This window comes from Nocardioides sp. TF02-7 (assembly GCF_022437945.1).
Classification (GTDB): domain Bacteria; phylum Actinomycetota; class Actinomycetes; order Propionibacteriales; family Nocardioidaceae; genus Nocardioides.
This window is the reverse complement of record NZ_CP092535.1, coordinates 3,814,129-3,871,799: the sequence shown is the minus strand read 5'-3', so window position 1 is coordinate 3,871,799 and position 57,671 is coordinate 3,814,129. Positions and strand designations below refer to the sequence as shown.

Here is a 57,671-nt window from a genome sequence, read left to right as displayed (position 1 = left end):
GGCCCATCGACGGCCCTGTGCCGCCAAGCAGCCTCTCGCCCCGCCTACCTCGACCGCGCGGCCGGCAGCGTGGCGCACGGCGGCGAAGCCGCACGGCGCGAAGCCCCCGGGCCGACGTACCGCACTGCCTGCTGAAGAGCACTCACGGCCCGGGCGGCGAGCGCCGTATGCGACACGCTCGGCCAAGAAATCAGGCGCAGTCGAAGCAGATCATCTTCTTCTCGTCGGCGAGCTGGCTGCGGTGGTGCACCAGGAAGCAGCTCATGCAGGTGAACTCGTCCTCCTGCTTGGGCTTGACCTCGACGGCCAGCTCCTCGTGGGACAGGTCGGCTCCGGGCAGCTCGAAGGACTCGGCGGCCTCGGCCTCGTCCTCGTCGACCTTGCCGGAGTTCTTGTCGTGGCGGCGCGCCTTGAGCTCTTCGATGCTCTCCTCGGACTGCTCGTCCTCGTTCTTGCGCGGTGCGTCGTAGTCGGTCGCCATGACGCCTCATCTCCCTCCGGCTCGCCGTCGCTCAGTACCCCGCCCCGGACTGCGGAGTCCGATCGGCGCGGCAGATTGTGCACCATCCCGGTCGTCAGCGGTACACCAGGGCGGTGCCGGAGGCCGGGGACTCGTCGCAACAGTGGTCGGGCGGTGCCTATTCCCGCAGGAAGCCGGCCTCTCGCACCGCCTGGAGGAGCTCGTCGAAGCCGTGCTGCGGGGCGCACACGAACAGGTCGGTCCCGCCCACTCCGGGGTGAGTCTCGAACCGGGCGCCGGCGAGCCGGGCGATGAACCCGCCGGCGGCGTGGTCCCAGAGGTTGACGCCCTCCTCGACGTAACCGTCGAGGGCGCCCTCGGCGACGTGGCAGAGCTCGAGGGCGCAGGATCCGTGGCGCCGGATGTCGCGGACGACGGGCAGCAGCCGGGTGACGGCCTCGGCCTGCACGGCCCGCAGCTCGGGCACGTAGGCGAACCCGGTCGCGATCAACCGCTGTGAGAGCGGGGCGGGTCCGCGCACCGTGAGGGGGGCGGCCGTCGCGGGTGACGGAGCCGCCGCCGGGCAGGGCCGGGTCGGCGTACCCGACGTAGGCACGGTCCTTGGCGACGTCGAGGACGACGCCGGCGACGACCTCGCCGTCGACCTCGGCGGCGATCGAGACGGAGAATTCCGGGAGTCCGTAGAGGAAGTTGACGGTGCCGTCGATGGGGTCGACGATCCACCGCACCCCGGTGGAGCCGCTGACGTCGTCGCCCTCCTCGCCGAGCAGCGCGTCGTCGGGCCGGGCGGCGAGCAGCCGTGCCCGGATCAGCTCCTCGGACGCCCGGTCGGCGAGGGTGACGACGTCGACGCTGCTGGACTTGGTCGCGGCGACGTCGACGCCGCGGTCGGCGTGCTGCAGCACCAGCGCTCCGGCCTCGCGCGCGACGCCGAGGGCGAGGTCGCCGAGCTCGCGGGGGGCCACGCTCACGCCAGCACCGCGGCCTTGGGCAGGCAGCAGCCGGGGGCGCAGCAGTCCCACACCGGGCCGAACGAGCCGACCGCGGGCCGCGGCACCTCCTCGCCGCGCTCGGTGGCCGCCCGCTCCACGACCAGGTCGCGCAGCGCCCGGACGAACCGGGCGTCGACCCCCGGTGTGCCCGCCCGGCGCGCCTCGATCCCGAGCCGCTCGGCGGTCGCCATCGCCTCGGTGTCGAGGTCGTAGACGACCTCCATGTGGTCGGAGACGAACCCGACCGGGACCATCACGACCGACCGGGTGCCCTCGGTCGCGAGCTCCTCGAGCCGGTCGTTGACGTCCGGCTCGAGCCATGGCGTGTGCGGGGAGCCGGAGCGGGAGCAGAACACGAGCTCGTGCGGGCGGGCGACGCCGGTCGCGTCGGCCACCCGGGCGGCCACGACGGCCGCGACGTCGAGGTGCTGGGTGAGGTAGGCGCCGCCCTCCGGTCCGCTCTCGTCGTTCATGGTGGTGGGGATGGAGTGGGTGACGAAGACCAGCCGGGCCTCGGTCCGCAGGTCCTCGGGCAGGTCGGCCAGCGCCGCCAGCGTGCGGTCGGCGACGGCGTCGACGAAGCCCGGGTGGTTGAAGTAGGGGCCGCAGCTTGTCGATCGCCGGCGCGTCGGGCACGGCGGCCCGTGCGTCGCGGAGGTTGTCGAGGTACTGCCGGCAGCTCGACCACGACGAGTAGGCGCTGGTCGCGATGCAGGCGGCCCGCCGTACGCCGTCCTCGGCCATCTGCCGCACGACGTCGGTGAGGTACGGCGCCCAGTTGCGGTTGCCCCAGTAGACCGGCAGGTCGATGCCGGCGGCGGCGAGCTCCTCTTGGAGCGCCGCGAGCAGCGCGCGGTTCTGGTCGTTGATCGGCGACCGTCCGCCGAAGAGGAAGTAGTGCTCGCCGACCTGCTCGAGCCGCTCCCGCGGGATGCCGCGGCCGCGGGTGACGTTCTCGAGGAACGGCACCACGTCCTCCGGCTTCTCGGGTCCGCCGAAGCTGAGCAGCAGGACGGCGTCGTAGGGCCGGACGTCGGGCGACTGGGGACGCGACTGGGGATTGGTCACCCGGCCATCGTAGGGAGGAAGATGCGCAGGCCATGCCTGCCCTGTCCTCCTACCGGCGGATCTTCACCCCCGCCACCGCGCTGTTCAGCCTCACCGGGCTGGTCGCGCGGCTGCCGATCTCGATGGTCGGCCTCGGCCTGGTGCTCCTGGCCGAGCACGAGAGCGGCTCCTACGCCTTCGCCGGCGCCGTCTCCGCGGTCGCGCTGATCTCCAACGCGCTGTTCGCGGTCGTCCAGGGCCGGCTGCTCGACCGGCTCGGCCAGAGCCGGGTGCTGCCGGTGGTGATCACCCTGTGGGGCGTCGGCCTGGCGGGCACCATGTGGTCGATCTCGGAGGGCTGGTCCCACGCGGCGACCTACGCACTGGCGGCGGTCGCCGGCGGCGCGCTGCCGTCGGTCGGCACCTGCGTGCGGGCCCGCTGGTCCCACGCCTTGCGCGACGACCCCGCGCGGCTGCACACCGCGTTCTCGTTCGAGGCGGTGGCCGACGAGTCGGTGTTCCTCCTCGGGCCGATCCTGGTGACGATGCTGGCCACGTCGGTCCACCCGGCCGCCGGGCTGGGGGGCGGCGCTCGCCGCCGGCCTGGCGGGCACCTACGTCTTCGCGGCCCAGCGCGCGACCGAGCCGCCCGCCCACCCGGCCCTGGAGAAGGGCGCGGACCGGGCGGCGGTTCCCTGGCGGGCGATCGGCCCGTTGACGGTCGTGTCGTTCGCGCTGGGCGTCCTCTTCGGCGCCGCCGAGGTGACGACCGTCGCGTTCGCCGACGACGAGGGCCACCAGGGCGCCGCCGGCTTCCTGCTGGCCGTCTGGGCGTCCGGCAGCCTGATCTCGGGCCTGATCTCGGGGGCGGTGGCGTGGCGCCGGGGGCCCCTGTTCCGCCTCCGGGTCGGCGCGGTCGGGATGGCGGCCGCGATGGCCCCGCTCGTGGTGGTGCCGTCGATCCCGCTGATGGGTGCGGTCCTGTTCGTCGGCGGGTTCGCGATCTCGCCGACCCTGATCGCTGCGATGTCGCTGGCCGAGCAGGTGTTGCCCCAGGAGCGGCTGACCGAGGGCATGGCGTTCATCCAGACCGGCCTCGCTGCCGGGCTGGCACCCGGAGCGGCCGTGGCGGGTGTGGTCATCGAGCAGCACGGGGCGTCGACGGCATACCTCGTGTCGCTGGGCGGCGGCCTGCTCGCGCTGGCGGGCGCGCTCGCCACCCGGCTCCCCGCTACGGTGCCGTCCCATGATCAGCCCGACGCGCCCGTCCGGCACATGGCGTAACTGGTCCGGCCTGGAGTCGGCCTCCGGCGTGCGCGTGGTCTCCCCCGCCACCGCAGCGGAGGTGGCGGCGGAGGTACGGCGTGCAGCCGAGCTCGGCGAGACCGTCAAGGCCGCCGGCACCGGCCACAGCTTCACGGGCATCGCCCGGCCCGAGCACACCCTGCTGCTGCCTGGCCGCCTCACCGGCATCACCGCCGTCGACCGTGAGGCGATGACGGTGACCGCCCTCGCCGGCACCCCGCTGAAGGACCTGAACGCCGGGCTGGAGCGGCTCGGTCTCAGCCTGCACAACATGGGCGACATCGCCGAGCAGACGGTCGCCGGAGCGATCTCGACCGGCACCCACGGCACCGGCGGACGGGCGGCCGGGCTCGCTGCGCAGGTGGTCGGGCTCGAGCTCGTGACCGGCACCGGCGACCTGGTCCGAGCGGCGGCGGACGAGAACCCCGAGGTGCTCGACCTCGCCCGGGTCGGCCTCGGCGCTCTCGGCGTCCTCGTCGCGGTGACCTTCCGCGTGGAGCCGCTCTTCCTCCTGCGTGCCGAGGAGCGCCCGATGGCGTGGGCCGACGCGCTGGCGTCCTTCGACGACCTGACGGCGGCGCACGACCACGTCGACATGTACTGGTTCCCGCACACCGACCGGGTCCTCACCAAGCGCAACACCAGGGCCGGCACCGACCTCGCCGCCGCCGAGCCGCTCGCGCGGTGGCGCGCCTGGCTCGACGACGACCTCCTGTCCAACACCGCCTTCGGCGCCCAGACGGCCGCCCTCAACCTCGCGCCCCCGGGCGGTGCCCCGCGCCAACCGGGTCGCGGCCCGGCTGCTCGGGCCGCGCACCTACACCGACGTCGCGCACCGGGTGTTCACGACCGAGCGCCGCGTCGTGTTCCGGGAGATGGAGTACGCCGTCCCGCGCGAGGTCGGCCTCGACGCGCTGCGCGAGGCACGGCGGGCGCTCGAGGCGTCGCGGCTGGCGATCAGCTTCCCGGTCGAGATCCGGGTCGCGCCACCGGACGACGTACCTCTGTCGACCGGCTACGGCCGCGCGTCGCTCTACCTCGCGTTCCACACCCACCGCCGCGCCGCGCACCGCGCATACTTCGCGCTGATGGAGGCGGTGATGAAGGACCACGGCGGCCGGCCCCACTGGGGCAAGCTGCACACCCGCGACGCGGGCGAGCTCGCCGGGCTCTACCCGCGGTTCGGCGACTTCCTCGCGTTGCGCGACCGGTTCGACCCCCGACCGGGTCCTTGCCAACGACCACCTCCGGCGGGTCCTCGGCCCGTGATCCGTGTCGACTTGTCGGCACGCCGCGCGCGCAACCCGATCGGGCCCTCCCGCGGGCGTAGGCTCGGCCCACCGGAGAACGGAAGGACCGAGCATGGCGCACCTCGAGCTGGCGGGAGTCAGCCCCGACGGGCGACGCCTGCTGCTGGTCGACGGCCGGGGCTCGGAGCACACGCTCGACATCACCCCGGCGCTCCGCGCCGCCCTCCGTGGTGAGACCACCCGCAACGGCCAGTTGGAGATCCAGATGACCAGCACCCTGCGTCCCCGCGAGATCCAGGCCCGGATCCGGGCCGGCGAGTCCGCCGAGGAGGTCGCCGCGGCCGGACGGACGACGGTCGAGGCGATCCTGCCCTACGTCGCGCCGGTCCTCGCCGAGCGCGAGCACGTCGCCGACCGGGCCCAGCGGTCGTCGCTGCGCCGGCGCACCGGCGACGGGGGGCGGCGGCGCCCGCGCGCTGGGCGACGCGGTGGCGGCCCACCTCGGCGCCCACGACGCGAAGGCGCAGGACGTCGCCTGGGACGCGTTCCGCCGCGACGACGGCCGGTGGGTGCTCACCGGCACGTTCCGGACCTCCCGGCGGTCGGGCGCCGCCCGGTTCGCCTTCGACGTGCCCGGCAACTACGTCGTGGCCGAGAACGACGACGCCCGCTGGCTCGTCGGCGACCTCGTCGAGCCGGTCGCCGCCGCGCCGCGGGTCGACGACCTCGAGCAGGCCCGGCAGCGCCGGCTGGCGGCCGTGCCGGCCGACGAGCTCCCGCTCGGCGACGACACCCTCGACCTGGTGGGCGGCGAGGCGGCCGAGGCGCTGCCGGCCGACCCCGCGCCGGCGGCGTACGACGAGCCGCTGCGCGACACCACGGCCGACCCCGGCGCAGACCCGAACGCCCCCGCCGCTGCGGACCCCGAGCCCGCCGCCGGCGACGAGCCGGCCCGACGCCGGCGCCAGGTGGCCAAGAAGCGCGGCCGCGCCTCGGTCCCGAGCTGGGACGAGATCATGTTCGGCTCCAACGAGTGACCGGCTGACCGTCTGACCAGTTGACAGGCTGACCTCCCGGCGACCGACCCGCCGACCGGCGGCAGCGGGCGTACCCTGCCCGCATGTCCTCCTTCGTGACCGGCGCCACCGGGTTCATCGGCCGCCACCTCGTCCGCGAGCTGGTCGACCACCGTGAGGGCCCGGTGTTCGTCCTGGTCCGGGAGTCCTCGCTCCCCGCGTCGAGGCACTGGTGCGCCAGTGGGGCTCCGACCGGGTCCGGCCGGTCGTCGGTGACCTCGCCGAGCCGGCGCTCGGCGTCGACCCGGCGTGGGTGGCCGAGCACGCCGGAGAGGTCGAGCACTTCTTCCACCTCGCCGCGATCTACGACATGACCGCCGGCGAGGCGGCCAACGAGGAGCTCAACGTCGGCGGCACGCGCCACGCGCTGGCGCTCGCCGGGGCGCTGCGCGCCGGCTGCTTCCACCAGGTCTCGTCGGTGGCCGTCGCCGGCGACCACCACGGCCGGTTCGACGAGACCATGTTCGCCGAGGGGCAGCCGCTGCCGTCGCCCTACCACCGGACCAAGTACGAGTCCGAGCGGATCGTGCGCGAGGAGGCGACGGTGCCGTGGCGGGTCTACCGGCCGGCGATCGTGGTCGGCGACTCCCAGACCGGCGCGATCGACAAGGTCGACGGGCCTTACTACTTCTTCCCGCTCCTCAAGCGGATGCGCGACCACCTCCCCTCCTGGCTCCCGCTGGTCGGCATCGACCTCGGCGACACCAACGTGGTGCCGGTCGACTACGTCGCGAAGGCGATCGACCACCTCGCCCACCTTCCGGAGCGGGACGGTGAGACCTTCCACCTGGTCGACCCGGAGCCGCAGCCGGTGGTGGAGGTGCTCAACACGTTCTGCGCCGCGGCCGGCGCACCGCGGTTCGCGACGCCGGTCGACCGCACCGTCACCGCCGGCGCGAGCGGCCTGCTCCCCCGCGCGCTGCGCCCGGCCCGGCTGCTGAGCGCCGTCGTGCGGTCGGCGTCCGCCCAGGCCGTCCTGGAGCAGACCGTCGGACGGCTCGGCGTGCCGCCCGAGGTGTTGGGCCACACGTCGTTCGCCCCGGTCTTCGACTCCCGCCGCACCGAGCAGGCGCTGGCCGGCAGCGGCCTCGCGGTGCCCGACCTGGAGTCCTACGCGCGGCAGCTGTGGACCTACTGGGAGGAGCACCTCGACGACTCCACCGGCCGCGACCGGAAGGTCCGGGCCGCGCTCGCCGGCAAGCACGTCGTGATCACCGGCGCCTCCTCCGGGATCGGCCGGGTGACGGCGCTCAAGGTCGCCCAGGCCGGGGGCATTCCGGTGCTGGTGGCCCGGGGCAAGGACAAGCTGGAGGAGACGCGCACCACGATCGAGATGCGGGGCGGCACCGCCCACGTGTTCTCCTGCGACCTCTCCGACCTCGACGCGATCGACGCCCTCTGCGAGCAGCTGGCGGCGCTGCCGTCGGTCGACTACGTCGTCAACAACGCCGGCCGGTCCATCCGCCGCTCCCTGCGGCTCTCCCAGGACCGGTTCCACGACTTCGAGCGCACCATGCAGCTCAACTACTTCGGCGCGATCCGGTTGGTGATGGGTCTGATGCCGACGCTGCACGCGCAGAAGTCGGGGCACGTCGTCAACGTGTCGTCGATCGGCGTGCAGACCAACCCGCCGCGCTTCTCGGCCTACGTCGCGTCGAAGGCGGCGCTCGACTCCTGGAGCAACGTGGTCGCCTCGGAGGTGGTGGGCCACGGCATCACGTTCACCAACGTGCACATGCCGCTGGTGCGGACGCCGATGATCGCGCCGACCAAGCTCTACGACAAGTTCCCCACGATCTCACCGGCGCAGGCCGCCGACATCGTCGTCCGCGCGATGGTCGACCGGCCGCACGAGATCAACACGGTGCTCGGCAACGTCGGGGCGATCGCCCACACGGTGGCGCCGAAGGCGGCGTTCCGGGTCCTCAACCTCGCCTACCAGGTCTTCCCCGACAGCGCCGCGGCGCGCGGCAGCGCAGGCGTGGGCGGCCGGGAGTCCGAGCAGGCGATGATGGCCCGGATGTTCCCCGGCGTGCACTGGTGACGGGCTAACGGGGGTCGCCGGCGGGGCTCGCCCCGGTGGCGACCGGACGGGCGGGGTCGGCGACCCATTCGCTCCAGCTGCCCGGGTAGAGCGCGGCTTGGATCCCGGCGACCTCCATCGCCAGCACGTCGAGGGCGGCGGTGACGCCCGAGCCGCAGTACGCCGCCACGTCGGCGCCCGGCACCGCGCCCACCTCGGCGTAGAGGGCGCGCAGCTCTTCGGCGCCGCGGAACCGGCCGTCGGCGGTGAGGTTGCGCGAGGTCGGCACGTTGACGGCCCCGGGCACGTGGCCGGCGACCGGGTCGAGCGGCTCGGTCTCCCCGCGGTAGCGCTCGGGGGCGCGGGCGTCCACGAGCACACCGACCGCCGGCACCTCCTCGGCGGTCACGACGGGCAGCCCGCCGGGTACCGCGGTGAAGTCACCGGGCTCCACCACGGGGGCGCCGGTCTCGACCGGGAGCCCGGCCGCCGTCCACGCCGACCAGCCGCCGTCGAGCACCCGCACGTCGCGGTGGCCGTGGAACCGGAGCAGCCACCAGCAGCGGGCGGCCGCGTGCCCCGACCAGTCGTCGTACACCACGACCGGGCGGCCGTCGGAGACGCCGACGGCGCGCATGGCCGTCTCGAAGCCGGCGGTCGGCGGGAGCGGGTGCCGACCACGGGGGCCCGGTGGCGCTGCCAACGCGGTGTCGAGGTCGACGTACGGGGCGCCCGGCACGTGTCCCGCGGCGTGCTCCTCGGGGCCGGCCGGGCCGCCGGTGCGGTAGCGGACGTCGAGGACCGTCACCCGGCCGAGGAGGGCGGCGAGCTCCTCGGGACCGACGAGCGGACCGGTCACCGCCCGCCGGCCTGCGGCTTGACGGTCAGCACCGGGCACGGGGCGTCGAGCAGCACCCGCTGCGCGTTGGAGCCCAGGATCAGCTTGCCGACCGGGGACCGGCGGCGCAGGCCGATGACGATCAGGGTCGCGTCGACCTCCTCGGCCACCGTCACCAGGTCGCCGGTCGTCCCCTCGCCGGGCGGCACGATCCGCAGGTCGTGGTCGACACCGGCCGCAGCGAGGGTCGCGCGCAGCTGGTCGAGGTAGCCCTGGTCGCCGTCCCCCTCGCGGGGCGTGTGCACGACGACCAGCCGGGCGTCGTGCCGCTGCGCCTCCCCGACCGCGGCAGCCAGCGCGGCCTCACCCTCCGGTTTCGGCACGTATCCGACGACGACGGTTGCCATGACCTGCACACTAGCCAGAAAAGTCGCCGGACCACGGCGCGGCCGAGCGGACGGCTGTGGAGGAGCGGCGCGCCGCCCACCCGGTTGGGGCAGGCTGCCGCCATGGGGTACGACGCCCGGGGCGGCATCCGCGAGCCCGTCGACCGGGCCCTCCAACGGCTGCTCCGCCGGGCCGTGCTCGACCACGCCCGGGCCACCGAGCGACGCCGGCTCTACCCGCCCGCGCTCCACGTCGGCGTACCCGGGATCCGGGCCCGCCGGTTCGAGGTGGTCGACGAGCTCGACCACGCGCTGCGCACCGACGTCGTGGAGGCGATGCTGCGGCCCGCGGTCGACACCGGCGTGGTGCCGTTGCTGTGGCTGACCCGCCGCGGGGAGCGCGAGCAGCAGGACGCCGACAGCGAGTGGTCGGCGGCGGTCGCGGCGGCCGGCGGCGAACTGGGGCTGACGCTGGGGCTCGTGGTGGTCACTCGGCGCAGCTGGCACGACCCCTGCACCGGTGTCGGCCGCTCGTGGCAGCGGCTGCGGGACCGCGCGGACGGCCGGTGAGCGCTACCAGGAGTGCACGGGGCGGTTGGCCGCCATGCCCTCCCGGTACTCCGCCAGCACGGCGCGGATGGCGTCGTAGCGGTCCTGGTCGTCCCGGTCGGCCATCCGCTGCACGAACCACTCCGCGCCGTTGACGCCGCGCAGGCACCGCTCCTCGATGATGTCGAGGTAGTGGTCGACGACGTCGCCTCCCACGCCCCAGTCCAGGAGGCCCTGGCGGGCCATCGGGAGCAGTCGCCGCATCACCAGCTCGGTGGCGCGGACCCGCCCGACCCCGGGCCAGTAGACCTCCGCCTCGATGCCGTCGCGTGCGGCGCTGTGGAAGTTCTCCTCGGCCGCGCTGAACGACATCTGCGACCAGACCGGCCGCTCATTCTCCGCGAGCGAGCGGACCAACCCGAAGTAGAACGCGGCGTTGGCGATCGTGTCGGCGACCGTGGGGCCGGCGGCGAGCACCCGGTTCTCGACGCGCAGGTGCGGCCGGCCGCCTGCGATGTCGTAGACCGGCCGGTTCCAGCGGTAGACGGTGCCGTTGTGGAGCCGCAGCTCGGAGAGGTTGGGGGTGCCGCCTGCCTCGAGCACGACGAGCGGGTCCTCGTCGTCGGTGATCGGCAGCAGCGCCGGGAAGTAGCGCACGTTCTCCTCGAACAGGTCGAACACCGAGGTGATCCACCGCTCGCCGAACCACACCCGGGGCCGGACCCCCTGCGCCTTGAGCTCCTCGCTGCGGGTGTCGGTCGCCTGCTCGAAGAGCGGGACCCGGGTCTCCCGCCACAGCTCCTTGCCCAGGAGGTACGGCGAGTTGGCGCCGAGCGCGAGCTGCACGCCCGAGATCACCTGGGAGGCGTTCCAGTACGCCGCGAACTTCTCCGGCGGGGTCTGCACGTGGAGCTGCGTGCTGGTGCACGCCGCCTCCGGGAGGATCGAGTCAGCCGTGGTGCGCAGCCGCTCGGCGCGGCCGATGTCGATGCTGATGTCCTCGCCGCGGGCGCGCAGCACCTGCTCGCTCAGCAGCCGGTAGCGGGGGTTGCTGCTGATCGCCTCCAGCGAGAGGTGCTCGGCGGTGAGGGTCGGCAGGATGCCGATCATCACCAGGTGGGCGCCGACGCCGGCAGAGCGCTGCTGGGCCGCGTTGAGACTGCGGCGGAGGCCGATCTCGAAGCCCTCGAGCCCGCCGTCGCGCAGGGGACGCGGGCGCCGCGTTCATCTCGATGTTGAACCGGCCGAGCTCGGTCTGGAAGTCGGGGTCGGCGATGGCGTCCAGCGCCTCGGCGTTGCGGAGCGCCGGGTCGCCGGCGTCGTCGACGAGGTTGAGCTCGACCTCGAGACCGGTCATCGGATCGTCGGTGTCGAACGCCGACTCGCGCAGCATCCGCTCGAACACGTCGAGGCACCGGCGGACCTTCTCCCGGTGCCGGGTCCGGTCCTCACCCGTAATTCTTGTGCGTCGACCTCCTCGCCCATGCGGCGACACTAGTCAGGCAGGCAACCGGTGTCAGGGGCTCGCGCCCCAGCCGGACAGGTCGGCGTCCCACGCCAGGCTCGGCTCCCCGTCCTCCGGCGGGACCGCGGCCGCGAGGAAGTCGCCGAGCAGCCGGGCCATGCTGTAGTCGGGGTCGACGGCCTGGCAGCGGTCGACGCCGACCCAGGCCAGCGCGCCGTTGCCGGTCAGCCAGGACGCCCAGCCGAACAGGCAGGCCGGTGCCGGCACCAGCTCCTCGGGGGTGCGCCGGAGCACGTCACCCCAGAAGTCGGCGTGGCCGCGTGCACCTGCGACCGTCATCAGCGCCCAGGCGGCGTCGCGGACGGTGACGTCCTGGACCGCCCACACCGTCCACGCCACCTCCCGCGCCGTCGGCCGGGTCGCACCGGCTGCTCGTCGATCGACGTGGCGGGTGACCAGCGCCCGCACCCGGTCGCCCCAGAACCGCCGCGCTGCGTCGGTGGCGGGCAGCCCCTCGGCCGGGACGACACCGGGTCGAGCGAGCGCCGCCGACACCGCCTCCACCGCCGCCGGGTCGGGGCCGACGGTCGCCGCGAGCGCGTCGCGGCTCGCCTCGACCACCTGGCCCTCGACCACCCCGCGGACCAGGAGCGGGTGGGTCGAGACGTCGTAGGCGACGCCGACCTCCCGCAGGTGCGGCCCCGCCAGGAGCGGGTAGTAGCGCCCGGCCTCGACCCGCAGCACCTCCAGCACCCGGATGCCGGACGCCTCGCACTCCCGGCGCAGAGCTCCCCAGGCCTTCCTGACGACGACCGGGTCGTCGCTGTAGATGAGGAACGCCAACGAGCGCACCCCGTTGCGCCGGGCGGGCGGGACGAGGCTCTCGGCGACCTCCCGCGCCCAGCCCGGCGGCCGGAGCGCCGGTGGGGAGGCCGACCCGCGCGTGGAACTGGCGGTCGGCGTCGCTGGTGATCATCACCACCGACTGCTCGGGCCAGAAGCCGAGCACCACGGGTGCGACGGCGAGCAGGTCCTCGGCACTGCGCACACGGAGGGTGTTGTCGGGAGGGGGCAGGTCGGGAGGGGGCACGGCTGGTGTCGACGTCATGCCCCCCACGCTCGCCCCGGCGGCCGACGTCGGCGGCGGCCGGCCGCCCGGCCTGTGGATGGCCGGCTCGTCCCGGCGGGCTGTGGACGGTTGGTGGGTTCGGGGCGGCGGGCGCGGCGGGGGCGGGGGACGTGAGGTTTCCCCGGTCGGCCGGGGAAACCTCAACATGTCGGGCAAAGCAATGCCGGACAAGTGGAGGGATTGCCCGTCACGTCCCCCGCCGACGGCATCGGTCGACCCTGATCCGACCGATTCAGCCGATTCAACCGACTCGACCGACTCGACCGTCGGCCCGGGGGTGGCGGCGGATACCGTGCCGCTGTGCGCGCGTTGGCCTCGGTCCTGCACCTGGACCTCGACGCGTTCTTCGCGGCGGTCGAGCAGCGTGACAAGCCGTCGCTGCGGGGAAGCCGGTCGTGGTCGGCGGGGTGGGCAACCGCGGGGTGGTGTCGACCGCGTCCTACGAGGCCCGGGCGTACGGCGTCCGGTCGGCCATGTCGACCAGGGAGGCCCGGGCGCGGTGCCCGCACGCGGCGTACCTCTCCGGCCGCTTCGACGCCTACCGCTCGACGAGCGCGGCGGTGATGGCGCTGCTGCGCTCGTGCTCGCCGCTCGTGGAGCCGCTCTCGCTCGACGAGGCGTTCGTCGACCTCGAGCAGGCCGGGCTGCCCGACCTGGAGGTCCCGACCGTCACCGCGTTCGCCGAGGACCTGCGCCGCCGGGTGCACGAGGTCACCGGCGGCCTGACCGGGTCGGTCGGGGTGGCCAGCTCCAAGTTCCTCGCCAAGGTGGCCAGCGACCTCGACAAGCCCGACGGACTGGTGGTCGTGGCGCCGGGCACCGAGCTCGACCTGCTCCGGCCGATGCACGTCCGCGTCATCCCGGGGGTCGGGCCGGCCACCGTCGAGCGCCTGCGGCGGATCGGCGTCTCGACCGTCGCCGACCTGCAGCAGGTCGGCGAGGACGAGCTGGTGCGCGTGCTCGGGAAGGCCAGCGGCACGGCGCTGCACCGGCTCGCGTTCGCGCAGGACGACCGGCCGGTGGTCCCGGAGCGGGAGGCGAAGTCGGTCAGCGTCGAGGACACCTACGAGAACGACCTGGCCGACCTGCGGCTCATGCAGAGCCTGCTCGCCCGGCAGGCGGCGGAGGTCGCGCGGCGGCTGCGCGGCAACGGGCTGTCCGGCCGGACGGTGTCGATCAAGGTGCGGCTCTACGACTTCACGACGCTGAGCCGCTCGACCACCCTGCCCAGCCCCACCGACGACCCCGCGCTGATCACCCGCCTGGCCCACCAGCTGCTCGACGGGGTCGACACCTCCGGCGGCGTACGGCTCCTGGGCGTCGGCGTCTCCGGGCTGGCCGACTGGGTCCAGGACGAGCTCTTCGCCACCGGCGCCCCCACCGACGGCTCCGACATCTCCGACGCCGCCGGCGAGCCGGACGCCGCGGCACCGGCCTCCGCCGCGGCTGCCGTCGACCCGGCCCGCGACCCCACTCCCGACGCCGCACCCGACCCCGCGACGGGCGGCTACCGGCCGGGCATGGACGTCGTGCACGACGAGCACGGCCGTGGCTGGGTTTGGGGCGCCGGCCGGGGCGTCGTGACGGTGCGGTTCGAGACCGCCCTCACGCCGCCGGGCCCGGTGCGGTCGTTCGCCGTCGACGACCCGGCGCTGGTGCGCTGGCGGCACCCGGAGCCGGACGAGCCGGCGGACCCGGCAGAACCGACACAACCGGCGGAACCGGCAGCGTCGACCCGGGTGGAGCGCCACCCACCTGGGTAACACGCACGTGGGTGGAAAGGGTGAGGGCCTCTTGATGGTATGAGCATCAAGAGGCCCTCGGCGTGACCGGCCGGTGGCTCCGGTCGAGCCGGCTCACCGTCCTCCCCGCCGGCCCGTCACCGCGGGCGGCGCCCCGCAGGTCTCCCCGCGAGGACCGGAAGGACGCTGTCGTCCGACCCCCCGATCCGTCGTCCCCCTGGCCCGGAGGCCCGGGAGCTCCGGATCGGTGAAAGAGTTCTACGCCTCCCGGTCCCACCCGCACAAGGGCGATCGGCGAAGATCTTCGACAAACTTCGGGTCCCACAGGTTCCTCCACACGAACGCTCGTCCTCTGCACAGGAACCGCCCGTCATCCACAGGTCCTCCACCGGTCCCTGTGGACGCCGCGCCTCGCCCGCGACGGCTTCGGCGGCGCCGGATACGGTGACCGACGTGTCCGCACCCGCCCCCGCAGCCGGCGCCCCGACCCCACCGGTCGCCGCTCGCCGCCCCGTCACGAGCTCCCACCACGGCCGGTCCCGCACCGACGAGTACGACTGGCTGCGCGCCAGGGACGACCCGGACGTCCTCGCCCACCTCGAGGCGGAGAACGCCTACACCCAGGCCCGCACCGCCCACCTCGCCGACCTGCGGCAGCAGGTCTTCGAGGAGATCAGGTCGCGCACGCTCGAGACCGACCTCTCCGTGCCGACGCGGGTGCGCGGCTACTGGTACTACGGCCGGTCCTTCGAGGGGCGCCAGTACGGCGCCAGCTGCCGGGTGCCGGTCGCCGATCCGGACGGCCCGGACGCCTGGGTGCCCCCGCGCCCCGCCGAGGACGCCCGCCCCGACCAGCCGGCGCTGCCCGGCGAGGAGGTCCTGCTCGACCTCGACGCGCTCGCCGAGGGTCACGACTTCTTCTCCGTCGGCGGGTCGTCGGTCAGCCCCGACGACCGGCTGCTCGCCTACGCCACCGACGTCGTCGGCGACGAGCGCTACACCGTGCGGGTCAAGGACCTCACCACCGGTCGGCTGCTCGACGACGAGATCACCGGCGTCCTGGGCGGCGTCACCTGGGGGCGCCACGCCCGACCACTTCTACTACGCGACCGTCGACGAGACCTGGCGGGCCGACAAGGTCTGGCGGCACCGGCTCGGCACCGCCCAGGAGCACGACGAGCTGGTCTTCCACGAGGAGGACGGCCGGTTCTGGGTGGGGGTGGGACGCACCCGGAGCCGGCAGTACGTCGTCATCGCGACGTCGGCGAAGACCACCTCGGAGTACCACGTCCTCGACGCCACCGACGCGTCCGCGCAACCCTGGTGCTTCGCCACCCGCGAGGAGGGGGTCGAGTACTCCCTCGAGCACGCGGTGATCGGCGGCGAGGACCGGTTCCTGGTCCTGCACAACGCGAGCGGTCCGGAGTTCGAGCTGGCCACCGCCCCGACCCGGCCGACCGGACGCGCCGACTGGACCCCGCTGCTCCCCCACGACCCCGAGGTCAGGCTCGAGGACGCCGACGCCTTCGCCGCGCACATCGTCGTCCAGCAGCGCAGCGGCGGCCTGCCGCGGGTGCGGGTCCTCGAGCTCGGCGCCGACGGCGTGGTCGACGACTGGCTGGTCGACTTCCCCGGCGACCTGGCGACCACCGGCGTCGGCGGCAACCCGTCGTTCGACCAGCCGGTGATCCGGGTGGGCATGACCAGCCTGGCCCAGCCGTCGTCGGTCTACGACGTCGACCTCCGCACCCGGGAGCGGGTGCTGCTGAAGCAGGCGCCGGTGCTCGGCGGCTACGACCCCGACGACTACGAGGAGCACCGGCTCTGGGCGACCGCGCCCGACGGTGTCCGGGTGCCCGTCTCGCTGGTCGTCCGCAAGGACGCCCGCGGCCCCGGCGGCGACGCTCCGGTGCCGGTGCTGCTCTACGGCTACGGCGCCTACGAGTACGCCGTCGACCCCTACTTCTCCGTCGCCCGGCTCTCGCTCCTCGACCGCGGCGCCGCGTTCGCCATCGCCCACGTCCGCGGCGGCGGCGAGCTCGGCCGGCGGTGGTACGACGACGGCAAGCTCGAGCACAAGCAGCACACGTTCGACGACTTCGTCGCCTGCGCCCGCCACCTGGTCGACACCGGCTGGAGCACGCCCGACCGGATCGTCGCCGAGGGCGCCAGCGCCGGCGGGCTGCTGATGGGCGCCGTCGCCAACCAGGCGCCCGAGGCGTTCGGCGGGATCGTCGCGGGGGTGCCGTTCGTCGACGTGCTCACCACCATGCTCGACTCCTCGCTCCCCCTCACCGTCACCGAGTACGACGAGTGGGGCAACCCCGAGGACGACCCCGCCGCCTACGACCGGATCGCCGGCTACGCGCCGTACGACAACGTCGCCGACCTCCCGTACCCCCCGATCCTCGCCGAGACCTCGCTCAACGACACCCGCGTGCTCTACGTCGAGCCGGCCAAGTGGGTGGCCCGGCTGCGAGCGGTCGCACCCCGGGCCGACGTGCTGCTGCGCACCGAGATGGCCGCGGGCCACGGCGGCGTCTCGGGCCGCTACCGCGCCTGGCACGACCGGGCGTTCACCGTGGCCTGGATCCTCGACCGGATGGGGCTCTCGGGCCTGGGTACACCTCCAGCGCTCGGGCGTGACTGACTGAGAACTCCCTGAGAGTTGTCGGCCGTCGCAACTCTCGCACCCGTTGGCACGTCAGAGCAGACGAGAGCACCTGCGGGACCGAGGGAACAGCATGGGAACACGGCACCGCCGGAGCGCGTTGATCACGATGTGCGGGGCGCAAGGTCGCCTCGACGTGAAGGAGGGGTCGCGATGGCTGCAACTGTGGTGACGACCAAGGAGAGCGCTCGGGCGCGCAGCAGCGTCCCGAGGTCCACCGGACGTGAGATCGAGGGCCGCGACAGCGTCGGCCTGTACCTCGACGAGATCGCCCGCACCCCCCTGCTCGACGCTGCCCGCGAGGTCGAGCTCGCCAAGACGATCGAGGCCGGGCTCTACGCCCAGCACCTCCTCGACGAGGGGCGGGTCGGCCGGCGCAAGGGTGGGGCGCCCAAGCGCGCCACCCAGGAGGAGCTCGAGTGGCTGGCCGAGGAGGGCCGGAAGGCGGTCGACGAGTTCATCACCGCGAACCTGCGGCTCGTGGTGTCGATCGCCCGGAAGTACGGCCGCGCGCAGATGCCGATGCTCGACCTGATCCAGGAGGGCAACACCGGCCTGATCCGCGCCGTCGAGAAGTTCGACTACGCCAAGGGCTACAAGTTCTCGACCTACGCCACCTGGTGGGTGCGGCAGGCGATCACCCGTGGCATCGCCCAGCAGGCGCGCGTGGTCCGGCTGCCCGTCCACGTCGTCGAGGAGCTCAACCAGGTCAGCGGCGCCCGCCGCACCCCTGGAGCGGCAGCTCGGCCGCGAGCCGGAGCCGGGCGAGATCGCCAACGAGCTCGGCATGGAGCTGGAGCGGGTCCTCGACCTGATGTCGTGGGGCCGCGAGCACGTCAGCCTGGACACGCCGGTCGACGAGGACGGCGACACCTCGCTCGGCGACCTGATGGCCCAGGAGACGGCCCCGGGGCCGGACATCAGCGTCCTCGACCACGAGGCGCGCGACCGGCTCAACCGGCTGGTCTCCCAGCTCGACGACCGGGCGGCCGACATCATCCGGTCCCGCTACGGCCTCGTCGACGGCCGGCAGCACAAGCTCGCCGACATCGGTGCCAAGCACGGGATCTCCGCCGAGCGGGTGCGCCAGCTGGAGCGGGAGGCGCTGCAGAAGCTGCGCCGCCTCGGCGACCCCGACCTGGCCGCCTGACGGCGACGGAGCCGACTGACCTCTGACGCCGACCGACGACGCCCGGCAGCCTCGTGCTGCCGGGCGTCGTCGCGTCAGCGGTTCTGGATCAGGCTCATCGCGGTGAGCACCACGATGAGCACGCCCGCGTAGAGCGCGAGGAACGCCCGCGGCTGCCGGAGGACCTCCAGCAGCCGTGGAGCCGGGCGTGTGCGCGGTCGCACGAGCAGGTCCGAGCCGGCCATCTTCTTCTCCCCTGGGTGTCCGGGCGGTCGCCCGCTTGCTCCCCCGTCCGGCTCACCCCCATGGCACCGGACCACTGCCGAGGCTACGTGGCCGGACGCCCGGGGGACACGCGGCACGGCCCGGATCGGCCGACGTCGGTACCAGACCAGGCAACAACGCCCGGGTCAGCGCCCGGTCAGCGCCCGGTCAGCTCAGCGACCACCTCGATCACGCGCCGGCGCAGGTCGGCCAGGGAACCGGTGTTGTCGATCACGTGGGTCGCGATCGCACGCCGCTGCTCGGGCGTGGCCTGGGCGGCGATCCGCGCCTCCGCGTCGGCGCGCGTCCAGCCCCGGTCACGCACCATCCGCTCGACCTGGACCTCCGGAGGCGCCTCCACCACCACGACCGCGTCGAAGGTGTCGGCACGTCCGGACTCCGCCAGCAGCGGGATGTCGTGGACGACGAGGGCGTCGTCGGGTGCGGCCGCCTCGAGCTCGACGATGCGCTCGAAGACGAGCGGGTGGACGATCGCCTCCAGGGCGCGACGGCGCTGCTCGTCGGCGAACACGATCGTGCCGACCTTCGCCCGGTCGAGCTCGCCGTCGGCGGTGAGCACCTCGGCGCCGAACTCCTCGACGACCCGCGCCAGTCCCGGCGTACCCGCGGCGACGACCTCGCGGGCGAGCTGGTCGGCGTCGATCACGACCGCCCCCCAGCTCGCGCAGCACCGCCGACACCGTGCTCTTCCCCGAGGCGATCCCCCGGTCAGTCCGACGCGCACACCGGGACCGTACTGTGCCGCGCTCGGCGCCGCTCTCGCCGCCCTACCACCGCGGGTGAATCGACGCCCGCAGCCGGTCGTCGTAGATCCGGCGGACACCGTCGAGGAGCTCCTGCGGCAGCGCGGGCAGCCGGCCGGCCGCGGCGTTGGCGCGGGCCTGCTCCGGGTTGCGGGCGCCGGGGATGACGGTCGTGACCCCGGGCTGCTGGGCGACCCAGGCCAGCGCCACCTGCGCCGGCGTCGCCCCCTCAGGACCGTGCTCGCGCACGAGCGCGGTGAACTCGCGGGCGGCCGCCACCCCGGTGGCGTAGTCGACGCCGGAGAACGTCTCGCCGACGTCGAAGGCCTCGCCGTGGCGGTTGAAGCTGCGGTGGTCGTCGTCGGCGAACGTCGTGGTCTCGTCGTAGCGCCCCGACAGCAGGCCGGAGGCCAGCGGCACCCGCGCGATGATCGCGACCCCGGCGTCGGCGGCCGCGGGCACCACGGCGTCGAGCGGCTTGAGGCGGAAGGCGTTGAGGATGATCTGGATGCTCGCGACACCCGGCCGCGCGATGGCGCTGAGCGCCTGGTCGACGGTCTCCACGCTGACGCCGTACGCCGCGATCGCCTGCTCCGCGACCAGGGTGTCGAGCGCGTCGTAGGTCGCGTCGGCGTCGATGACCTCCGACGGCGGGCAGTGCAGCTGCACCAGGTCGAGGGTGTCGACGCCGAGGTTGCGCCGCGACCGGTCGGTCCACGCCCGGAAGTTGTCGAGCACGTAGCTCGCCGGGACCTGCTCGGCCCGGCGTCCCATCTTGGTGGCGACTCGGATCCGGCCCTCCCGGTCGTGCTCGCGGAGGTACCCGCCGATCACCTGCTCGCTGCGGCCGTCGCCGTAGACGTCGGCGGTGTCGAAGAAGGTCACCCCCTCCGCGACCGACGCCTCGAGGACGGCGCGCGCGTCGTCCTCGCTGACGTCACCCCAGTCCGCGCCCAGCTGCCAGGTCCCGAGGCCTACGACCGACGCGTCGAACCCTGCTCGTACGAATGTCCGCTGCTCCATGGGGCCATCATGCCGATGCCTGCCCCGGGGTCGGGCAGAAGGTCTGCCGGTACTGACGCGGGCTGACGCCGCGGGCCCGCTGGAAGTGGTGCCGCAGGCTCGCCGCGTTGCCGAAGCCGACCTCGGCCGCGATCCACTCGACCGGTTGGTCGGTGGTCTCGAGCAGCTCCTCGGCGGCAGCGACCCGCTGCGCCGTCAGCCAGCTGTGCGGGGTCGTGCCGGTCTCGTCACGGAACCGCCGCGCGAAGGTGCGCGGGGACATGTGCGCGCGGCGGGCGAGGGACTCGACGCTGTGGTCCTCCCCGAGGTTCTCCAGCACCCAGAGCAGCAGCGGACGGAGCGTCTCGGCGTCGCAGTCGGGCACGGCGCGGGCGATGAACTGCGCCTGGCCCCCGTCGCGGTGCGGCGGTACGACGGCCCGGCGGGCGATCATGCTGGCCACGGCCGCGCCGTGCTCCTGCCGCCAGATGTGCAGGCAGGCGTCGAGGCCGGCGGCCGTGCCGGCGCTGGTCACGACCTGCCCGGTGTCGACGTAGAGCACCTCGGGGACCACCTTGGCCTCGGGGAACCGGCGCTGGAGCTCCTCGGTGTACATCCAGTGGGTCGTACACTCCCGGCCGTCGAGGAGGCCGGCCGCGCCGAGCGCGAACGCCCCGCTGCACACGGAGAGGATCCGAGCACCCCGGTCGTAGGCCTCGCGGATCGCGTCGAGCACCGGCTCCGGCGGCATCCCGCCGCGCGGGATCGCGGGCACGGCGACCAGGTCGGCGTCGCGGACCCGCTCCAGGCCCTCCTGCACCTGGATGGAGAACCCCATCGAGGTGGGGATCGGTTCGGCGGTGGGCGCGCACACCGCGAACTCGAGCCGCGGCACGCCGTGCTCGGTGCGGTCGAGGCCGAACGCCTCGCACAGCACGCCGAGCTCGAACGGGGCGACGCCCTGGTAGGCGAGGACGGCGACGTTGGTCAGCACCGCGTCAGCGTGCCACGGCCATGGCAGGAAATCAACGAAAGGCGGCAACTCTGCCACTGGTGGCAGGATCTTGCCAGGAGCAGGATTACTGCCATGTTCATCGTGATCCTGCTCTCGGCCCTCACGCTCGCCGGCGTGCTGGGCACCGTCGTCGCCCTGGTCCGCGAGGACCGCGGCCCCATGGCCCCTCCGGCCTCGCACCGGACGGACCCCAGCTTCCTGCCCCCCGACCCGCAACGACGTCCGCGCGGCCTGAGCCCGCCTCAGCGCCCCGGGCGCACGGCGAGCCGGACCCGCCGGACGAGGTCCGCGTCCCCCGCCCGCACCGCGGCGGCCACGCCGAAGGTGCGCGCGGCGGGACGCGGCGCCCGCCGGACGACCGTCACGATCAGCCGTGTCGCGGCACCCGGCGCCACCCGGGGCGTGCGCCACGTCCCGGCCACCACGGCCCGGGTGACGTCGTTGCCGCGGAACTGGTAGCGGAGGTCGAAGGCCGCGCCGCCCTCGGGGCCGCGGAGGTCGATCCGTCGCGCGCGGACGCTCCGGTTGACCACCCGGACCGTCGTCCTCGCCTTGCCCTGACGGGGCACCCGCAGCACGGTCCGGTCGCGCCACGCCTTCGTGTCGCGGACCGCCAGCGCCGGCCGGGGCGAGGTCACCCGGTAGGGCAGCGTCCGGCGCGTCGCGTTGCCCGCGCCGTCGGTCGCGGTGACCCGCACCGTGTGCCGGCCCGGTTGCGAGGTGCGCAGCGCCGGCGTCGCGCACGTGCGGAGCGAGGACCCGCCCCGATCGGTGCAGGTCACCCGTGGTCGCACCACGTCGCCGACGTCGAAGCGCGCCCGGCCGGGCAGCCGAGCGTCCAGCTCCGGCGCGATCGCGTCCGGGACGACCGCCTTCTCGACGCGATAGCTCCAGGCCCGTCCCTGGACGTCCGGATCCAGGTCGCGCAGCTCCCACACCGTGGTGCCGTCGGGCGCCACCTCGGTCGCGATCGCGGTGTGGTCCGATGCCCAGCCGACGAGCGTGGTGCCGCCCGCGAGCCGCCGCGACGAGCCGGCGAAGTAGGAGAACCGCGTCGGGTCGGCGTACGACCAGACCAGCCTCGCCGTCCCGGCCGCCTCGTCGAGCTCGTACTCGGCGACCCGCGTGACCGGCCGGTCGACCGTCGGCCCGCCCCGGTCGTCGGGGTCCACGCAGTAGGAGGGGTTGGCGCCGAGCGCCACCGAGCCGTTGTCGAAGACGAGCAGGTTGCCGTTCGCGAGCCGGGTCGCGGTGTGCTGCGCGCACGGCCCGCCGTGCGGGTCGTCCAGGAACTCGAAGTCGCTGAGCCGGCCGCCCAGCCGCCACACCACGTCGCCGCGTTGGTGGCCGTCGTGGTCGGACCAGGCGATCTTGAGCACCGCGCTCAGGTGCCGGAACGACGCGAGCACGTCGCCGTCGGGCAACACCTCGATCGAGTTGACGTGGGCGTAGTCGGCGGCGTCACTGGCGGTGGTCTCCGCCGCCACGTCGAGGTGGTCGCCGCTGTCCCAGGTGTGGACGACGTCTCCGTCGGCGTCGACCTCCTGGATCGCCGCGTCGACGAGGCCGGTGTCGTCGTCCGGCTCGTAGGCCAGCAGCAGCCGGCTGCCGTCGGCGCGCAGGATCGAGTCGTGGTTGTCGGTGTTGCGCAGCCCGACCGTGCGGTAGGTGCGCACCTCGCGGAGCTGCTCGTCGAGCTCGACCAGGTCCCAGTCGCTCTCCGGCCCGGGCAGCCGGCGCATCACGGTGTAGTGCCCGCCCGGCGCGGGCTTGAGGTCGGTCACGGGCGTGCCGTGGTCGTGGAGGTGCACTGGCACGCCGGCACGGTCGACGACCACCGTGTGGTCACCGAGCGTCAGGGAGCACCTCGCCGTCACCGGCGCCGGGCCGGTCGACGACCGCCGCCAGCCGCGGGAACCCGGCCGGCAGGTACACCAGGGAGTACGCCGCGGCGCCGCCGGCGTCGTCGACCAGCACCGAGATCTCGTCACCGGGCGCCAGGCCGGTCACCCGCACCGGTCCCGTGGCCACGCGGCCGTTCACCCGCACCCGGCCCCGCCGGTCGCTGGTGGTGGCCCTGACGGTGACGGCGCCCTGCGTCGCCTCCGTGGTCCCGATCGCGTAGCGACTCGTGCCCGGCGTGAAGGCCGGGCTGAGGGCGACCCCCTGCCCACCCACGGTGATCGCGTGGACCGGCGCGGCCCGCCGTTGCGCCACGACCCCGTCGACACCGTCGACCCTGGCCGTGGCGACCGGCACCGGCTGCCCGACCGCCAGCGCCAGCAGGCACGCTGCTGCTCTCAGTGCTCCGCGCACCACGTCTCCCCTCCCCTGCCGCCCGCAGACGGCGACGGCCCCCGGCGCGGTGCGCCGGGGGCCGTCGTGGATCAGCGGTCAGTTGCCGCCGGTCAGCTTCTCACGCAGCGCCTGCAGCGCCTCGTCGGAGGCGAGCGAACCGCCGCCCTCCTCCTCCTTCGCAGGAGTGGAGGTGTAGGACGTGGCCTCGCCGGCCTCGACCTCGGCCTGCTTGGCCTCCTGCTGCTGCTTGACGTGGGCCTCCCAGCGAGCGTGCGCCTTGGCGTACTGCTCCTCCCACGCCGAGCGCTGCTCCTCGTAGCCCTCGAGCCACTCGCCCGTCTCCGGGTCGAACCCCTCGGGGTAGATGTAGTTGCCCTGCTCGTCGTAGGTCGCGGGCATGCCGTAGAGCGTCGGGTCGAACTCCTCGACGTCGGAGGCCGCGGTGGTCTCGTTGGCCTGCTTCAGCGACAGCGAGATCCGGCGCCGCTCGAGGTCGATGTCGATGATCTTGACCATGACGTCGTCGTTGACCTGGACGACCTGCTCGGGGATCTCGACGTGGCGCTCGGCCAGCTCGGAGATGTGGACCAGGCCCTCGATGCCCTCCTCGACCCGCACGAACGAGCCGAACGGCACCAGCTTGGTGACCTTGCCCGGCACGATCTGGCCGATCTGGTGGGTCCGCGCGAAGTGCTGCCACGGGTCCTCCTGGGTCGCCTTCAGCGACAGGGAGACACGCTCGCGGTCCATGTCGACGTCGAGCACCTCGACGGTGACCTCGTCACCGACGGTGACGACCTCCGACGGGTGGTCGATGTGCTTCCACGACAGCTCGGAGACGTGCACCAGACCGTCGACGCCACCGAGGTCGACGAACGCACCGAAGTTGACGATCGACGACACGACACCCTTGCGGATCTGGCCCTTCTGCAGCTGGGTGAGGAACCCGTGCCGGACCTCCGACTGCGTCTGCTCGAGCCAGGCGCGGCGCGAAAGGACCACGTTGTTGCGGTTCTTGTCGAGCTCGATGATCTTCGCCTCGAGCGTCTGGCCGACGTACGGCTGCAGGTCGCGCACGCGGCGCATCTCGACCAGCGACGCGGGCAGGAAGCCGCGCAGGCCGATGTCGATGATCAGACCACCCTTGACGACCTCGATGACGGTGCCCTCGACGACGCCGTCGGCCTCCTTGATCTCCTCGATCGTGCCCCAGGCGCGCTCGTACTGGGCGCGCTTCTTGGACAGGATCAGGCGACCCTCCTTGTCCTCCTTCTGGAGGACCAGGGCCTCGACCTTGTCGCCGACCTCGACGACCTCGGACGGGTCGACGTCGTGCTTGATGGACAGCTCGCGCGAGGGGATGACGCCCTCGGTCTTGTAGCCGATGTCGAGCAGGACCTCGTCCCGGTCGACCTTGACGATGGTGCCATCCACGATGTCACCGTCGTTGAAGTACTTGATGGTCTGGTCGATCGCGGCCAGGAAGTCCGCTTCCGAGCCGATGTCGTTGACCGCGACCTGGGGCGCGTTGTCGTCGTACTGGCTGGGCAGCGGGGTCGAGAGGGTGCTCGTCATGTGTAGGAGTAGTCCTTGGATGGGCAGAATGTCGTCGGGATAGATCTCCTGCGCTCCCTGGTCAGGGGTGACCCGGGCGATCGCAGACGTTCCAGGGTACGCGGGCGGCTGCGCCCGAGTCCAACTGGCGGCGACGGGCCGCGAGACCGGGCGGACTAACCTTTCCTCCCGTGGAGCAGGCCCGCCAGGAGCACTGGCCCCATCCCCCCGTCACCGCCCATCGTCGCCGGGTCTCCGAGGAGGAGTCGCGCCGGGCCAACGGACCGGACTGGGACCGCTACGCCGACGAGTACCAGGCCACCCACGGGGCGTTCCTCGGCGACGTCGGCTTCGTCTGGGGGCCCGAGGGACTCACCGAGGACGAGGCAGGGGTGCTCGGGCCGCTCGAGGGCCGCTCGGTGCTCGAGCTGGGCTCCGGCGCCGGGCAGTGCTCCCGCTGGATCCGCAGCCGCGGCGGCCGGTCCTACGGCCTCGACCTCTCCCACCGCCAGCTGCAGCACTCGCGCCGCATCGACGACGTGACCGGGATCGCCGTCCCGAGCGTCCGCGGCACGGCGACCGCGCTCCCCTTCGCCGACGACGCGTTCGACGTCGTGTTCTGCGCGTTCGGCGCGCTGCAGTTCGTCGCCGACATCGAGGTGACCGTCGCCGAGACCGCCCGGGTGCTGCGCCGCGGCGGGCGCTTCGCCTTCTCCATCACCCACCCGACCCGGTGGATGTTCCCGGACGACCCGACCGAGGAGGGGCTGGTCGCCAGCCAGTCCTACTGGGACCGGACGCCGTACGTCGAGGTCGACGACGAGACCGGCGAGACCGCCTACGTCGAGCACCACCGCACGCTGGGCGACTGGGTGTCGCTGCTGGCCGGCGCCGGCTTCCGGCTGACGACGCTGCTGGAGCCGGAGTGGCCCGAGGGGCACGACCGGCTGTGGGGCGGCTGGTCCGCCGTGCGCGGACGGCTCACGCCGGGGACGGCGATCTTCGGCGCCGACCTGGGCTGAAACCGAAGGTTAAATCGCGAGGTCTGTTATCAGAAACGCATAACGCGTTATCGCATCCGACGTTGAATGGGCATCTCGGATCATCTCGGTCACCAATCTCAGGGAGCTCCCATGTCCGAACCGCGGACGACCTCCGCGCGCCTGCGCGCCGGCCTCGTCGCCGGCACCGCACTGGCCACCGCGGCGACCTTCACCCTCGCCGCCGCGCAGCCCGCCCAGGCCGACCCGCTGCCCGCGCCGTACACGGCCGACGCGCACGCGGACGTCGTGGGCCTGACCATCGACGCCGCCGCGCTCGACCTGGCCGACGTGTACGTCGGTCACGCCGAGTCGACGGTCGACAGCACGGCGGCGGACGACAACGCCACCGCCGAGTCGGCGAACCTCGAGGCGGCGCTGGTCGGTCTCGAGATCCCCCCTCGACAGCGAGGAGGTGGCGGCTCCCCCGAGCGCCGACCCCGCCGCGAGGCAGCTGCTCGGCGTGCCGCTGGCACCGGTGGTCACCGTCGGCGCCCTCTCCGGTGACGTCGAGGCCGCCTACGGCTCCGCGACGTCGTGCGTGCCCGCGGAGGGCGGCCGCCGGCTGCTCTCCGACGCGGTGACCCAGCTCGCCGGGCTGTCCCTGCTCGACCTCCCGGTGGTCGGCCAGGTCGCGTCGATCGAGGCGTCCTCGGTCCGCACCACCACCGAGCTCGTGGACGACGGGGACGGCGGCTCCGACGTCGTCTCCACCGTGCGCACCACCGTGGGCGACATCGACCTCCTCGGCGGCCAGGTCGGCATCGACGTCACCTCCCCGGTGACCCTGCAGGCGACCTCCGACGGCACGACCGGCTCCGCGGAGCTCGTCGACCCGCCGACAGTGACCGTCACCGTCGGTTCGTCGGAGATCCCGGTCCCGCTCAACGGCGAGCCGCTCAGCATCGACCTCGGACTGCTCGACGCGGTCGCCGACCTGACCGTCACCGCTTTCTCGCCGGACGACCAGTCGGAGGGCGCGACCGGAGAGGCGGACCTGCTGTCGCTGCTCCGGATCGAGCTCGAGGTGCTGTCCGTGGTCGGGGCGCCGCTGCTCGCCCTCGACCTGGGCCTCGCTCCGCAGCACGTCACCGCGACGGCCCCGGCCGGCGGCGTCGAGTGCGAGGAGGTCGAGCCGGGTGACACCGACGGCGACGGCCTCCCCGACGACGAGGAGGAGGAGCTCGGCACCGACCCCGAGGACCCCGACACCGACGACGACGGGCTCACCGACGGCGAGGAGGTCAACGAGGTCGGCACCGACCCGCTCGACCCCGACACCGACGACGGCGGCGTCACCGACGGCGCCGAGGTCGACAACGGGACCGACCCCGTCGACAACCCCGACGACGACATCCCGACCACGGACACCGACGGTGACGGCCTGCCCGACGACGTCGAGGACGAGCTGGGCACCGACCCGGAGGACCCCGACACCGACGACGACGGCCTCTCCGACGGCGAGGAGGTCAACACGATCGGCACCGACCCGCTCGACCCCGACACCGACGAGGGCGGCGTCAACGACGGCGCCGAGGTCGACAACGGCACCAACCCCGTCGACGACCCCGAGGACGACCTGCCCGCCACCGGTGACACCGACGGCGACGGCCTCCCCGACGACGAGGAGGACGAGCTCGGCACCGACCCGAACAACCCCGACACCGACAACGACGGGCTCACCGACGGCGCCGAGGTCAACACGATCGGCACCGACCCGCTCGACCCCGACACCGACGACGGCGGCGTCACCGACGGCGCCGAGGTCGACAACGGCACCAACCCCGTCGACAACCCCGACGACGACCTGCCCGCCACCGGCGACACCGACGGCGACGGCCTGAGTGACGAGGAAGAGGAGGACCTCGGCACCGACCCGGAGAACCCGGACACCGATGACGACGGGCTCACCGACGGCGAGGAGGTCAACGAGGTCGGCACCGACCCGCTCGACCCCGACACCGACGACGGCGGCGTCACCGACGGCGCCGAGGTCGACCGTGGCACCAACCCGGTCGACGACCCGGAGGACGACCTCCCCTCGACCGACACCGACGGTGACGGCCTGCCCGACGACGTCGAGGACGAGCTGGGCACCGACCCGGAGGACCCCGACACCGACGACGACGGCCTCAGCGACGGCGAGGAGGTCAACACGATCGGCACCGACCCGCTCGTCCCCGACACCGACGAGGGCGGCGTCAACGACGGCGCCGAGGTCGACAACGGCAGCAACCCCGTCGACGACCCCGAGGACGACCTGCCGGCCACCGGTGACACCGACGGCGACGGCCTCCCCGACGACGAGGAGGAGGAGCTCGGCACCGACCCGGGCAACCCCGACACGGACAACGACGGGCTCACCGACGGCGCCGAGGTCAACACGGTCGGCACCGACCCGCTCGACCCCGACACCGACGACGGCGGCGTGACCGACGGCGCCGAGGTCGACAACGGGACCAACCCCGTCGACGACCCCCGACGACGACCTGCCGGACACCGACACCGACGGTGACGGCCTGCCCGACGACGAGGAGGAGGACCTCGGCACCGACCCCGGTGACGGGGACACCGACGACGACGGGCTGGGTGACGGCGAGGAGGTCGACGAGGTCGGCACCGACCCGGTCGACCCCGACACGGACAACGACGGGCTCACCGACGGCCGCGAGGTCAACGGGCCGACCAACTGCAGCACGGGCTCGACGAACCCCCTCCGTGCCGACACCGACGGCGACAAGCTGAAGGACGGCCAGGAGGTGAAGGGCATCCGGCTGAAGCAGAAGGTGCAGCTCAACAAGCGGACCCGGAAGGCGATCGGCCTGGTCAAGCCCGACCCGTGCGTCCGTGACACCGACGGCGACGGCCTGCGCGACGACCGTGAGGTCAAGGGCACGCGGATCAAGCAGAAGGTGATCGTGCGCAAGCAGCAGGGCGGCTCCTACCGGATCGGCCTGCGGGTGACCAACCCGGTGCAGGCCGACACCGACCGCGACGGTCTCAAGGACCGCGCCGAGGTGACCGGCAACGCCAACAAGCGGCACAAGCGGCACAAGAGCGACCCCACTCACTGGGACACCGACCGCGGTGGGGTCAAGGACGGCAAGGAGGTCCGCGCCGGTGCGGACCCGGCCGACGTCCGCTCCGGGCTGAAGAACCCGCGCGGCCTGCGGATCCTCGGCGGGCAGGGCTGAGCCGGGGCCGCTGACCGCGGAACCACCGACACGGGGCACCAGCGTGATGCTGGTGCCCCGTGTCGTTCCCCGGGGTGGGCACACGCCCCTAGGCTCCCGCCGTGGACGAGGAGGAGATCGCCAAGTCGGCGCGGCTCGAGCAGCGGCACTGGTGGTACGCCGAGCGGCGCGCGCTGGTGCGTCGTACGGCCGCTGCCTGGTCGCCCGGCCGGGCGCTCGACGTCGGCGCCGGTAGCGGCGGCAACGCGGCGGTCCTGCGTGACCTCGGGTGGACGGTCAGCTGCGTGGAGCGCTCCCCCGCCGGTGCGCGCATCGCCGCCGGCCGCGGGCTCACCGTGGTCCGCGGTGACGCGACCCGCCTGCCCTTCGGCGACGCGTCGTTCGACCTCGTCATGTCCACCGACGTGTGGGAGCACGTCGAGGACGACCGTGCCGTCGCCGCCGAGACCGCACGGGTGCTCCGCCCCGACGGCCGGCTGCTGGTGGCGGTGCCGTGCTCGATGCGCCTGTGGAGCGGCCACGACGTCGCGCTCGGCCACCACCGGCGCTACGAGCGCGACGAGCTCGCCGGCCTCGTCGCGGGCGCCGGGCTGCAGGTCGAGGACGTGTGGTCGTGGAACGTGCTGCTGCGCCCCGTCGTCCGGGCCCGCCGGCGCAAGCGGGACACGGCGGAGAGCGAGATGGAGCCGGTGCACCCCGCCCTCAACGCCGGCCTGCGCGCCACCGTCGCGCTGGAGCGCGTGCTGCCGCTGCGGCGGCTGCCGGGCGTCAGCCTGGTCCTCGTCGGGCGCAAGCCGGGGTGACCGCATGGTGATGGCGCTCAGCGGCGCGTGGGGCCTCCTGGTGGTCAGCGTGGTCCTGAGGTTCGTCGCGCGAGCCGGTCTGCGCGGCACGCTCCCCCGCAACGGGTTGGTCGGCATCCGCACGTCTGCCACCCGTGCGTCGGACCGGGCGTGGAACGCCGCGCACCGCGCCGCAGCACGGCCGGGGCGGCTCGTGGCCGACGTGACCGTCGGGACCGCCCTGGCGCTGGCAGCGTCCGCGCTGCTCCCCACGGCGTCTCGCCGCACCCCGTCACCATCGGCCTCTTCGTCCTCGGCTACGGAGGCGTCCTGCTCGGCGCTGTCGGCGTCACCCGCGTCGCGAACCGGGCGGCGCGGGCGGCGTGAGCCAATAGGCCGGTCCGGGCGGATCGGCGCGACGATCCACATCCGTCAGTCGGCGCGCCGGTACTCCACGCCCGCGCCGAGCTGGACCGTGCGGCTGACCGTGCACAACCGGTCGCGGCTCTGCTCGATCGCCCGCTGGAGCACGCCCCTGGCGGCGTCACCCTCGGGGCCCGCCGGGAAATGGACGTCGAAGGTCAACCGCAGCCCGTCCAGGTGATTGCCCTGCTCGTCACGCACCTTGTTCCCCTCGGCCCGGACGTCGAACGACGTGCTCGTCGCGCGCTTGCGAGTGATGAACTCGACGTCGGTGGCGCTGCAGCCGGCGATCGCGACGAGCAGCAGCTCCACCGGCGTGAACGTCGGATCCTGGTCGTCCATGGCGCCGACCAGCATCTCGCCGCCGCGGACGTTGGTCGCCCGGTACTTCCCGTCGCCGATGCGGGCCAGGTCGACGCTGCGCAGGGTGTTGTCGCTCATGCGCGACACACTCTCAGACGGCGATCGCACGAGGTTCGGACGCCGCACCGCGCGTCGCCGCTGGGAAGGACGAGGAAGTGTGGGCGCTCGCCGCGGTGGTCGCGGCGCTTGGCTGGTGGCTCCGACCGGGTGCCAGGTCGTCTTGGGTCGACGTTCTGGGGTCGGGGTCGAGACGGGTACGACGAGGGGGTTGCGCGGCGTTGTCGGCCGGCGTCGCGGGTGGCAGAGGGGTGTTCGGCCCACTTGTCGTCCACAGGCCGGGATGCGCTGGATGCCTGTCCACAGCAGGGTTCTGGCCGCATGGCGGTGTCGGTGGCGGCGTGTTGACTAGGTCTCATGGAACTCGGGACCGCGCCGCTCTTCGACCTCCCCGCCGCGACTGCGGCGCGGGTGGTCGAGACCGAGCCTGCGGTCGCCGAGGTGCCGGTGAAGACGTTCACCCACGAGCTGCTCGACCTGGTCGCGGAGGACCGGGCGGTCCTCGCGGCTCGCGAGCTCGCCCTGGTGCAGCGGATCGCGCACTGGGCCAACCTCAACACCATCAGCTCCGCTGAGGGCGCGGCGACGTTGACCGAGCGGGGCCTGGACACGGGGCTGCCGGTCGCGGGCGAGGGGGCGCCGTTGATCAGTGACTTCGCGATCATCGAGCTCGCCCCGATCCTCGGCCGCTCCCTGGACTCGGCCCGCTCCTACGTGGGCTGCGTTGTGGAGCTGAGCCACCGCCTGCCGCAGATCTGGGCCAAGGTCGGGGAGGGGGTTGGTGCCGGTGTGGAAGGCGCTGCGGATCGCCGACCAGACCCGACTCCTCAACCACGAAGCGGTCGGGTTCGTCGACCACCATCTCGCCCCGTTCGCCGCGGGTTGCTCGTGGGCGCAGATCGACCGCCTCGTCGAAGAAGCGATCACCCGGTTCCAGCCCGACCTCGCCGAAGCCCGCCGCCAGCGCGCGGAGGAGACGCGACGATTCGACATCGACCTCGACCACGCCGGCACCGAGGGTGTGGTGCGGTCGACGGTGTGCTCGACCTCGCCGACGCGCTCGACCTCGAACGTGCGGTCAGCGGCAAAGCTCGTGAGCTCGCGTCGCTGGGTGATGAGGACTCCCTCGACGTGCGTCGGTCGAAGGCGGTCGGTGAGATCGCCCGCGACCAGCTCACCCTCGACCTCACCACCGACAGCGAGCAGCCGGCCCATCCGCGCCCGGTCGGCGGACGCGGCATCGAGCTGTTCGTCCACCTCGCGCAGGACGCACTCACCGATCGCGCCGCGCATGACGAGGGCGCCTGCGTGGGTCGGTTGCAGAACCTGCAGGTCCCCGTCACCGCCGAGCAGATCCGCCAGTGGTGTGGTGCGGCGGGGCGGATCATCGTCCGCCCCGTCCTCGACCTCGCCGGCTGCGAGCCGATCGACGCCTACGAGATCCCCGACCGGCACCGCAGGATCGTCGTGCAGCGCGACCACCACTGCGTGTTCCCCGGCTGCACCAAGCGCGCCGAACGCTGCGACGTCGACCACACCGTCCCCCACGCCCAAGGCGGGGTGACGTGTCCGTGCAACGAAGCCGCCCTGTGCCGAGGGCATCATCGCGCGAAGACCCACGCCGGCTGGAGCTACGAACGACTCGCCCCCACGGTCTACCTGTGGACCAGTCCGTCTCGGCACCGCTACCTCGTCACCGCTGCCGGCACCCGCGCCCCTCCACCCGGCCGCTGATGAGCCGGGCGCCGACCCGCTCGAGGAGTAGCTCCCGCGCCCCGCACCCCGCCGGACTCGGCGGGGCCAGCGGCATGCCCAGTCACCGCCTCGCGGGCCTGCGCGGTGGATCCCCGTCACCAGATGACCGCGATCAACCGCACAACCCGGGCTCCTGCGCTTCCGCCCAGCGCCAGCCGCGGACGTCATACGTGCCGAGGGCGATCGCCCACGATCCGTATGACGTCCCCGGGCGGCACGTCGACCCGAAGCAACCCGGCGCCCGAGCAATCAACCAACCGCCGCGACCACCGCGACCACCGCGGAGACCGCCCTACAGCCGGTAGACCCGCGGCTCGAGCAGCGACCCGTCGCCGCGGCGGAGGTCGGGGCTTGACGACGTCGTCGAACCGGATCGCCCGGTCGCGTGGCGCGCGGCGGGCGGTGAGGACGGTGGTCATCGCGCGAGCGACCAGCGCCTCGGTGCCGCGGTGGTGGGCGTCGGCGGTGACGGTCTGCTCGACGAACTCCGGGGCCAGCTCGCCCTCGACCCTGATCGGCTGCGAGCCGTGCCAGCGCAACGAGATCACGTTGAGGTGGTGCTTGGTGTCGATCAGGCGCTTGACCGGGCCGGCCAGGCCCGAGCGGTCGAGGTAGGCCTCGATCTCGGGGTCGAAGGCGGGCGCCTGCTTGGCCGTCATCACCAGCGTCGGCGGCAGGGTCGAGTCGTCGAGGCGGCACCACCAGAGGTGGCTGGGGGAAGTCGACGATCTTGGCGGCCGCGGCCTCGGGGACCTCGATGTAGCCGGCCCTCGCGACCCGGGTCAGCTCGCGCACCACCCCGACCGGGTCGGTCACGTGCTCGAGGACGTGGGAGCAGATCGCGTAGTCGAAGACGCCGTCGGCGAACGGCATGGCGGCGGCGTCGGCGTCGAAGAGCGGGCGGACGACGCGGGTGCGGCCGGTGCCCGACCGCTGCCCGGCGTACGCGTCGTCCGGGTAGCGGTCGAGGAGCACGTCGGCGCGCCACGACGGCTTGTCGCCGCTGCCGACGTCGAGGACGAGGTCGTCCGGGCCGACCGGGAGGTCGATCCGGCGCTCCCGGAACGACCGCAGCCGCTCCCTCGTCCCCCGGACCGCTCGGCTGCCCGGAAGCGACACCACGTCAGACGGTCGCGAGCGGCCGGTCGTGCTCCCCGGTGCCGGCCTCCTCGCCCTCGACCCGCCGGTTGATGACCAGCCCGAGCCCGATCAGCACCAGACCCAGCACCACCAGCAGCAGCGGGTACAGCACCTTGCTCCCCGACAGCAGCATCGCCTTCGTGTCGTACTCGTCGACGTTCGAGTCGACCTGCTCGTCGGTGTACTGCACGGTGCCGACGAACGCCGGCACCCGGACGTCGTCGTGGACCAGCTCCTGGTTGCGCTCCTCGACGCGGTGGATCGGCGACCCGGTCTGCGGCTCGACGTAGAAGGTGCGGGTCATCTCGTAGACCATCTCGGCCTGCACGACGGGCTCGGACGCGCCGAACACCGAGCCGGGCACCTCCCGGGTCTCGATGACGGTCGGCTCGACCTGCTGGACGAACTTGTAGACCGTGAGCCCCTGGATCTCCTCCTCGCCCTCGTAGGTGGCGGTCACCGCCTCCCCCACCGAGCCGTCCCACACGTCGTGGTCCTCCTTCTCGGTGCCGAACGGGAACTTGTAGACCTGTCCCTCGAACACCGTGGGGTCGCGCACGACGTCCTCGCCCTCGACCCGCTCGATCCACGTGTCACAGGGCTCGCAGTCGACGCCCTCGCCGGTGACGACGTCGAAGGCCGCCCGCTCGGTCGAGCGCTGGAAGTTGCTGCCGTCGGCCCGGTCGGTGGTCACCACGTTGACCCAGACCGTCACGTCGTCGGGAGCATCGGCCTCGGCGTCCTCGCTGGTCTTCGACGTGATGACCAGGTCGTGCGTCTCGGGTGCGAGCACCTCCGGGTCGGAGTTGAAGATCTGCGCGCCCGCGGCCTCGAGGTTGGTCTCGCTGTTGTACCCGTCCGGCACCCGCGCGAGCGTCGGGTAGGCGTAGAACCGCACCAGTACGGCGGCCACGATGAGGAACACCCCCAGCCCGACCAGGATGGGTCCGATCAGTCGACGCATGTTGTTCCTCCCATGACGGTCTCGCGCCGGTCGCGCGGACGGTGGTGACGGGACCGCGCCGGTGCGCGGTCCGCGAGCTCTGCCACGACCAGGTCGAGCGCCTGCCGGCGCATCTGCGCCCAGTCGTGCTTGGCCGCCCAGGCGCGGCAGGCCTCGGCCCGGGCGCTGCGGACGGCGGGGTCGGCGGCCTCCGCGAGGGCGTGCGCGATCCCGGCGGTCAGCCGGCGGCGCACCTCCTCGAGATCGGCCGGGGTGTCGGGGACCAGCCACCCGGTCTCGCCGGGCCGGACCGAGTCGCGCAGCCCCCGGCACGTCGCGGGCGACGGTCGGCACGCCGTACGCCGCCGCCTCGACGACCGCCTGGCCCCAGCCCTCGGCGTCGGACGCGCACACGTGCACCGATGCCCGGGCCAGCAGCTGGGCCTTGCGCTCCTCGTCCACGAAGCCGTGGAAGGTCACCCGGTCGGTCAGCCCGAGATGCGCGGCGAGCCGCTCGAGCCGCTCACGTTCGGGGCCGCGACCCACGAGGTCGACCCGGACCCCCGGAAGCTGCAGCGTGAGGGCGTAGACCGCGCGCAGCACCAGGTCGACCCGCTTGTGGGCGACCAGGCGGCCGAGCACCACCACCCGCTCCGGGTCCTTCCGGCCGGGATCGACCGCCCCGGCGGGCGGGAGGTCGGCGCCGTTCTCGAGCAGCCCGACCGGCCCGGTCCAGCCGAGCCGGCGCCGCATCTCCTGACGCGTCGACTCCGACACCGCCACCACCCGGCGTCGCCGGTAGACGAGCGGCATCAGCACCCGCTCCAGCCAGCGGCCGAACGCGGCGACGGGCGCCGGGAAGTGTGCTCCGAACTGGTCCTGGTGCACGTGGTGGAGCACCAGCACCACCGGCGTGCGCCGGCGCACGACGAGCGGCGCGAACGACGGCAGGCCGCACGACGGGTCGACGACCGCGTCGATGCGGCGGCGACGACGCAGCAGCCGCACGGCGGTGAGGGGGTAGAACCCGAGCGGGCCGCCGTGGCGGTGCACGGCGATGCCGTCCCGGTGCTCGGACCGGGCCTGGCCCGGCTCGCGCGCGGTGACGAGCTCGACGTCGGCGCCGCCCTCGGCGAGTGCGCGCGCGAGGTGCCACGCGTAGATCTCCGACCCGCCCGCGAGGGAGTGGTCGAGGTCGCGCCAGTTGACGACGACGACCCGGCGGCCGGCGAGCGGCGCGAGCGCCGAGCGGCCGGCCATGTCAGTGCTCCCTCATCGCGGACAGGACCACCGGGGTGAGCGCCGCCGGGAGAGCCACGGGTGCCGGGAGTGCCACGGGCGACGGCGATCCGGTCGTGCCGGCGCCACCGAGCGGCGGCGCGACGAGCCGGCGGGTGCGCCAGGCGATCGCCGCGAGCTCGGAGAACGCCGCCGCGCCGTGCCGCATCGGCACGAACGTCGAGCCGGGCACGTCGGTCCAGACCACCGGGATCTCGTCGATCCGGGCGTCGACGGCACGCAGCCGCACGAGCAGCTCGACGTCGAACGAGAAGCCGCGGGCGGTCAGGGCGCCCGCGACGCGGCGCGCCAGGTCACCGCGCAGGACCTTGAACCCGCACTGGGTGTCGGCCACCCCGGGCACGAGCCGGCGCGCCAGCATCCGGTAGCAGGCGGCGCCCGCCGCCCGGGTGGCGCAGGTGCGGGCGGTCGTGACGGAGCCGGCGAGGGCGCGGGGAGCCGATGACCGCGTCGGCGCCGAGCTGCACCCGGCGGCAGGCCTCGTCGAGCGCGTCCAGCGCCGTGGCCCCGTCGGCGTCCATGAACGCCACGAGCTCGGCGTCGGTCGCCAGCAGCCCGGCCCGCACCGCAGCCCCCTTGCCCCGCTCGGGGCAAGCGACGACGCGCACCGGCAGCGCCGGGGTGCTCGCCGCCAGCGCAGCCTCGGCCGTCCGGTCCGTGCTCGCGTTGTCGACGACGACCACCCCGACCGCCCCGAGGACCCCGCGGCGGTCCACCACGTGCCGGCGCAAGGCGTGCAGCGTCCGTGGCAGCCGTGACTCCTCGTTGTACGCGGGTATGACGATGTGCAGCATCCGGGCCCTCCCAAGCCGTCTGCAGTGAGACGCGTCCCTCGAGGACGCCTGAGACGCCGGTCGTCCGCGGGCTCCCCAGCCGCGGACGACCGGCCGGTGCTACTCGCTGGAGTAGGTGTAGAGCTCGGCCTCCGAGACCGGCTTCTGGGCGCTGCTGTTCTGGTAGGCGTTGACGCCGGCCACGAGCACGGCCGCCGACGCGAGCGCTCCGACGAGCGCTGAGATCACGATGTTCATGGTCATGCGCAGGTCCCCTCCCAAAGACCTCCGGCCGCGTCCGGGTGCACCGGTGACCGGTCGTCACGAAATGTGACGAGCATCTCTCCCGCTGCGGATTCTCCACAGGAACGCCGCCAAAGGCAACGCCATCCCCGCAAGATGTCCGGCCGAGACGCACACGACCCGCCACATCTCAGCGACCGGCGGATCCACGACCGGCTCCCCGTCCGGTGCGAGATCGACGAGGGTGAGGCCCTCGCCGTCGTGCCTGACCAGCCCCGCCGGCGGGTCGACCACCGACATCCCGTGCTGCACCAGCACCCACCGCACGCCCACCGCCCGCATCTGCTCCCCGGGGTCGGCCGCCGCGAGCGCGCGGCGTACGTCCTCGGCCCGCGGGTCCTCGGCCGGCACGACGACGTCGTCGAGCAGCAGGCGGTCGTCGGTCAGCACCGTGCCCGGGAAGAACCGCGGCGCCGGATCGAGCACCGCCCGGTGGTGGTTCCAGTCGAAGCCGCGGTAGGAGCCCTGCCACGGCAGCACGACCATGCTGCCCGACGGACCGGACCCGCGCTGGTCCTCGAGGATCGCGGCCACCGTGTCCCACTCGGCGGGGTACGACGACCGCTGGAGCTCCCCGGCCGCCCCCCACGCCAGCGACGGCAGCAGCAGGGCCGGCGCGAGGACCAGCAGTCCGGCGACGCCCCACAGCGCCTCGCGGCCGGGCCGCACCCGCTCGCGGACGACGGTCACGGAGCCGGCGAGGCCGACGGCGAGCGCGACGCCGAGCGGCGCGAGGAACCGGTGCGAGTCCCGCAGCAGGGCGAGCCCGGGCAGCCGTGCGGCGAGCGTCTCCAGCGCGTCCGCCGCGCCCGGCACGGCCGGTGCGGCGGCGACCAGCAGGGCGCCCGCTCCGAGCAGCACCAGCCGCGGCAGCTCGCCGCGGTGGTCGCGGGTCGCGCGCCGCAGCCCGGCCACGGCTGCGAGGGTCAGCAGGCACGCCAGCAGCACGACAGGGGTGCTGGTGCGTTCCGGCGGCAGGATCGAGGTCTTCCAGATGCCACCGAGGGAGAGCAGGCTCGGCAGCAGGCCGGCGCCGGACTCGGCGCGCGCGGCGAACCCGGCGAACACGCCGTCGGCCGACACCCGGACGGTGGTCGCCGTCATCGAGGGCACCAGCCAGGGCAGGTTGGCCAGGAGCACCACCCCGCACGCCCGCCACCAGCCCGACCGGTCCCGGCCGAGCCCGAGCACGGCGAGGGTCGCCGCGGCCATCACGCCGCTCGAGGGGCTGCAGACCGCCGCTGCCGTGCACGCGATCGCGGCCGGCGCCCAGCCGCTGCGGGGGTCCTCCCGGAGGCGCCGGGCGGCCAGGGCGACCCACGGCAGTGCCAGGTAGCCGAGCAGGATGGCCCACTGCCCGATGAGCAGCCGCTCGTGGACCCACGGGTTCCACAGCAGGAGGGTGATCGCCGCTGCCCGGGCGACGAGGGGCAGCGGCCGGGTCAGCCGCCCGACTCCGAGCCCGCCGAGCAGCAGCCCGGCCAGGAGCAGCGCCCGTTGCACCCAGGTGCCGGGCACCACCTGCGTCGCCAGCGACACCAGCGCGTCCATCGGCACGGCCCGAGGCAGGGCCGGGTCGAGACCGAGCCAGGCCGCCTTCCACGGTTGCTCCGGGACGAAGACCATGTCGCCGACCAACCAGAAGCCCGGACCCAGGAACAGCGGCCCGAGCACGACGGCGGCGACCAGGGCCGACCAGCCGAGGTCGCGGAGGTCGTCGCCGCGCCCGGTCACGACGACCCGTCGGTGGTGCCGGCCCGGCCGCCGAGGAGTGCTGCGGCCACCGCGAGCGCGAACGCCGTGCCGGTCACCAGGTCGACGGTGGCCGACGGCGGTGTGGCGGCACGGGTCAGCTCCACGGCCCAGAGGCCGAGGGCGACCAGGAGGGCGGCGGCCACCAGTACCTGGACGAGGGCCGGCCGGCGGCCCAGGACGACCCCGGCCGCCGCGCCCGCCGCCACGAGCGGCCCGCCGACCAGCCAGGCGACCCCCCGCCGCGGCCGCCGCGAGCGCCGCGGTGGTGGCGACCGTACGTCGGCCGCCGTCCGCGCGCTGCACCGTTGGCGGCGGCGCCGGATCGGGACGGTCGTCCGGTGGTGCACCGCGCCGGCGGCCTCGCACCAGGAGCCAGAGCGCCCACAGCAGGACGCCCGCCAGGAGCAGCAGCCCGCCGACCAGCCCGACCAGGTAGCTGCGCTGCGGCGTGAACCGCAGCTCGACCTCCCCGGCGGCGTCGGCCGGCACCAGCCAGCCCTGCGCCCAGCCGTCGACGGTCACCGGCTCGAGCTCCCGTCCGTCCACGGTGGCCACCCAGCCGGCGTTGTGGTTGTGCGGGGTGGAGAGCACGGCCTCCTCCCCCGGGCCGAGGTCGAGCCGGACGCGGGTCGCGTCGGCGTCCAGCAGGCGGAGCGACCGCGACCGCTCCACCACCCGGGTGTGGTCCCCGTCGAGCCCGAGCAGGGTCAACCCGACCGGCTGGAACTGGGGCGTCGACAACAGCCGGACGCGGTGGACGCCGGGGGCGAGCCGCAACCGGCGCTCGGCGCGGCTCCCGCACACCCGGAGCGCGAGCTGGCCGGCCGAGACCACCGAGCCGGCGTCGCCCCGGACGCGGGTCTGGTAGCGGCGGCCGTCGACGACCAGGGGCGGGCCGAAGCCGCACGGCGTCCCGGCCTGGGCGGCGCCGTCGAACGGTGTGGTCAGCCGGCCGCCCCGCAGCCGCAGCTCCGCGATCCCGGTCGGCCGGGCGTCGGGCGCGTCGCGGAGGAACGTCACCGTCAGCAGCCGGGCACGGAGCGGCTCGAACGAGCCCGACCCCGCCAGGTCCACCTCGCGCCGCCGGCCGTCGGCCTCCACGACGGCGCGGTCGGGCATCGCGCCGAACCCGGCCGGGGGCGTCACGTCGAGTCCGCGCAGCACCCGCTGCCGGCCGAGGTCGATGGTGAGGGTCGGTGCGGGGTCGCGGCCGTCGGCGAGCCAGATCGTGGTGTCGTCGCCGTCGTGGGCCATCCGCGGCCCGACCGCCGGGTCGTCGGAGAGCACCGACGTGGCCCTGACCTGCGGCCCGCCGAACGGCAGCAGCAGCTCGGTGGTGGACGGCGTCGCCCGGGCGACCGCGAGGCCCCGGACACCCCACCGGCCGGCCGCCCCGACCGTGAAGGTGCGGTCGATGCCTGCCGCCTCCTCCGACCCACGCCGGCGGGCGGCCGCGCAGTCCGGGCCGAGCAGGGTGGTGATGCACGCCCGGGTCTCGGGGCGCGCCCCGAGCACGACGTCCGGCGTCCCGGCCTGCGGCACCTCCGGCAGCACCAGCGTCCGCTCGGGGTGCACGCCCTCGATCCACACCTCGGCCAGGCCGATCCCCGACTCCGCGTGCGGGGTGGCGGCGACCTCGACCCGCACCGACCGGGCGCGCACCCCGTCGAGGTCGGCGACCGCGCGGCCCGTCGTCTCGTCGGTCTCGACGGTGCGGGTCACGCCACCCGCACTGACCCGCCACTCCGTCACCAGCTCCAGGTCGGCGCGCTCGACCGGCTGCAGCAGCTCCACCCGGCCGACCGGCTGCGCCCGCGCGAGGTCGACGCGGACCCACTCGCCCTCGGGGCCGACGTACGGCGCCGGCCGCCAGGACGTCGACGTGTCGCCGTCGAGCACGGCGTCGGGAGCGGCCTCCGCCTGCACGCTGCCGAGGATCTCGACCCAGCCGCGCGAGCTCGACGCCGTGACCCCGGCGACCCCGCGGTACGCCGCCACGACGGGCTCCGCGCCGGGCGGGCCGGGGTAGTCGGCGACCACCCGCCGCCCGTGCCGCGGCTCGTCGGCGGTCATCACGTTGCTCTCCGCCTCGAGGATCCGGCTGAACGACCGCTCGCGGCGCCGCCAGGCGTCGCCGATGACGTCGGCGGTCCGGTCCCAGCCGGGCGCGCCCGCCAGGAGCACCGGCTGCGCCGGCCCGACCAGGCCCGCGCCGACCGCCGCCACCGCGTCCTCGGGGGCGGACGCCACGGTGACGGCGTCGGCCGTGTCACGGACGTCGTACCCGCCGCTCTCCGCCGCGCCGAGGTTGCGCTGCACCTCGAACACCTCGATCGCCGGGCCGAAGTCGAGCGCCCCCGAAGCTCTTCACCCGCCGCAGCCCCGGCGACCGGGCGAGGGCGACCGAGACCAGGTTCGACGGGGTGGCGACCGCCACGTCGGAGTCGAGGTCGTGCCGGACGAGCACGGTGTCGATGCCGATCCGCACCAGCATGGCTTGGAGGTACGGCGACCCGGAGCCGGTCTCCAGGTAGGTCTCCAACGCGGTGAGCATCCGGATGGTGGCCGCCGGAGTCAACGGCACCTGCGACCGGGTGACCCACGGCGACCGGTCGACCGCCTGCATCACCTCCTCCATCGTCCAGCCCCACTCGTGGATGCCGAACCCGGCGCCCGGGATCACCCAGGTCACCGCCGTGCCGCCCTCGACCGCCCGGTCGCCGAGCCGCCGCTCCCGCCGCTCGGCGACGAAGGCCGCCGCGTCGCGCCAGTAGCCAGGCAGCTCCCCCAGCCGGGGGTCCGGGTCTCCGCGCGGACGATCGGCGCCGCGGCCGTGCCCAGCCCGGCGACCAGCGCGCCGACCAGCGCCGCGACAAGCAGGCCGGCGCCGACGCGGCCGGCAGGCCGGTCGCGCCGCCGCGTCCGGTGCGCCACGCGGGCCGCGTCGGCGACCGCGACCGCGACACCGACGGCCAGCGGCACCCGCAGCACCGGGTCGGCCTTGGCCACGTTGCGCAAGGGTGCGAGCGGCCCGTCGAGCAGGTCCTGCAACCACTGGCTCAGCGGCCCGTCCAGCGGGCCGGTGTGCGCGATCACCTGGCAGGTCAACCCGAGCGCGGCGGAGACGAGCAACGGCACCCGGAACCGGCCGCGGTGGCGCAGCAGGCCCACGAGCCCCACGACGGCGAGCAGCCCGGTGCCGACCACGACCCACGGCTCGTAGGAGAGCAGGTGACCGGCGGGCCACCAGCGCTCGCCGTCCACGACGATGTATCCGACCCAGTTGCTGGTGCCGCGCAGGGTCGGGGCGAAGCCCGAGGACCAGGTGGTGGCGCGAGCGTCCTCCACGTAGTCGAAGAACGGCGGGCTGTAGCGGCCGAGCTGGAGCAGCGACCCGACCCACCAGGCGTTGACCACGGCCATCAGCGCCGCCCAACCGGCCGCGAACCGCCACGACAGGTGGCGGCGCAGCACGGCCCAGGCGACGAACACGACCAGCAGGGCCGCGGGCGCCGCGGTCGCGGTGCCGTTGACGCCGCCCGCGCACGCGTACGCCGCCGCCGACAGCACCGCGGCGTCGCGCGGCCGGCGGCGGCCGTCGACGGCCTGCACGATCGGCAGCAGCGCCCACGGCAGCACCGCGCCGGGGAGGATCTCGGCGCTGCGCACGCCCAGCTCGGTGACGTGGCGCGGAGCCAGCCCGTAGACGAGCCCGGCCGCGGCGGCCGCCCACGGGTTCCCGACCAGGTGCCGGGCCAACCGGCGGACACCCTCGCACGCGAGGAGGAGCAGCAGCACCGACCAGAGGCGCTGCGACAGCCAGCCCGGCATCCCGACCAGGTCGAGCGCGGCGTACCAGAGGCCCTGGGGGAACAGGTAGCCGTAGGCCTGGTTCTGCAGCTCGCCGAGCGACACCTGCGGGTTCCAGAGCGAGAACGTCCCGGCGAGGTAGCGGCCGGGCTCCTCGGTCAGCTCGAGCCGGGTGTCGTTGGTGGTGCGGCCCGCCTGCTCGGTGACGAGCAGCAGTGCCAGGGCGGCGTACACGGCGACGAGCACGACGGCGCAGCGTCGCGCCGCAGCCCGCTCCTCCATCGCCTCTCCTCCCACGGCCGCACGGCGCAGGCCACTGTATGTGCCCGGCGACCGTGCGGCGCCGGGATCGGCGCGCCCTCTACGCTCGATCCGTGACCGCCGAACCGCAGACCCGGGACCCACGCGTCCCCGGCTCCGGTCCACGGCCGCGGCTCCTCCGCGTGCTGCGCGGCAGCGCCGGCATCGCGGTCGCGATGGCCGTCACCAACGTCGGCACCTACGCGTTCCAGATGGTCGCGGCGCGGCTGCTCGGGCCGAGCCAGTACGGCGCGGTGGCCGGCCTGATGGCGCTGCTGATGGTGCTCTCGGTGCTGCAGCTCGGCCTCCAGGCGACGGCTGCGCGCCGGATCGCCGCCGCACCCGCGGACGTCGCCGCGATCGAGCAGACGGTGCTGACCACGACCTGGCGGGCGGCGCTGGTGCTGGGCGCGCTGGCCGTGGCCGCCTCGCCGCTGGTCTGGGAGGTGCTGCGCCTCGACGGCGTGGTCCCCGCCGTCCTGCTCGGCCTGTGCGTCGTGCCGGTCACGGTGATGGGCGGCCAGGCCGGCGTGCTCCAGGGCGAGCGCCGGTGGCTGCCGTTGAGCCTCGTCTACCTCGCGGTCGGCGTGCCGCGGGTCGTCATCGGTGGTGCCTGCCTGCTGGTGTCGGCCACCGCCACCAGCGCGATGCTCGGTGTCCTCGTCGCCTCCTGGCTCCCCGTCGTGGTCGGGTCGTGGGCGCTCCGCGGCCGCCGGAGCGACGCGATCGTCACCGCCCACGACCGCGAGGTCCGGCGCGACGTACGCCGTGAGACGGCCAGCAGCTCGCTCGCGCTCCTGGCGTTCGTGGCGCTGTCGAACCTCGACGTCGTCGTGGCCCGCAACGTCCTCGACGACCACCAGGCGGGTCTCTACGCCGGCGGCCTCATCGTGACCAAGGCCGTGCTCTTCCTGCCCCAGTTCGCGGTCGTCATCCTGTTCCCGTCGATGTCGACCGCCGGCGAGAGCCGGGCCGCGGTGCTGCGGGGTCTCGGGTTCCTCGGCGGGCTCGGCGCCGTGTCGGTCGCCGGGGCCTGGCTGCTGAGCGGCGTCGCGGTGGAGTTCGTCGGCGGCGCCGACTACGCCGAGGTCGAGGGCCGGCTGTGGCTGTTCGCCACCCTCGGCGCCCTGCTGGCGGTGCTGCAGCTGCTGGTCTACGCCGGCCTGGCCAAGCGGGGGCGGTGGACGAAGTACCTCGTGGCGGCCGGCGTCGTGGCCTTGGTGGTCGCGGGCGGCCTCGCCGACTCGCTCACCGGCCTCGTCGTGACCGTCGCGGTCGTCGACGCCTGCGTGGTCGGGCTGCTGCTCGCGCTCCAGGCGTTCCGGAGCCGCACGGGCACCGAGACCCTCGGCGGCTGACCGCTCTCACTGGTGGACGTTAGGCGCAGACAGGAGTAGGTCTCTTGTCTGCACCCCGGGTCTGCCGGGTCACTGCCGGGCTGACCGAGTCGCCCTTCGTGGACGACCTGGCTGAGAGTTGCAGGGCCCGGTGGCCCGGGACGTGCAGATCGGCCATAGGGCTTTGCGCCAAGGCTTGCCGGCCTGGAGCGCCTCAGTGAGCGACCGACCGTCACGTCCCGGACCGGAGTGCTGAATCCGTGGGCTAACGGAAGGAGAGCACTCACATGCAGGCTACGCCCACTTTCGCCGGGATCGACTGGTCTTGGCAGCACCACGCGCTGTGCATCGTCGACGACACCGGGCAGCGCATCGAAGAGGCCACCGTGCCGCACTCGCGGCCGGGGCTGGCGAAAATCACCACCCTGTTGCGACGACACGGTGTCGCGCAGGTGGGGATCGAACGTGGCGACGGTCCGGTGGTCGAGCACCTGATCCGCGACGGGTTCGAGGTCGTGGTGATCTCAGCCCGGCAGGTGAAGTCGCTGCGGGCCCGCTACGGCACTGCGGGCAACAAGGACGACCGGTTCGATGCGTTCGTCCTCGCCGACGCGCTGCGCACCGACGCCGGCCGATGGGCGGTCGTTCGACCCGACTCTGCCGAGACGATCGCGTTGCGGATGCTGGTCCGTGCCCGCCAAGACCTGGTCGGGCACCGCATCGCGGTTCACAACCAGCTGCTGGCGGTGCTGCAGCACAACTTCCCCGGCGCGATCGGCCTGTTCAGCCAGCTCGACATCCCGATCAGCCTCGCCTTCCTGCGCCGATTTCCCTCTGAAGCGAAGGCCGCGTGGCTGACCGCCGGAGGTGGTGAACTGCGAATGGCGCACTGGCTCAAGGCCAACAGCTACTGCGGGCGCCACACCCCACGCCAGCTGGTCGACCACCTCGGCAAGGCCGCTGAAGGGCGCACCACCGGTGCTGCCGCCGAAGCGTCCGAGCTGATCGTCACGACCTTGGTCGAGGTCCTTATGGGCCTGCGCGCCAGTCAGGACGAGCTCGAGACCCGGATCCGCGAAGCGCTCCTCGCCCATCCCGACGGGCCGCTCTTCCAGTCCTTGCCCCGGGCCGGGGTCGTCCGCGCAGCAACCCTCCTGGCTGAGATCGGCGACTGCCGCGCACGATTCCCCGACGCCCAGTCCCTGGCCGCCGCCGCCGGCGTCGCACCCTCGACCCGCCAGTCCGGCAAGCACCGCAACGTCGCCTACCGCCGCGGCTGCAACAAGCAGCTACGAGCCGCGCTCATCGACTGGGCCCAGGACACCCCACGCGCCAACGCCTGGGCCCGCGACACCTACGACCGGGCCCGGGCTCGCGGCTGCCGCCACCCCCCACGCAGCAAGGATCCTCGCCCAAGGCTGGACCAGGATCCTGTGGCGCTGCTGGCAAGAACGCGTGCCCTACGACACCGACCGCCACGGCCGCCTCAACGACCTCCTCCAGGAGGCCGCTTGACATAGGGCTCTCAGTGCGCGGCGTCGTGCCAGCTGCGGCCGGTGCCGACGCTGACGTCGAGCGGCACCGCGAGGTCGGCGGCGCCGCCCATCCGCTCGCGCACGACCGCCTCGAGCGCGTCCTTCTCCCCCGGCGCGACCTCGAACACCAGCTCGTCGTGGACCTGCAGCAGCATCCGCGACCGCAGGCCCTGCTCCTCGATCGCCCGCTGCGTGTGCAGCATGGCGACCTTGATCAGGTCGGCCGCGGAGCCCTGGATCGGCGCGTTGAGGGCCATCCGCTCCGCCATCTCGCGGCGCATCCGGTTGTCGCTGGTGAGGTCAGGGAGGTAGCGGCGGCGGCCCATGATCGTCTCGGTGAACCCGGTGCGCCGGGCCTCGTCGACCACGCCGGAGAGGTAGTCGCGGATCCCGCCGAACGTCTCGAAGTACTCGTCCATCAGCGCCTTGGCCTCGCTCGTGTCGATGCCGAGCTGCTGGGAGAGGCCGAACGCCGACAGGCCGTAGGCCAGCCCGTAGTTCATCGCCTTGATCTTGGCCCGCATCTCCGGGGTGACCTCGTCGGCCGCCACGTCGAAGACCCGGGAGGCGGTGGTCGAGTGGAAGTCACGGCCCGAGCGGAACGCCTCGATGAGGAGCTCGTCCTCGGACAGGTGGGCCATGATCCGCATCTCGATCTGGCTGTAGTCGGCCGTCATCAGGGACTCGTAGCCGGGCCCGACGACGAATCCCTCCCGGATCCGGCGCCCCTCCTCGGTGCGGATCGGGATGTTCTGCAGGTTCGGCTCGGTGCTCGAGAGCCGTCCGGTCGCCGCGATCATCTGGTTGAACGTCGTGTGGATCCGCCCGTCGGGCTGCACGGTCTTGAGCAGGCCCTCGATCGTCTGCCGCAGGCGGCTCACGTCACGGTGGCGCAGCAGGTGCAGCAGGAACGGGTGCTCGGTCTTGGCGAACAGGCCCTGCAGCGCGTCGGCGTCGGTGGTGTAGCCGGTCTTGGTGCGCTTGGTCTTGGGCATGCCGAGCTCGTCGAACAGCACGACCTGCAGCTGCTTGGGCGAGCCGAGATTGATCTCCTTGCCTATCACGGCGTAGGCCTCGTCGGCAGCGGAGCGCACCTCGTCGGCGAAGTGCTCCTCCAGCGCGGTCAGGTGGTCGATGTCGACGGCGATGCCGGTCTGCTCCATCAGCGCCAGCAGCTGGACCAACGGCAGCTCGACGTCGGTCAGCAGCTGCACGCCTCCGGCCCGCTCGAGCTCGCCCTCGAGCGCCTCGCTGAGGTCGATCACCGCCCGGGCGTAGAGCATCGACGTCGAGCCGGCGTCGGTGCCGTCGTCGAAGAGCTCGCCCTGATCGCTGTCGCGCTCACCCTTCAGCTCGCGGCGCAGGTAGCGCAGGGTGAGGTCGGCGAGGTCGTAGGAGCGCTGGTCGGGACGGGCGAGGTAGGCGGTGAGCGCGGTGTCGCTGACCACCCCGAACAGCGGCCAGCCCTGCGCGGCGAGGGCCAGCGAGGGCCCCTTCGCGTCGTGGACCACCTTCGGCCGCCCGGGGTCGGCCAGCCAGGCCGCGAGCGCGGCGTCGTCGTCGGGCTCCAGCGACCCGACGTCGACGTACGCCGCCCGACCGCTCGCGTCGGCGAACGCGAGGCCGTCGACCGACCCGGTGCCGGCCGCCCAGGACCCGCGGACGTGGAGCCCGACCGGCTGGTCGCCGAGCCCCTCGAGGAACCCGGCGACCTCGCCGGGCGCGAGCGTGCGGCCCTCGAGCTCGAACCCGCCCTCCTCGATCGGCTCCTCCCCCGCCAGCGTCTCGATCGTGCGGGTGCGCAGCTCGCCCCGGAACTCCAGCTCGTCGAAGAGGGTCAGCGCCGCCTGCCGGTCCCACGGCTGCAGCGCCAGCTCGGCAGGGCGCACACCGAGGTCGAGGTCGGTGACGAGGGCGTTGAGCCGGCGGTTGCGGATCACGTCGCCGAGGTGGGCCCGCAGGGCCTCCCCTTCTTGCCGGTGATCTCGTCGGCACGGGCGATCACGTTGTCGAGCCCGTCGTACTGGTTGAGCCACTTGGCCGCGAAGCCGGCGCCGACGCCCGGCACGCCCGGCAGGTTGTCGGAGGTCTCGCCGACGATCGCCGCGAGCTCGGGGTAGCGCTGCGGCGGGACGCCGTACTTGTCCTCGACCGCAGCCGGCGTCATCCGGGCCAGGTCGGACACCCCGCGCATCGGGTAGAGCACCGTGGAGCGGTCGGTGACCAGCTGCAGCGAGTCGCGGTCGCCGGTGAGGATCAGCACCTCCATGTCAGAGGTCTCGTCGGCGAGGGCCTGCGTGACGAGGGTGGCGATGATGTCGTCGGCCTCGTAGCCCTCGGCCTTGAGGAACGGGATCGAGAACGTGTCGAGCACCCGCTCGATCAGCGGCAGCTGGCTGCTGAACTCGCCGGGCGTCTTGTTGCGCTTGGCCTTGTACTCGGCGTACTCCGCCGTGCGGAACGTGGTGCGCGACACGTCGAACGCGACAGCGGCGTGCGTCGGCTGCTCGTCGCGGAGCACGTTGACGAGCATCGAGGTGAACCCGTAGACGGCATTGGTGTTCTGGCCGGTCGCCGTCGAGAAGTTCTCCACCGGCAGCGCGAAGAACGCACGGTAGGCCAGCGAGTGGCCGTCGAGGAGGAGCAGGCGGGGACGCTGGTTGGGCTCGGGCACGACCCGACCCTATCGACCGGCGCCGACACCGCGGCCCGGCCGCCGGGCCACTAGCGTGGGCGTCATGACGCACGGCAACGAGGTGGTCGAGCAGATGCTCGCGGACATGGGCGCGCTCGGCGCCAAGATGGGCATCGAGATCGTCGAGGCGACCCCCGAGCGGGTGGTGGGGACGATGCCGGTGGAGGGCAACACGCAGCCCTACGGCCTGCTCCACGGTGGGGCGTCGGTGGTGCTGGCGGAGACCCTGGGCTCGGTCGCCGCGGCGCTGCACGCCGGCCCGGGCCGGTACCCGGTCGGCCTCGACATCAACGCCACCCACCACCGCGCGGTCACCGGCGGCGTCGTGACCGGCGTCGCGACGGCGGCACACCGCGGACGCACCACCGCCAGCTTCGAGATCGTGCTCACCGACGACCAGGGCCGCCGGGTGTGCACGTCGCGGATCACCTGCGCCCTGCTGGAGCGCGACCCCGCGAAGTAGCGGGCGGCTACTCCGGGAGCGGCAGCTCCTCCTGGCCCGCCCGTGCCCGCCGCTGGGTGCGGCGCACCGCCAGGACCCGCGGCACCGACCGGGTGCCGACGTGGGGCCGGGGCGGCGACAGCCGGCTCCGGACCAGGCTCACCGGCGCGAGCCGGTACGTCGCGGCGGGGGCGAGGCCGAGCCGGGCCATGAACCGGTTGGCGTCGCGGGCGGTGCTGGGCACCGTGGCGTTGAGGTGGAGCACCCCGTTCTCCTCCGCGAAGGAGGCCGCCGCGTCCATCAGCGCCCGTCCGACGCCGTGGCGGCGGTACTCCGGGAGCACGCGCGGCTGGATGGACTGCACGCACGACTCGAGGTTGATCGGCGAGAGCGTGGTGAGCCGCAGGAAGACGGCTCCCGCGACGGCGCCGCCGTACTCCACGACGACGAGGCGCTGCTCGGGCGACGCGGCCGCGGCCTTGATGACCAGCTCGAGGTCGGCGACCTGCTCGGCGCGGTCGACGCGGCGGAGCACGTCGCTCCACAGCTCGGCCAGGACCGGTGCGTCCTCACGCACCGCCGCCCTCGGCGTCAACGAGACCCTGCTCATGCTCCGACCAACCCCCTCTCAGGTCGCGGGTCAGACTACGCTCACCGCGGCGACGGCGACAGGCCCAGTCTCCCTGTCCTGTGCCGTCCCCTCCCTGCCGAACTCCCCCACCGACACCGACGAGGAGCGCGCCTTGGTCCCGGGCACCGGCACCGTCGTCAACATCGCCACCGTGCTGGTCGGCTCCGTGGTCGGCCGCGTCGCCGGGAACCGGCTGCCGCAGCGCACCCGCGAGCTGGTGACCGACGGCCTCGGGCTGGTGACGCTCCTCATCGCCGGCACCTCCGCTATGGCAGTGCTCGACCCGTCGTTCTCCGACGCCGTCGGCGACAGCGCGCCGATGCTGATCGTGCTGGGCGCCGTGCTGGTCGGCGGCATCACCGGGTCGCTGCTCCGCCTCGAGGACCGGGTGGAGCGGCTCGGCGGCTGGCTGCAGGCGAGGCTGGCCGGCGAGGCGACCGGCGAGGAGCGGCGCCGGTTCGTCGAGGGCTACGTCGTCGCGTCGCTGATCTTCTGCACCGGCCCGCTCACCATCCTCGGCTCGCTCGAGGACGGGCTGGGCAACGGCGCCGAGCAGCTCTACCTCAAGTCCGCGCTCGACGGGTTCGCGGCCGTCGCCTTCGCCGCCGCGTTCGGGTGGGGCGTGGCCGCGAGCGTGCTGACGATCGCCGTCGTCCAGGGCGGGCTCACGCTGGTCGGCGTCGGGCTGGGCGACGTGCTCCCCGACGCCCACCTCGCGTCGATCACCGCGACCGGCGGCCTGCTGCTCGTCGGCGTCGCGCTGCGGCTGATGAACGTCAAGCAGGTCGCGGTCGCCGACCTGCTGCCCGCGCTTGCCGTGGCGCCGGTGCTGACGGCGTTCGTGGCCGCCTGGTCCTGACGTAACGGTTTGGTCAAAACCGTGACGCATCCCACGCGGCAGGCGGATGTCGGCCTACGGTGTCCCTGCTGCACCCGGTCCTCACGCTCCGGGAGCGGCCCCCAGTGCACGCCGATGCACTCGAACAGAAAGGTTCGCAGAGTGATTCGATCCAACAACCGCCCCTGGTTCAGGCTTCTGGCCGGTGGCGCCGTGCTGGGCCTCGCGCTCACGGCGTGCGGCTCCGAGGACGACGGCGGGGACGGCGGTGGCGGTGGCGGCGACAACAACGCCGACTCCCCCAGCTCCGACGCCGCGGCATCGCTGACCAACGACGAGTGCGCCGCCAACGCGACCTCTGCCGACGCGTTCGTTGCCGGCGGCATCCTTCCGCTGACCGGGACGCTGGCCTACCTCGGCCCGCCGGAGATCGCCGGTGTCGGTCTCGCCGTCTCCGACATCAACGCGGCCGGCGGCGTCAACGGTGCGGACGCCTGCCACAAGATCCTCGACTCCGGCGACGCCAACGACCTCTCGGTCGCCCGGCGCAGCGCCCGGCAGCTCGCCGGTGAGGACCCGTCGGTCGTCGTCGGCGCCGCGTCGTCCAGCGTGTCGCTCGGCTTCGTCGACACCCTCACCGAGGCGAAGATCACCCAGATCTCGCCGGCCAACACCGCCGCCGAGCTCACCGGCTACAGCGACTTCTACTTCCGCACGGCGCCCGAGGACAGCGTCCAGGGCAGCGCGCTCGGCTCGCTGATCGCCCAGGACGGCCACCAGCGGCTCGCGTTCCTGGTGTTCAACGACGCCTACGGCACGGGCCTGCGCGACTTCGTGCAGGAGTCCTACGAGGCCGCGGGCGGCCAGGTCGTCTACGGCGGCAAGGGCGACGGGCAGGAGTTCCCGCCGGGACAGACGACGTTCTCCGCCGAGGTGACCTCGGCGCTCAACGCCAACCCGGACGCGATCGTCATCCTCGCCTTCGACGAGACCGCGGGCATCGTCCCCGAGCTCGCCGCGCAGGGCTTCGACGTGGCCAACGTCTACATGTCCGACGGCAACACCTCCGACTGGGGCGAGGAGTTCGACCCGGGCACGCTCGAGGGCGCCAAGGGCACCATCCCCGGTGCCGACGCCTCCGACGACTTCAAGACCCAGGTCAGCTCGTGGCACGAGCAGTTCGAGGGCGAGGCCCTGAGCGACTTCTCCTACGCCGCCGAGTCCTACGACGCCACCATCCTCGCGGCCCTCGCCGCGGCCAAGGGCGGCGCCAACGACTCCCAGACGGTGCAGCAGAACGTGCTCGCCGTCTCCGGCGCCACCGAGGGCCAGGAGTGCACCTCGTACGCCGAGTGCCTCGAGCTGATCGAGGCCGGCGAGGAGATCCGTTACACGGGTCCCTCCGGCATCGGCCCGCTCAACGAGAACCACGACCCCAGCTCCGCGTTCATCGGCATCTACCAGTTCAACGCCGACAACGCCCCCGAGCTGGTCGACTCCGTCGAGGGAGTCAGCGGGGAGTGACCTCCAGCTGAACCGTCGGTGCCCCGGGCCGGGTGGTCCGGGGCACCGGTGTTTTTCGGGATTGGCGGGGCTGGGGTGGGCTGCGGGACGCCGGGCGGGCGGGGCGCCGAGCGGCCGGTCGCGACGTGAGGTTTCCCCGGTCGACCGGGGAAACCTCAACTTGTCGGGCAAAGCAATGCCGGACAAGTGGAGGGATTGCCCGTCACGTCGCAGGGATTGCCCGTCAGGTCACAGACCGATCCTGCCGCGGCGAGCGGGCGGACGATCGGTCACGGGACCCGGCCCAGGAGGCCGACCTCGGCCGGGCCGCGCGCGCCGGGCCGCGGGGCGCGGGGCGCGACGTGAGGTTTCCCCGGTCGACCGGGGAAACCTCAACTTGTCGGGCAAAGCAATGCCGGACAAGTGGAGGGATTGCCCGTCACGTCGCAGGGATTGCCCGTCAGGTCACAGACGGATGCCGCCGCGGTGAGCGGGCGGACGATCGGTCACGGGACCCGGCCCAGGAGGCCGACCTGGGCCGGGCCTCCGCCGCACGCCGCGGCACCGCACGCCAGCGGACGTACGCCGGGCCGCCGCACGCCAGCCGCCCTACGCCGGCCGACGCGCGCCGAGCCGACGTACGCCGTGCCCGAGCGCCCTCAGGCGCCCTTCTTCCCGTCGACGTCCTGGGCGAGCGTGCCGAGGTAGAGCTGGATGACCTTGGGGTCGTTGGCGAGCTCGCGGCCGGTGCCGGTGTAGGCGTCGCGGCCCTGGTCGAGGACGTAGCCGCGGTCGCAGATCTGGAGGCAGCGGCGGGCGTTCTGCTCGACCATGACGACGCTGACGCCGGCGAGCTTGTTGATGCGGCGCACGCGGATGAACGTCTCGTCCTGCCGCACCGGCGAGAGGCCGGCGGAGGGCTCGTCGAGCAGGAGCACCGACGGGTCCATCATCAGGGCGCGGGCCATCGCCAGCGACTGCCGCTCGCCACCGGACAGGGCGCCGGCGCGCTGGGTGCGCCGGTCGCGGAGCACGGGGAACACCTCGTACATCCGGTCCAGCTGCTCGGAGAGCTTGCGCGGACGGAGGAAGAGCCCCATCCGGAGGTTCTCCTCGATCGACAGCGTCGGGAAGACGTTGTTGGTCTGCGGGACGAAGCCGACGCCGAGCTCGACCAGCCGGTTGGCGCGCATGTTGGTGATCTCGCGGTCGCGGAGCGTCACGGTGCCGGAGTGCACACGCACGAGGCCGAACATCGCCTTGAGCAGCGTGGACTTCCCGGCGCCGTTGGGGCCGATGATCCCGACGATCTCGCCGGTGCGGGCCACGAGGCTGCAGCCGTTGAGGATGTTGACGCCCGGGAGGTAGCCCGCGACGACGTCCTTGGCCTCGATCACCACGGACTGCTCGGGGGTGCTGGTCATGCCCGGCTCTCGCTCTCCTGGTCAGCCTCCGCCTCGATCGCGGCGAAGTTCTCGTCCTCCAGCAGCGAGTCGTCGCCGAGGTCGGTGTCGTGGTGGGCTCCGAGGTAGGCGTCGATCACCGCCTCCTGCGACATCACGCTCTCCGCGGTGCCCTCGGCGACGACCTTGCCCTCCGCCATGACGACCACCCAGTCGGAGATGTGGCGTACGACGTGCATGTCGTGCTCGACGAACAGCACGGTCATGCCGTCGTCGCGCAGCGACTCGATGTGGCCGAGCAGCGACTGCGTGAGCGCGGGGTTCACGCCCGCCATCGGCTCGTCCAGCATGATCATCGTCGGGTCGGTCATCAGTGCCCGCGCCATCTCGAGCAGCTTGCGCTGGCCGCCGGACAGGCTGCCGGCGAAGTCGTCCCGCTTCTCGAGCAGCTTGAACCGCTCGAGCAGCGACAGCGCCTTGTCGCGGATCTCCCGCTCCTGGCTCGCCCAGGTGGGCTTGAGCCAGCTGGTGAGCAGCCGCTCGCCGGTCTGCCCGGGCGCGCCGAGCAGCATGTTGTCGAGCACCGTCATCCGGTTCAGCGCCTTGGTGAGCTGGAAGGTGCGCACCATGCCGGCGCGGGCGACCCGCGACGCCGACGTACGGCTCAGCGAGCGACCGTCGAAGGTCCACGACGCGGCCCGGCCCGAGCTCGGCCGGTCGAAGCCGGTGACGAGGTTGAAGAACGTCGTCTTGCCGGCACCGTTGGGCCCGATCAGCGCGGTGATGATGCCGCGCTGGACCTCCAGGTGGCCGACGTCGACGGCGGTGATGCCGCCGAACCGGCGGACGATGTTGTCGACGCTGAGGATGGGGTCGGGCTTGGCGACCCCGGGCTCGGGCGCGACGCCGGACATCAGCGCGACGCGCGCGGCCTTGTCGGCGAGGTTCGGCGAACCGGTCGCGGTCTCAGACATTGAAGCGCAGCTCCCTCTTGTCACCCAGGACGCCTTGTGGCCGGAAGATCACCAGCAGCATCAGCGACACGCCGATCACGATCCAGCCGAACTGGCCCGCCTGCTGGGTGTTGAGCACCGAATCCGGCACCGTGTTGTCGGCGATGCCGGTCACCAGGATCCGCACGACGAAGAACAGGATCGCGCCGAGCACGGGCCCGAACACGGTGGCCGCACCACCGAGGAGCAGCGCCGTCCAGATGTAGAACGTCAGCGTGCGTCCCATCGAGTCCGGCACCAGCGAGGCGGGGAGGATGTAGAGCATGCCGGCGAGGGCTCCGAACATGCCGCCCAGCACCAGCGCCTGCATCTTGATGGCGAAGACGTTCTTGCCGAGGCTGCGGATCGCGTCCTCGTCCTCGCGGACGCCGCGCAGCAGGCGGCCCCACGGGCTGCGCACCAGCAGGAAGACCACGAGCGCGCAGAGGAGCACGATGCACCACGCGACGAGCCGGACCCACCAGCTGTTGGCGCCGGTCTGGATGTAGTCGAGGCTGCCGATGCTGAAGTCGCCGGTGCCGAGGAACGACAGGTCGTTGATCGGTCCGCGGAACTCTTGACCCTCGATGCCCTGCGGTCCCCCCGTGCGCTCGGAGACCACGGCCGGCGACCCGGCCCGGCCGACGTAGCGCACGATCTCGGCGGCGGAGATCGTGACGATCGCCAGGTAGTCGCCGCGCAGCTTCAGCGTCGGTACGCCGAGCACGACCGCGAACAGGCCGGAGGCGGCGAACCCGATGAGGATCGCGAAGACCAGCGGCACGCCCTCGGAGATGGAGATCGCGAAGCCGTAGGCGCCGAGCAGCATGAAGCCGGCCTGGCCGAAGTTGAGCAGGCCGGTGTAGCCGAAGTGGATGTTGAGGCCGATCACCGCGACCGCGACGGCAGCGGTCTGCGGGTCGACGGCCGCGTCGAGCATGCTGAAGCCGACCTCGGTCGGCCACCCGGCGTCGACGCCGAGGAAGGCGAGCACCATCGCCAGCACGATGAGGGCTCCGACGGCCCAGGCGACGTACGTCGCGGCCTGACGCACCCGGTCGCTGACCAGCGGCCGCCCGACGTCGCCACCCGCTGCGGCGGTGACGGCGGCGCTGGTGTCGCTCATGTCGGTCGCCGTGTCGACGACGGTGGCGTCCTCGGCCTCGTCCTGGACCGGCTGCGTGTGCTTGTTGTCGTCCACCATCTCTTCGTTCCTCCTAGCCGACCCGCTCGGCCCGGCCGAGCAGTCCCTGGGGCCGGACCAGCAGCAGCAGGATCAGGAGCACCAGCGCCGTGGCGTACTTGTAGTCGTTGGGCATCCCGAACACCGGCGAGACCTCCACGACGTAGCCGATGATCATCGCGCCGATGAGCGCGCCGAAGGCCGTGCCGAGACCTCCCAGCGTCACCGCGGCGAAGAGCAGCAGGAGGATCTGCATGCCCGAGTCCCACTTCACGCCGTTGGTGACCAGCGCGTAGAGGACGCCGGCGAGGCCGGCGAGCGCCGCCGCGACGGTCCACACGAGGCGGATCACCCGGTCGACGTCGATGCCGGAGGCGGCCGCCAGCGCGGGGTTGTCGGCGACGGCCCGCGTCGCCTGCCCGATCCGGGTGCGCACGAGGGCGAAGCCGACGGCGATCAGCAGCACGACGGCGATGATCATCGCGATCACCGACTGCCAGGTGATGCCGATCGAGCCGATCTGGAGGCTCTCCGGGATGCCGGTGGTGATGCGGATCGTCTCGGTGTCGACCAGCTGGAAGACGTACTGCAGGGCAAGGGAGAGCCCGATCGTCACGATCATCAGCTGGATGAGGCCGAGGCCGCGGCGGCGTAGTGGTTGCCAGAGCGCCCGGTCCTGGAACCAGCCGAACGCACCGGCGAGGACCGCCACCAGCGCGACCGCCGGCCAGAGCGGGAGGCCGAACGTGTTGACCAGCAGGTAGCCGAGGAAGCCGCCGAGGGTGAGCAGCTCCGCGTGAGCGAAGTTGGAGAGGCCGGTCGTGCCGTAGATCAGCGAGAGACCGATCGAGGCGAGGGCGAGGAGCAGGCCGAGGCGGATGCCGTTGACCGAGCTCTGCAGGAAGTAATCGAGGTCGCTGCCCTCGGCCTCGAAGCCCTCGGCGCGGATGCCGAGGATCACCGGCTGGCCGCTGGCGAGGCCGCCGAGCTGGCCGTTGACGAACACCGAGTTGCCAGGCCCCTTGAGGAGCTTGTTCTCCGACGGCAGCGCGTCGACGCCGTCGGGCAGCGAGTCCTCCACGATCTCGACCTGGAACCGGCCCTGCTCGCTGAACGCGAAGCTCCAGACGCCGTTGTCGTCGGTGGTCACGGTGGTCGGCTCGACGCCGGGCAGCGGCTGCCCCTGCTGGTCGACCGGGGTGACCAGCACCTCGACGTCCGCGAGTCTCTCCTCACCGGTGTCGAGGGTGCCGGTGAGGCAGCCCTGCTCCGCACTGGCCCGGCACGCCTCGGTCTCGGCAGCAGCAGGACCTCCGACGAGGACCACGGTCCCGAGAAGTGCTGCTGCCACCAGTAGCCATCGCGCGACGGGGGCCTTGCCCGCCGTTCGTCGACCCTCGAACCTCACGCAGTCTCCTCCTCGCACCGCCGCTCACTGCGGCGAACGTGGAGGGAGTCTAGGGGCAGCGCACGTGACCTGGGCCACCCTGGGCCGCGATTCCCCGATCGACACCGAACGGTGACATGGCGTTACACAGGTGTGATCTACGGCGGCCGCTCGCGCCGGCCCGCCGGGCGGTCAGGACCCCGAACCGCCGGGCACGCCGTGGGTGACGACGCCCTCGGCGACCTGGCGCATCGACATCCGGAGGTCCATCGCGGTCTTCTGGATCCAGCGGAACGCGTCCGGCTCGGTCAGATCGAGCTGCTCCTGCAGCACGCTCTTCGCGCGCTCCACGGCCTTGCGCGTCTCCAGCCGGTCCTGCAGGTCCTCGACCTCCGCCTCCAGCTGCTTGATCTCGGCGAACCGGCTGATCGCCATCTCGATCGCCGGCACCAGGTCGGACTGGGAGAACGGCTTGACGAGGTAGGACATCGCGCCCGCCTCGCGGGCCCGCTCGACCAGGTCGCGCTGGGAGAACGCGGTCAGCATCACGACGGGCGCGATCCGGTGGCCGGCGATGCTCTCCGCGGCGGAGATCCCGTCGAGCACCGGCATCTTCACGTCGAGGATGACCAGGTCCGGCCGCAGCTCCTCGGCCAGCTCGATGGCCTTCTGCCCGTCGCCCGCCTGCCCGACGACGTCGTAGCCCTCCTCAGCCAGCATCTCGGCGAGGTCCATCCGGATCAGGGTCTCGTCCTCGGCGATGACGACGGTGCGCGGAGTGCTGGCTTCGGTCACGGAGCAAGGTTAT

Annotated in this window: 48 protein-coding genes and 10 pseudogenes; 24 read left to right on the top strand and 34 right to left on the bottom strand. The window is 73.4% G+C overall.

The window, feature by feature from the left end:
• Positions 1-190: 190 nt before the first annotated feature.
• The 7 genes and pseudogenes from MF408_RS19975 to MF408_RS19955 form a co-directional block, all read right to left on the bottom strand.
• On the bottom strand, positions 191-481 hold the full coding sequence (locus tag MF408_RS19975) for a DUF4193 domain-containing protein (RefSeq protein WP_240249118.1): 291 nt from the start codon (positions 479-481) through the stop codon (positions 191-193).
• A 157-nt stretch (positions 482-638) separates the two neighbouring features.
• The gene (locus MF408_RS25955) at positions 639-1,001 is read right to left on the bottom strand and encodes an inositol monophosphatase family protein (RefSeq protein WP_275693243.1); all 363 of its coding nucleotides are present in this window, start codon (positions 999-1,001) and stop codon (positions 639-641) included.
• 118 nt (positions 1,002-1,119) lie between these two features.
• Positions 1,120-1,386: pseudogene (locus MF408_RS25950) on the bottom strand (inositol monophosphatase family protein); the annotation flags it as partial.
• Positions 1,387-1,448: 62 nt separating this feature from the next.
• Positions 1,449-2,027 (bottom strand): ferrochelatase, encoded by a 579-nt coding sequence (locus MF408_RS27210; protein WP_345893962.1) that lies wholly within the window; start codon positions 2,025-2,027, stop codon positions 1,449-1,451.
• Positions 2,028-2,142: 115 nt separating this feature from the next.
• Positions 2,143-2,442, bottom strand: a pseudogene (locus tag MF408_RS27205) (ferrochelatase); the annotation flags it as partial.
• A 95-nt stretch (positions 2,443-2,537) separates the two neighbouring features.
• Positions 2,538-2,888 (bottom strand): hypothetical protein, encoded by a 351-nt coding sequence (locus MF408_RS19960; RefSeq protein ID WP_240249117.1) that lies wholly within the window; start codon positions 2,886-2,888, stop codon positions 2,538-2,540.
• A gap of 8 nt (positions 2,889-2,896) precedes the next feature.
• Positions 2,897-3,076 (bottom strand): hypothetical protein, encoded by a 180-nt coding sequence (locus MF408_RS19955; protein ID WP_240249116.1) that lies wholly within the window; start codon positions 3,074-3,076, stop codon positions 2,897-2,899.
• A 167-nt stretch (positions 3,077-3,243) separates the two neighbouring features.
• Here MF408_RS19955 and MF408_RS19950 point away from each other — a divergent pair, with 167 nt between their 5' ends.
• The 6 genes and pseudogenes from MF408_RS19950 to MF408_RS19935 all read left to right on the top strand — a co-directional run bounded on the left by MF408_RS19950 (position 3,244) and on the right by MF408_RS19935 (position 8,195).
• Positions 3,244-3,804: an MFS transporter gene (locus MF408_RS19950; protein ID WP_240249115.1), complete on the top strand. Its 561-nt coding sequence runs from the start codon at positions 3,244-3,246 to the stop codon at positions 3,802-3,804.
• Positions 3,767-4,516 (top strand): annotated as a pseudogene (locus MF408_RS25945) (FAD-binding protein); the annotation flags it as partial. The gene MF408_RS19950 and the pseudogene MF408_RS25945, both read left to right, overlap by 38 nt.
• A 79-nt stretch (positions 4,517-4,595) precedes the next feature.
• On the top strand, positions 4,596-5,309 hold the full coding sequence (locus MF408_RS25940; RefSeq protein ID WP_275693242.1) for a D-arabinono-1,4-lactone oxidase: 714 nt from the start codon (positions 4,596-4,598) through the stop codon (positions 5,307-5,309).
• Positions 5,310-5,545: 236 nt separating this feature from the next.
• Positions 5,546-6,112: pseudogene (gene sepH, locus MF408_RS19940) on the top strand (septation protein SepH); the annotation flags it as partial.
• An 83-nt stretch (positions 6,113-6,195) separates the two neighbouring features.
• Positions 6,196-6,261 (top strand): annotated as a pseudogene (locus MF408_RS25935) (NAD-dependent epimerase/dehydratase family protein); the annotation flags it as partial.
• A 62-nt stretch (positions 6,262-6,323) separates the two neighbouring features.
• The gene (locus tag MF408_RS19935) at positions 6,324-8,195 is read left to right on the top strand and encodes an SDR family oxidoreductase (protein ID WP_275693241.1); all 1,872 of its coding nucleotides are present in this window, start codon (positions 6,324-6,326) and stop codon (positions 8,193-8,195) included.
• Between the two features lie 4 nt (positions 8,196-8,199).
• Here the strand turns inward: MF408_RS19935 and MF408_RS19930 are convergent, their stop codons facing one another.
• Entirely contained in the window at positions 8,200-9,033 is an 834-nt protein-coding gene (locus MF408_RS19930) for a sulfurtransferase (RefSeq protein ID WP_240249113.1), read from the bottom strand.
• On the bottom strand, positions 9,030-9,419 hold the full coding sequence (locus MF408_RS19925) for a universal stress protein (protein WP_240249112.1): 390 nt from the start codon (positions 9,417-9,419) through the stop codon (positions 9,030-9,032). The genes MF408_RS19930 and MF408_RS19925 overlap by 4 nt, the downstream gene beginning before the upstream one ends.
• Before the next feature lie 102 nt (positions 9,420-9,521).
• Here MF408_RS19925 and MF408_RS19920 point away from each other — a divergent pair, with 102 nt between their 5' ends.
• A complete protein-coding gene (locus MF408_RS19920) occupies positions 9,522-9,968 on the top strand; it encodes a hypothetical protein (protein WP_240249111.1) in 447 nt (148 codons plus the stop codon).
• A gap of 3 nt (positions 9,969-9,971) precedes the next feature.
• Here MF408_RS19920 and MF408_RS19915 read toward each other — a convergent pair whose 3' ends face one another.
• On the bottom strand, positions 9,972-11,057 hold the full coding sequence (locus tag MF408_RS19915) for a glutamate--cysteine ligase (RefSeq protein ID WP_240249110.1): 1,086 nt from the start codon (positions 11,055-11,057) through the stop codon (positions 9,972-9,974).
• Positions 11,058-11,463: 406 nt separating this feature from the next.
• Positions 11,464-12,315: pseudogene (locus tag MF408_RS19910) on the bottom strand (DUF4192 domain-containing protein); the annotation flags it as partial.
• 633 nt (positions 12,316-12,948) lie between these two features.
• Between MF408_RS19910 and MF408_RS19905 the strand changes: the two are divergent.
• From MF408_RS19905 to MF408_RS19895, 5 genes and pseudogenes are all read left to right on the top strand, one after another.
• Positions 12,949-14,304, top strand: coding sequence for a DNA polymerase IV (locus MF408_RS19905; protein ID WP_345893776.1), 1,356 nt, complete (start codon positions 12,949-12,951; stop codon positions 14,302-14,304).
• A gap of 423 nt (positions 14,305-14,727) precedes the next feature.
• Positions 14,728-15,312 (top strand): annotated as a pseudogene (locus MF408_RS25930) (oligopeptidase B); the annotation flags it as partial.
• 121 nt (positions 15,313-15,433) lie between these two features.
• Positions 15,434-15,997 (top strand): annotated as a pseudogene (locus MF408_RS25925) (oligopeptidase B); the annotation flags it as partial.
• Complete coding sequence (locus MF408_RS25920; protein ID WP_275693501.1) at positions 15,983-16,933, top strand: prolyl oligopeptidase family serine peptidase; 951 nt, start codon at positions 15,983-15,985, stop codon at positions 16,931-16,933. The pseudogene MF408_RS25925 and the gene MF408_RS25920, both read left to right, overlap by 15 nt.
• 174 nt (positions 16,934-17,107) lie before the next feature.
• Positions 17,108-18,104: pseudogene (locus tag MF408_RS19895) on the top strand (sigma-70 family RNA polymerase sigma factor).
• 74 nt (positions 18,105-18,178) lie between these two features.
• Here MF408_RS19895 and MF408_RS19890 read toward each other — a convergent pair.
• The 7 genes from MF408_RS19890 to rpsA all read right to left on the bottom strand — a co-directional run bounded on the left by MF408_RS19890 (position 18,179) and on the right by rpsA (position 25,001).
• Complete coding sequence (locus tag MF408_RS19890) at positions 18,179-18,328, bottom strand: hypothetical protein (RefSeq protein ID WP_240249108.1); 150 nt, start codon at positions 18,326-18,328, stop codon at positions 18,179-18,181.
• Positions 18,329-18,504: 176 nt separating this feature from the next.
• The gene (gene coaE, locus MF408_RS19885; protein ID WP_240249107.1) at positions 18,505-19,092 is read right to left on the bottom strand and encodes a dephospho-CoA kinase; all 588 of its coding nucleotides are present in this window, start codon (positions 19,090-19,092) and stop codon (positions 18,505-18,507) included.
• A gap of 43 nt (positions 19,093-19,135) precedes the next feature.
• On the bottom strand, positions 19,136-20,134 hold the full coding sequence (locus MF408_RS19880; protein ID WP_240249106.1) for an aldo/keto reductase: 999 nt from the start codon (positions 20,132-20,134) through the stop codon (positions 19,136-19,138).
• Positions 20,135-20,141: 7 nt separating this feature from the next.
• The gene (locus MF408_RS19875) at positions 20,142-21,107 is read right to left on the bottom strand and encodes a helix-turn-helix domain-containing protein (protein ID WP_240249105.1); all 966 of its coding nucleotides are present in this window, start codon (positions 21,105-21,107) and stop codon (positions 20,142-20,144) included.
• Between the two features lie 263 nt (positions 21,108-21,370).
• Positions 21,371-22,966, bottom strand: coding sequence for an aryl-sulfate sulfotransferase (locus tag MF408_RS19870; protein ID WP_275693240.1), 1,596 nt, complete (start codon positions 22,964-22,966; stop codon positions 21,371-21,373).
• Positions 22,967-22,973: 7 nt separating this feature from the next.
• Positions 22,974-23,444, bottom strand: a complete 471-nt coding sequence (locus tag MF408_RS19865; protein ID WP_240249103.1) for a hypothetical protein — start codon at positions 23,442-23,444, stop codon at positions 22,974-22,976.
• Between the two features lie 78 nt (positions 23,445-23,522).
• Positions 23,523-25,001: a 30S ribosomal protein S1 gene (gene rpsA, locus MF408_RS19860; RefSeq protein WP_240249102.1), complete on the bottom strand. Its 1,479-nt coding sequence runs from the start codon at positions 24,999-25,001 to the stop codon at positions 23,523-23,525.
• 170 nt (positions 25,002-25,171) lie between these two features.
• Here rpsA and MF408_RS19855 point away from each other — a divergent pair, with 170 nt between their 5' ends.
• The 6 genes from MF408_RS19855 to MF408_RS19830 all read left to right on the top strand — a co-directional run bounded on the left by MF408_RS19855 (position 25,172) and on the right by MF408_RS19830 (position 30,383).
• Complete coding sequence (locus MF408_RS19855) at positions 25,172-26,002, top strand: class I SAM-dependent methyltransferase (RefSeq protein ID WP_240249101.1); 831 nt, start codon at positions 25,172-25,174, stop codon at positions 26,000-26,002.
• A 111-nt stretch (positions 26,003-26,113) separates the two neighbouring features.
• Positions 26,114-26,527, top strand: coding sequence for a hypothetical protein (locus tag MF408_RS19850; RefSeq protein WP_240249100.1), 414 nt, complete (start codon positions 26,114-26,116; stop codon positions 26,525-26,527).
• Positions 26,436-28,535: a hypothetical protein gene (locus MF408_RS19845; protein ID WP_240249099.1), complete on the top strand. Its 2,100-nt coding sequence runs from the start codon at positions 26,436-26,438 to the stop codon at positions 28,533-28,535. The genes MF408_RS19850 and MF408_RS19845 overlap by 92 nt, the downstream gene beginning before the upstream one ends.
• Positions 28,536-28,779: 244 nt before the next feature.
• The gene (locus MF408_RS19840; protein ID WP_240249098.1) at positions 28,780-29,214 is read left to right on the top strand and encodes a binary toxin-like calcium binding domain-containing protein; all 435 of its coding nucleotides are present in this window, start codon (positions 28,780-28,782) and stop codon (positions 29,212-29,214) included.
• A 101-nt stretch (positions 29,215-29,315) separates the two neighbouring features.
• Positions 29,316-30,017, top strand: a complete 702-nt coding sequence (locus tag MF408_RS19835; protein ID WP_240249097.1) for a class I SAM-dependent methyltransferase — start codon at positions 29,316-29,318, stop codon at positions 30,015-30,017.
• A gap of 150 nt (positions 30,018-30,167) precedes the next feature.
• The gene (locus MF408_RS19830; RefSeq protein ID WP_240249096.1) at positions 30,168-30,383 is read left to right on the top strand and encodes a hypothetical protein; all 216 of its coding nucleotides are present in this window, start codon (positions 30,168-30,170) and stop codon (positions 30,381-30,383) included.
• A gap of 45 nt (positions 30,384-30,428) precedes the next feature.
• On the opposite strand, the gene MF408_RS19825 is transcribed toward MF408_RS19830, so the two are convergent.
• Entirely contained in the window at positions 30,429-30,908 is a 480-nt protein-coding gene (locus MF408_RS19825; protein ID WP_240249095.1) for an OsmC family protein, read from the bottom strand.
• Between the two features lie 288 nt (positions 30,909-31,196).
• On the opposite strand from MF408_RS19825, the gene MF408_RS19820 reads away from it, so the two are divergent.
• Positions 31,197-32,573: an HNH endonuclease gene (locus MF408_RS19820; RefSeq protein ID WP_240249094.1), complete on the top strand. Its 1,377-nt coding sequence runs from the start codon at positions 31,197-31,199 to the stop codon at positions 32,571-32,573.
• 270 nt (positions 32,574-32,843) lie between these two features.
• Here the strand turns inward: MF408_RS19820 and MF408_RS19815 are convergent, their stop codons facing one another.
• From MF408_RS19815 to MF408_RS19785, 8 genes are all read right to left on the bottom strand, one after another.
• A complete protein-coding gene (locus tag MF408_RS19815; protein WP_240249093.1) occupies positions 32,844-33,713 on the bottom strand; it encodes a methyltransferase domain-containing protein in 870 nt (289 codons plus the stop codon).
• Between the two features lie 4 nt (positions 33,714-33,717).
• Positions 33,718-35,937 carry a porin PorA family protein gene (locus MF408_RS19810; RefSeq protein ID WP_240249092.1) on the bottom strand — a complete coding sequence of 740 codons (2,220 nt, stop codon included), beginning with the start codon at positions 35,935-35,937 and terminating at the stop codon, positions 33,718-33,720.
• A gap of 1 nt (position 35,938) precedes the next feature.
• On the bottom strand, positions 35,939-36,310 hold the full coding sequence (locus MF408_RS19805; protein WP_240249091.1) for a hypothetical protein: 372 nt from the start codon (positions 36,308-36,310) through the stop codon (positions 35,939-35,941).
• Positions 36,270-36,770, bottom strand: a complete 501-nt coding sequence (locus MF408_RS19800; protein ID WP_240249090.1) for a glycosyltransferase — start codon at positions 36,768-36,770, stop codon at positions 36,270-36,272. The genes MF408_RS19805 and MF408_RS19800 overlap by 41 nt, the downstream gene beginning before the upstream one ends.
• 99 nt (positions 36,771-36,869) lie before the next feature.
• Positions 36,870-37,013 (bottom strand): hypothetical protein, encoded by a 144-nt coding sequence (locus tag MF408_RS19795; protein ID WP_240249089.1) that lies wholly within the window; start codon positions 37,011-37,013, stop codon positions 36,870-36,872.
• Positions 37,014-37,070: 57 nt separating this feature from the next.
• Entirely contained in the window at positions 37,071-41,126 is a 4,056-nt protein-coding gene (locus tag MF408_RS19790; protein WP_240249088.1) for a discoidin domain-containing protein, read from the bottom strand.
• Positions 41,077-41,589 (bottom strand): alpha-(1->3)-arabinofuranosyltransferase family protein, encoded by a 513-nt coding sequence (locus MF408_RS25915; RefSeq protein ID WP_275693500.1) that lies wholly within the window; start codon positions 41,587-41,589, stop codon positions 41,077-41,079. The genes MF408_RS19790 and MF408_RS25915 overlap by 50 nt, the downstream gene beginning before the upstream one ends.
• Positions 41,496-42,899 (bottom strand): alpha-(1->3)-arabinofuranosyltransferase family protein, encoded by a 1,404-nt coding sequence (locus tag MF408_RS19785; RefSeq protein ID WP_275693239.1) that lies wholly within the window; start codon positions 42,897-42,899, stop codon positions 41,496-41,498. Before MF408_RS19785 ends, MF408_RS25915 begins: the two co-directional genes overlap by 94 nt.
• Positions 42,900-42,991: 92 nt before the next feature.
• Between MF408_RS19785 and MF408_RS19780 the strand changes: the two genes are divergently transcribed.
• Together MF408_RS19780 and MF408_RS19775 are read left to right on the top strand one after the other, a co-directional pair.
• Positions 42,992-44,275, top strand: coding sequence for an oligosaccharide flippase family protein (locus MF408_RS19780; RefSeq protein ID WP_240249087.1), 1,284 nt, complete (start codon positions 42,992-42,994; stop codon positions 44,273-44,275).
• A gap of 266 nt (positions 44,276-44,541) precedes the next feature.
• On the top strand, positions 44,542-45,774 hold the full coding sequence (locus MF408_RS19775; protein ID WP_240249086.1) for an IS110 family transposase: 1,233 nt from the start codon (positions 44,542-44,544) through the stop codon (positions 45,772-45,774).
• A gap of 5 nt (positions 45,775-45,779) precedes the next feature.
• Here MF408_RS19775 and polA read toward each other — a convergent pair.
• Positions 45,780-48,463: pseudogene (gene polA / locus MF408_RS19770) on the bottom strand (DNA polymerase I).
• 64 nt (positions 48,464-48,527) lie between these two features.
• On the opposite strand from polA, the gene MF408_RS19765 reads away from it, so the two are divergent.
• On the top strand, positions 48,528-48,947 hold the full coding sequence (locus MF408_RS19765; RefSeq protein ID WP_240249085.1) for a hotdog fold thioesterase: 420 nt from the start codon (positions 48,528-48,530) through the stop codon (positions 48,945-48,947).
• A 7-nt stretch (positions 48,948-48,954) separates the two neighbouring features.
• Here the strand turns inward: MF408_RS19765 and MF408_RS19760 are convergent, their stop codons facing one another.
• Positions 48,955-49,536: a GNAT family N-acetyltransferase gene (locus MF408_RS19760; protein ID WP_240249084.1), complete on the bottom strand. Its 582-nt coding sequence runs from the start codon at positions 49,534-49,536 to the stop codon at positions 48,955-48,957.
• 133 nt (positions 49,537-49,669) lie between these two features.
• Here MF408_RS19760 and MF408_RS19755 point away from each other — a divergent pair, with 133 nt between their 5' ends.
• Entirely contained in the window at positions 49,670-50,416 is a 747-nt protein-coding gene (locus MF408_RS19755; protein ID WP_240249083.1) for a DUF554 domain-containing protein, read from the top strand.
• 141 nt (positions 50,417-50,557) lie between these two features.
• Positions 50,558-51,919, top strand: coding sequence for an ABC transporter substrate-binding protein (locus MF408_RS19750; protein WP_240249082.1), 1,362 nt, complete (start codon positions 50,558-50,560; stop codon positions 51,917-51,919).
• A 638-nt stretch (positions 51,920-52,557) separates the two neighbouring features.
• On the opposite strand, the gene MF408_RS19745 is transcribed toward MF408_RS19750, so the two are convergent.
• The 5 genes from MF408_RS19745 to MF408_RS19725 all read right to left on the bottom strand — a co-directional run bounded on the left by MF408_RS19745 (position 52,558) and on the right by MF408_RS19725 (position 57,658).
• Complete coding sequence (locus MF408_RS19745) at positions 52,558-53,322, bottom strand: ABC transporter ATP-binding protein (protein WP_240249081.1); 765 nt, start codon at positions 53,320-53,322, stop codon at positions 52,558-52,560.
• Positions 53,319-54,275, bottom strand: a complete 957-nt coding sequence (locus tag MF408_RS19740; RefSeq protein ID WP_240249080.1) for an ABC transporter ATP-binding protein — start codon at positions 54,273-54,275, stop codon at positions 53,319-53,321. Before MF408_RS19740 ends, MF408_RS19745 begins: the two co-directional genes overlap by 4 nt.
• Positions 54,268-55,497 carry a branched-chain amino acid ABC transporter permease gene (locus MF408_RS19735; RefSeq protein ID WP_240249079.1) on the bottom strand — a complete coding sequence of 410 codons (1,230 nt, stop codon included), beginning with the start codon at positions 55,495-55,497 and terminating at the stop codon, positions 54,268-54,270. Before MF408_RS19735 ends, MF408_RS19740 begins: the two co-directional genes overlap by 8 nt.
• Before the next feature lie 13 nt (positions 55,498-55,510).
• Positions 55,511-56,884, bottom strand: coding sequence for a branched-chain amino acid ABC transporter permease (locus MF408_RS19730; protein WP_240249078.1), 1,374 nt, complete (start codon positions 56,882-56,884; stop codon positions 55,511-55,513).
• Positions 56,885-57,055: 171 nt separating this feature from the next.
• Positions 57,056-57,658, bottom strand: coding sequence for a response regulator (locus MF408_RS19725; protein ID WP_275693238.1), 603 nt, complete (start codon positions 57,656-57,658; stop codon positions 57,056-57,058).
• Positions 57,659-57,671: the final 13 nt, after the last annotated feature.

Excerpts from the sequence above, each read along its gene's own strand:
- MF408_RS19975 (WP_240249118.1), bottom strand. The coding sequence starts at position 481 with ATGGCGACCGACTACGACGCACCGCGCAAGAACGAGGACGAGCAGTCC.
- MF408_RS19925 (WP_240249112.1), bottom strand. The coding sequence starts at position 9,419 with ATGGCAACCGTCGTCGTCGGATACGTGCCGAAACCGGAGGGTGAGGCC.
- MF408_RS19920 (WP_240249111.1), top strand. The coding sequence starts at position 9,522 with ATGGGGTACGACGCCCGGGGCGGCATCCGCGAGCCCGTCGACCGGGCC.
- MF408_RS19915 (WP_240249110.1), bottom strand. The coding sequence starts at position 11,057 with ATGATCGGCATCCTGCCGACCCTCACCGCCGAGCACCTCTCGCTGGAG.
- MF408_RS25920 (WP_275693501.1), top strand. The coding sequence starts at position 15,983 with ATGACCAGCCTGGCCCAGCCGTCGTCGGTCTACGACGTCGACCTCCGC.
- MF408_RS19890 (WP_240249108.1), bottom strand. The coding sequence starts at position 18,328 with ATGGCCGGCTCGGACCTGCTCGTGCGACCGCGCACACGCCCGGCTCCA.
- MF408_RS19880 (WP_240249106.1), bottom strand. The coding sequence starts at position 20,134 with ATGGAGCAGCGGACATTCGTACGAGCAGGGTTCGACGCGTCGGTCGTA.
- rpsA (WP_240249102.1), bottom strand. The coding sequence starts at position 25,001 with ATGACGAGCACCCTCTCGACCCCGCTGCCCAGCCAGTACGACGACAAC.
- MF408_RS19850 (WP_240249100.1), top strand. The coding sequence starts at position 26,114 with ATGTCCGAACCGCGGACGACCTCCGCGCGCCTGCGCGCCGGCCTCGTC.
- MF408_RS19820 (WP_240249094.1), top strand. The coding sequence starts at position 31,197 with ATGGAACTCGGGACCGCGCCGCTCTTCGACCTCCCCGCCGCGACTGCG.
- MF408_RS19810 (WP_240249092.1), bottom strand. The coding sequence starts at position 35,937 with ATGGCCGGCCGCTCGGCGCTCGCGCCGCTCGCCGGCCGCCGGGTCGTC.
- MF408_RS19800 (WP_240249090.1), bottom strand. The coding sequence starts at position 36,770 with ATGCTGCACATCGTCATACCCGCGTACAACGAGGAGTCACGGCTGCCA.
- MF408_RS19795 (WP_240249089.1), bottom strand. The coding sequence starts at position 37,013 with ATGACCATGAACATCGTGATCTCAGCGCTCGTCGGAGCGCTCGCGTCG.
- MF408_RS19785 (WP_275693239.1), bottom strand. The coding sequence starts at position 42,899 with ATGGAGGAGCGGGCTGCGGCGCGACGCTGCGCCGTCGTGCTCGTCGCC.
- MF408_RS19775 (WP_240249086.1), top strand. The coding sequence starts at position 44,542 with ATGCAGGCTACGCCCACTTTCGCCGGGATCGACTGGTCTTGGCAGCAC.
- MF408_RS19765 (WP_240249085.1), top strand. The coding sequence starts at position 48,528 with ATGACGCACGGCAACGAGGTGGTCGAGCAGATGCTCGCGGACATGGGC.
- MF408_RS19760 (WP_240249084.1), bottom strand. The coding sequence starts at position 49,536 with ATGAGCAGGGTCTCGTTGACGCCGAGGGCGGCGGTGCGTGAGGACGCA.
- MF408_RS19745 (WP_240249081.1), bottom strand. The coding sequence starts at position 53,322 with ATGACCAGCACCCCCGAGCAGTCCGTGGTGATCGAGGCCAAGGACGTC.
- MF408_RS19740 (WP_240249080.1), bottom strand. The coding sequence starts at position 54,275 with ATGTCTGAGACCGCGACCGGTTCGCCGAACCTCGCCGACAAGGCCGCG.
- MF408_RS19735 (WP_240249079.1), bottom strand. The coding sequence starts at position 55,497 with ATGGTGGACGACAACAAGCACACGCAGCCGGTCCAGGACGAGGCCGAG.